Below are 43286 nucleotides of genomic sequence, written 5' to 3' on the forward strand. Positions count from 1 at the left end.
CCTTAAGTGGAGAGAATGAGCGGATCAAGGAACTGATAGGATTTATCCGCAGGAATAAATATCGCACCCTGCTGTACGATGACACGCTAGTAAGGAAGCTTATCCAAAACGTCACGGTATACGAAAAGCACTTTGTGATCAGCTTCAAATCGGGCTGAAAAGGAAATGGTTGAGACGGTAGTATTGCTATCAAGGGTAGAGTAGTAACGGGATAAAAGTGCTTTATATAAAGAATTTCCGTGATTTTAAACTCATATATAAGTGGGGTTATTGTTGCAGAAATATAGTTGTAAAAACCTGTCAATCCTCCTTAAATGTTGGGTCGAGTTAAAAAATTACTGTATCAAGATGAAAATTTAAATGTGATAATTAGTCAATCAATAATATTATTTGATATAATAATAATGCTAAGAATAGTACTATTATACCTCCTAAATCGAAGGAAGAATTTATAAGTATTTTGTTGACTCAAAATAAAGGAAACTATCTTCTTTGATTGATTTAGACAATCAAGTAAAGATAAAGGAAAATATATTATTCACTATGGAATGTAAATTCTATTTTACGAGGCCAAAGATCAGGAACATAAATTACCGGATAGTTCACATAAAAACGTCAGACTGTGTCAGACGAATGGATTACTAATGTACGGAAATGGGGGGATAATGTGGAGAATAAAACGGATATTCTTATTTATCAGTTGGAAGATGGAAAAACCAGAATAGATGTAAGACTTGAAAATGAAACCGTGTGGATGACACAAAAGGCGATTGCTGAGCTTTATCAAACAACGCCTCAAAATATAACACTTCACATAAAAAATATTTATGAAGAAGTTGAATTAGATGAAAATTGAACTTGTAAGAATTACTTACAAGTTCAAACTGAAGGTAATAGAACGGTCCAGAGAAATTCACGTCACTATAATCTTGAAATGATTATTGCCGTAGGTTACCGTGTACGCTCTAGTCGAGGTACACAATTTAGACGGTGGGCAACAGAAGATTAAACGAATACTTAGTTAAAGGCTTTACCATGGATGATGAACGCCTTAAGGCTAAGGGTCGGGTGTGTTTATAAATGAGGCAATTCTGTGGGTCATAGTTTTGTGTCAAATTATATATGTTATAGCAGTAAAACTAAGGCAGTGAGGCAGGTTTGTTTTTGAAACCTATCATGGATGTAAGTTCGATTTCCAGACTTTCAGGATATCAGTATCTTAAAATCTATAGGAAAGCATCGATATGTTCCAACATTACACAATAGACCCAAGATTGGATATGTTTCCGCTTACGAGTGTGGATCCATTAATTAAGAAAAAAAGCGAAGTTAGTGATTTTGAGTAGGTCGGTATTTTAACAGCTGCTGAAAAAGCAAAATGGAGACCTGAAACCATCAAAAAGATTCTTGTGAATGAAAATATATCGGTGATATACTTTTACGTAGGATTTTTTTACAATGAAAATAGACTAGAATGAAGGCCATATCCACAGTATTCTGTTCAAAATTATCAAAAATAATAACACCGGAATCAAAGAAATATTTATTCGAAAGCAAAACTGAAACTGGGTAGATCTGGTGTTTTCAGGGTTAATCCTTACTCTGTCTATTATTTTGCCAATCTTTTATGGATTAAAACTGCAATTGGAATTCTCTCATTAATCTGGCAAGTCAAATCGTGATTCTTATGTTGCTCTTGAGAGTAAATCTTTTGTTGACATATTCAGGTAAGAAAAGAAAAATAGCGCAATAATCTCATAAGGTGCTATAAATGTGAAAGTAATACACTCTACATATAATTTGGAAAGCGCATTACTTATTTATATGTAAAATTCCAATGGAGATGAAGCTGCATATTTGCTGAGTTTACATTATAATCACACCAGCCAACAAATCAATTTTAAAAGTTAAGAACTTGCATTTATAAGGTGTGAAGACAATTGGAGGAGAAGGGTAAAATACCTTCTAGTTGAAATATGAAGAGAAATATTGCACTGATCATGATCATCACACTGTTCACAAAATTCCTGGGATTTGGCCGCCAAATGGCTCTGACCTATTTCTATGGGGTCTCGGCAACAAGTGATGTATACCTAATTGCCCAGACGATACCGACCACGATATTTGCGCTGGTAGGTACTGGTCTTGCGACCACTTTCATACCAATCTACAACAAAGTACAGAAGGAAAAAGGGGAAGAGAGAGCACATCACTTCACCTCCAATGTGATGAATATCACTGTCATCATAACGGTGATCATCATTGCACTGGTCCAGCTTTTCACACCTCAGATCGTCATGCTTTTCGCCTCAGGATTCAGAGGAGAAAAGACCCTGGAAATGGCTGTAGCCTTTACCAGGATCAGTGTGTTCGGAATCACCTTATCCGGGCTCATCTACATCATGAATGCCTATCTGCAGCTTAAAGGCGACTTTATCATCCCTGCCATGATCAGCCTGCCTATGAATCTTGTGTTGATTTTCTCCTTTTACCTGGCTTATAATACGAGCGACGTGATCCTTGCCTATGGCATAGTGGCATCGATTCTGATCCAACTGATCTTCATCCTGCCTTCCGTGATCAGACACAGTCTGAAGTATAAATTAGTGCTGGATTTCAAAGATGTGTATCTTAAAGAGATGCTCATGCTCTCGATCCCGGTGGTCATAGGCACTTCGGTCAATGAGCTGAATGTGATTGTCGACCGAAGTATTGCTTCCAATGTGGTTGTGGGTGGTATATCCGCACTGAGTTATGCCAATATGCTGAATATCCTTATTCACGGTCTGTTTGTTGCACCCATCGTCACAGTGATCTACCCTGATATATCCAACAAAGTCATCAATAAAGATTTCATGGGTCTCCAAAGGACAATCAACAACTCCATTGTATATATCAGTCTTCTGGTAATCCCAGCTACTGTTGGTATCATGGTCCTTGCAAGACCCATCATCGAGCTGCTCTTTCTTAGAGGAGAGTTTGATGCAATTGCTGCAGCCATGACAGCCCAGGCGCTCTTCTATTATTCAATAGGCATGTATTCATCCTCACTGAGACAGATCTTTTCCAGGGTGTTCTATTCCTATAAGGATACTAAGACTCCGACCATCAATGCGATGACCGGTGTGACAGTTAATATTATTCTGAATGTCATTTTATCCAGATTTATGGGTATCGCTGGTCTTGCACTTGCAACGAGCATTTCTGCAACGGTGACCACCTATCTTCTCATCAGAAGTTTAAGAAGAAAAGTCACTCATTTTGGTCTTAAACCCACCGTGGCCAAAGTGCTCAGAGTATTGTTCGCATCCTCAGTCATGGGCGTTGTTTCCTATCTCCTGTTCTATGGAACAGATTTGGGACTAAGCAGTAATCTTACATTGATCCTTACGGTTGTGGTCTCGGGCTCAGTATACGTTGTGATGATCCTGCTTCTTAGGATAGATGAAGTCAAGCATATGATCACCATGGTGAAGAATGCATTGTCAAGATAATAGGGTTTCTATGTACCAATACGGAATTTATTATGAAGCAGGGAATAAGGATTTGGAGTAGCCACAATGATTGGATAAACTAATCCATCTTGAATCCTCGAATTCCGAAGGTAGAGATCATCAGAACTCTAGCTTACAAGTAGAGTATTTTTTCTATTCCATTGAAAATAAAATTATGCCGAATGTAAAGTCATTTTCAGCCAAACTGTAAAATGATATTGAGCCAAACTGTAAAATGATATTGAGCCAAACTGTAAAATGAAGTATGCTATATAGGAAGGTTGTGATATCATGAAAAAATATTATCCGAGAATAGCAGATAAAATATTGGACGAAGCACTGGAATCAGCTGGTGCAGTTTTGATTGAAGGACCTAAGTGGTGCGGGAAAACATGGACTGCTGCAAATAAAGCTAAAAGTATTCTTTATATGCAGGATCCCGATACAAGAGACAGCAATATTCAAGCAGCTGGTGTAAAGCCATCATTGTTATTGAAAGGAGAAATCCCCAGATTAATCGATGAGTGGCAGGTTGCACCTGTTCTTTGGGATTCAGTAAGGCATGAAGTCGATATGAGAGGTGAGGAGGGGCAGTTTATTTTAACTGGTTCAGTTACCCCAATCATTGACGAACAAATTTCACACACGGGAACGGGTAGGATTTCAAGAATAAAGATGCGTCCAATGAGTCTTTTTGAGTCTAATGAATCTATAGGAGAGGTAAGTCTTGTAAAACTATTTGATCAGAATCATAATGTTGAATCAATAAGTAATCTTGAGATTGAAGGAATTGCAAAGTCAATTGTTAGAGGCGGATGGCCCGCTTCGGTAACATCAAAACCAGAAACAGCTTCTAAAAGAGCGAAAGACTATGTCGACTCCATTGTTCAATTTGATGTCTCACGAGTTGATGGTAGCGAAAAGAATCCAAATAAAATGTTTGCATTACTACGATCTTTATCCCGCAATATTTCAACAGAGGCTAACTATTCGGTTTTAATAAAAGATATGGAGGGTGGGGAGAGTGAATCAATTTCTAGACCGACGTTTCAGTCATATCTTAATGCACTGCAAAGATTATTTGTTGTGGAAGATTTAGAGGCCTGGAATCCCTCTATTCGTTCAGCTACACCCTTAAGAGTAACGCCAAAAAGACAATTTGTTGACCCTTCGATTGCCACCGCGGCATTAGGTATTACACATGAGCAATTATTATTGGATTTCAATACATTCGGTTATCTGTTTGAATCTCTATGTATAAGAGATCTGAGAATCTATGCTGAGGCATTAGGAGGGAAGGTTTATCATTATCGAGACAAAAGCGGTTTAGAATGCGATGCGGTAGTTGTTCTGAGGGATGGACGATGGGGTGCAGTAGAGATTAAATTAGGATCGAATGAATTCGAAAAAGCAGCAGAGATCTTGTTGAAACTTTCCGAGATCATTGATCATAAGAAAATGAATAAGCCATCGTTTCTTATGATTCTTACAGGTACAAAACTAGGGTATAAAAGGGAGGATGGTGTCCTTATTGTTCCTGTTGGTTGTTTAAAAGACTAGTTAATTTGTTAATATATGAGAGTTCTGATCAAAGAAGAATGGTATAGTCCCACAAACTAAAGACAAATGTGGATATATTCCCGAAGACGACCATAAGTAAAATAGGGATTGGAACAATGAATTTGATATCTATAAACTCATCTCAAAACATGTGGAGACGGTAGTGTTGATGTCTCGGATCGAGGGATAAATCCTAATTCTATCACTCAAGGTAAATCTCAAATCATACTTCTCATAATAACAAAAGCCTCTTGACGGATAGCACATCAGATATCGGTCAAGAGGCTTTGATTGCATATTGGTTATGAAGGAGCTGTCATCACTTCGTTCAAAGTACGAATCGAGCAGCCTTTGCCTTCATAATACTTCAGCATCTCATCAATCTTTGTCTTATCGTAACTGGTAATACAGTCAGAAATAACCTGTACACGATATTTATATTTTCTCATGTTGTAGCAGGTCGATTTTACACAGGCGATTGCATCCGCTCCTGTAACATAGAAATTCGAGATCACGTTCTTGTCGATAAATGACGCGAATTCTTTACTTGTAAGGGCATTTCCCTTTGACTTCGTAAAGATATTTTCTGATACGATGTGCATTTCCGGAACCAGTTCTGCTCCACGAGTACCAGGCTTGAAGGTTCTGGTTCCCTCTGAGAGGTTCTCGTGTCGGATGTATACAACATGAATATTGTGGGAAGTCGCCCAGTCAATGGCTGTGTTGATGCTGCCAATAACCTCTCTGTAATTCTTTGTAATGTCGTTTTGGATGTCGATCACAACAAGTGCTTGATTATTCATATGATATCCTCCTGAAATATTTCAGATGTGTTTTTTGATGTTTTCATATTAGCACGTAATTGTTGACATCTTTGTGTCAGTAATTCTATGATATGAATATAGAAAACAGGAGAGGATGATTCCATGAAAATCGATAGGCTTGTTAGTATTATCATGATATTGCTTGACCATAAACGTGTCAGTGCACACGAATTGGCTGATAGATTTGAAGTATCCCTTCGGACGATTTATCGTGATTTGGATGCAATCAGCTTGGCAGGAATTCCCATTACTGCGTCGCCAGGCGTAAATGGAGGCTATGAGATTATGCCGCAGTATAAGGCGGACAAGAAAACTTTTTCAGCTGCCGAACTTTCGGCATTGGTTATGGGACTTTCAAGTCTGTCCAGTCTCATGCAGAAAGAGGAACTGATCTATGCACTTACTAAAGTGAACAGTTTTATCCCACCCGAACAGGCAGAGATAATAAGAGAAAAGACGGAGCAGTTTTGTTTTGACTGGAGTCCATGGAGTGGGAGTTCGCACATTCAGCCGATGTTTGAAACAATCCGATACGCGATGGACGCAAAGATTCTCCTGTCATTTGATTATATCAGTACAAAATCAAAGCCCTCATCGCGTACAGCAGAACCTCATCAATTGGTCTTGAAAGGCAACAACTGGTATCTATATGCTTACTGCAGAGAAAAGCAGGACTACCGTCTGTTTCGGCTGGCTCGAATGCGGAATCTTACCGTATTACAGGAATCATATACCCCGCGAGATTTTCCAAAGCTACAGCTGGAGTTTGAGGAGATCCTTTCTACTCTACAGACCGATATAGAGCTACACATTCATCACTCTATTCTAGACAGGATTCTTGAATATTGCTCTTTTGACCGGATATCGCCGGAAGGTGATGGATTCTTGGTGCGTTTTCCTTTTGTGGAAAATGATTATTACTATGATATGCTACTGGGTTTTGGAAGCAAATGTGAATGTCTGGGGCCGGAAAAAGTGCGTAATGAAATAAAGAGTAGGATCAACAGGTTGGTCGACATCTATGAATAAAAGACGTAACAGGTTTCTATTGAGCCAAACTGTAAAGTGATATCTTCAAGCAGCCAATGTAAAGCCATCATTCCTATTGAAGGGAGAAACTCCAAGATTAATCTTATGCCAAGTCTAAGCTGGCACAAGCTCTGTACACAATAGATCTAGCAAAGAGATTAGAAGCCCATAATGTCATGGTGAACGCAATCCATCCAGGAGAAGTGGCGACCAATACATAGCAAGGAATATCTCTGTTGATGAAACTTATAGGGCCAATCAATCAGAGGAGATATCTTAAGCCGGAAGAGACAGCTAAGATCTGTGTTCAGGTGGAAGTTGTGACTTATATGGAGATACCACAGGCCAGCTAATAGAAGATGGTGGCATTATGAAGCTTAACAAACATTGTATGGATGATAATCTAAGAGAAGTTGTCATAGCATTGGTAAAAAATGGTGACGGTCAACAAATAAGCCCATATCGTGCTTGTACTACCGTGTTGTCTCTATTTCTTTTAAGTCTCAGGAAAACCATACAATACATTCATAAACAGTTTTATATTTTTTGCCTTAATTTGCAGTAGTTTTTTGATAATGATTAGGGCATATGAAAGAGGTGGCAAGTATGAGAAAGAAATCAAATGTGAAATCAGTGAAGGCGCCATCATTAACCATTGTGGCAGTCACCACCATAGTCTTTGCACTCTTTATCGCTGTTATACTACCTAGGGTGTCGGCTTATACAAGTGCCAATATTGGTGGATTAGGTTCTCCGGATACGGATTTTTTGTATAGCGGTAGACGCTTGTATACAATTGCTGATAGTTATGGCGCTGGTGGGAGACGTTTGTATGTGATTTTACGTTGGACTTTTGACCTTCTCTGGCCAATGGCTTATGCATTGTTTTTGGTGAGTTGGACTAGATGGTTAGCAGCCTGGTACAAGAAACCATGGGTGAAGCAACTATTCTGGATCCCAGTAGCAGCCATGCTATTTGATTATCTGGAAAACATCTTAGTGACCATTGTTATGCTAATGTTTCCCAAACCACTCTATGCACTGGGAAAAATGGTGTCTGTAGCAGGATTGGCAAAATGGTCAACCCTTAGCGTTGCCTTTGTTGTCGTATTGGTCTTGGGCATGGGGGCGATAATCATAAAATTGCAAAGAAGAAAAGGATAAGAATCCAAAGGTACGGTAGTATTGATGTCAAGGGTTGAGAAGAAGGCGATTTCTGAGCTTTTATCAAAAGGCGTTAATACCATTAATGAGCATATAAAAATATTTATGCAGAAGGCGAACTTGAAGAAAATCGAACTATTCGGGAAAAACGAATAGTTCAAACTGAGGGAAATAGAGAGGTTGAGAGAACAGTACGTTTTTATAACCTGGCAGTGAGGCAGGTTTGTTTATGGAATCTATCATGAATGTAAGTTTGATTTACAGACCTTTAGAATATCAGTATCTTAAAATCTATTAGATTTTGCATTGTTTTTTCTAAAAATCTATATGAGAGCATCGAGATATTCCCACACACACCATAGACCTAAGATTAGATATTTTCCCGCAAACGATAATCCACCTTGGATATGTTTCCGTGTACGAGTATGGATATATTCCCAATATCAGAAGTGGTTTAAAACGCGCTTTTGATAGCTACCAAATTCAAATCCAAGCATGTGGAGACGGTAGTATTGATGACACGAAAAGAGAAATAAATTAGCTTCATCGGATCATGTTGATGCGATTTTACATGTTTCAAGTTTCATAGGTCATCAAGATGATATATCAGATTTAATGGTAGGGAACTGTTATTGTACTGATGCCAATTGATGCATCAGTTTATCAAAGATGACATTTAAGCGGACTTTGGTGAAAAGATTGAGATGGGAGACGAGAATATGTTAATTCGTTTTGCTACAGAAAAAGACCTACCTGAATGGTATGCATTAGCTACCAAGGTTTCGCAAATATTCCGGCATCCTGGGGATATGGGAACAGATCCAGAGTTTATTTTGTATGCCAAAAGTAAGGTAAGTAAATACGAGGCCCTTTGCTCAGTTGATTATATGAGTGGTAATATTGCAGGGTTTATTGGGTTCTCACGAACACATAATCGTATCACATGGTTTGGCGTATCAGAGAATTTTCGTAGAAAAGGTGTCGGCAGCCGATTGCTGAAAACAGCACTTCGTCAACTTGATTTTACCAAACCCATAACTGTAGAAACTTATCCTGAAGGGTACGAACCCGGCATTCCAGCAAAGAATTTATACCATAAATTTGGTTTTATAGAAACTGAAAGCAGTCTGGTTGGGTCACATGATCTGCCCTTATGTCGTATGACGGCGAACTTATCGGGTGAAAAACGTGGTGGTAGCTTTCATTATAAATACCCTGAGTTTATCAATGCATCTCATAAAGAAAAGTATCCAGCTTGCAACGTGGAGCAATATTGGGTGATAATGTTGAGGTTGGGAGCAACACTGTACTCAATCCGGGCTCGGTAGTGGGACGCAATGTCAATATTTACCCGCTTTCAATGGTAAGAGGTTATATACCTCAAAACAGTATATATAAGAAACGGGGAGAAGTAGTTGAAAAGCGCTGATCTCGAAACGAGTAAAGATTCATAGACATAGTAAAGACTTCATCACTGGATAATTGAGCAAGGCACTCTACATTTTCATACTGTAGAGTACCTTGTCTGTTCATATTTTCCATATCTATATCCACGCTCAGCGGATGTGCGGCTGACGTGAATATCACATATAGTCGTCAGTTTTCATCGGCTAATCTATAAGGAACTCAGCTCACGACATTAAGGGGATTCCCCTCAATAAAAGAAGAGATGTTCAAGTACAGTAGCCTGATGAGCCTCTGTCTTGATTCCAGAGTCTTCCATCCAATATGTGGAGTGACAATGACATTGTTCATGTACAATAGAGGATTATCCAGGTTCGGTGGCTCCAGTTCCAGAACATCCAGGGCTGCACCTGCGATTGTTCCTTTCTGTAAAGCTTTGATGAGTTCAGACTCGTTTATTACTGAACCTCTTGAGGTGTTTATGATGAATGCTGAAGACTTCATCTGGCTTAGTCTCTTTTCGTTGATCAGGTGCTTTGTTTCCGGAGTCAGCGGAACATGGATGGAGACAAAGTCGCTCTGTTTCAGCAGCTCATCCAGTGAAGCAGACCTGATGTGAGGATGATCATATGTTCTAGCTGTTCGGGTGTTCGTCAGAACCTCCATACCGAGAGCCAGAGCTATTTTTATGACCTCATTTCCGATGGCGCCTACACCAATGATTCCTAAAGTTTTCTTTTGTATCTCCAGATGCGGAACCTGAAGGTGGTCTGTGAAGTTGGTGAAATTTTTATTGCGGATCATTTCCTGCTGACGAACCAAGGAAGAGCTTAGATTAAGCATGAAAGTGATAACAAGCTGCGCGACCGCTTCGGTGCTATAACCTGGTACGTTGCAGACCGTAATTCCTTTAAGGCGGGCAGCTTCAAGGTCGATGTTGTTATAACCTGTGCCAGCTTCGCAGATCAGCTTTACAGAGGATGGGAACCGTTCAATCAGGTCTCCATTTAATGGAAGCTCCTTAGTGATGACGATGCTTTGACCTTTTACTCTTTCCAGGATTTCTTCGTCATTACTGCTGTCATACATTTTAAGGTTACCAAAAGCTGCTAACTGTTTGAAATCAAGCTGACGGTCGAAGTCTAGACGTTCAGAGTTTAAAAATACAATATTTTCCATTTTGATCTCCTCAATTACTATTCTTATTAAATATGATTATGGGGTATATTTGACTAGTTGTAAAATTAAGATTGTGTCATTTGCCTTTACTTCAGGAACTAATTTTTCAATATTGGCATAATTATTGTGATTATCAAATTTAAGGCTTATATTATGATTAATAGGATAAGATAATGTGATTTGAGTAGAGCGAATAAAAGAACAAATTTTAATCAGAAGTGTAATACATTTAAATTATATATTGAGTGCGATCAGCAGTAAATCATGCGTTCACGATACCTATAACTGAACTCAATGAAGGTGATTTAGATGATAATATTTAAAAAGCAAAAATTTGGATCTAAACAGAATCTCCTGATTCATACATACGAAGAATGTATCAGTGATCTGATCCAGAATAAAGATGTACAGTCCACCAGGAATTATATACAACACGGTGATGTAAATTGCCTGGATCATTGCATAAATGTGTCGTATAAAAGTTATCTGATATGTAGGCGTTTAGGACTGGACTATAAATCTGCAGCAAGGGGAGGTTTGCTTCATGACTTTTTCCTCTATGACTGGCATATTACCAAACCGAAAAATGGGCTGCACGGATTTACTCATCCAAAAACGGCGTTAGAGAATGCTGATAAAAGATTCAGTTTGAATGACAGGGAAAAAGATATTATTGTAAAGCATATGTGGCCTTTGACCAGGTCTCTGCCAAGATATAAAGAGACGTTTGTGGTCCTTATGGTGGATAATTATTGTACAATGCAGGAAATTATCGGGTACAGATTGGCTCAACTAAAAAAATAATATCAATTTCCGTTTCGGGTGTTTTAACTGATCTTAACTTAGTAGAAACTTACATGCAATTCAAGGAGGACTAATTCGATGAACTACATGCCGTCACAGTGGCTTCTGATATTCTACACCTATTGTTTTTTCGGATGGATCTGGGAGAGCAGTTATGTTTCGATAAAAAGTAAGGAATGGATCAATCGGGGATTTCTTCATGGTCCGTTGATACCGATTTATGGGTTTGGTGCAGTAATCATACTTTGGTTAACACTCCCTTTCAAAGAGAATATACTTTATATCTATATATTAGGCCTGATCGGAGCCAGTACCCTGGAGTATTTTACAGGAGATCTGATGGAAAGAACTTTCAAGATCAGGTATTGGGACTACAGTAATCATAAATTCAATTTAAATGGACATATCTGTCTGTATGTTTCTCTGGGCTGGGGTTTGTTCTCGGTTCTTCTAGTTAAGATACTGCATCAGCCAGTTGAAAATATCATACTTCAGATACCTTATCAGATTACAGAGATAATCGGGTTGCTGCTGACCATTCTTTTTGTCGCCGATACAACATATTCAGTACAGTCTGCTTTAGATATGAAGAAGATTTTGAGAGAAATTACAGCGAATAACAAACTGGTCACTTCGTTAGGACTGAAACTTAATGAGATCACTTCAAGTGTAAATACAACTTTGAAAGATATACAAGAATCAATACATGGATTTGAAAGCGATATACTGAAGAACATTCCAACATTCGATAAAGACGATATGAGCAAGGAATCCTTTGAACAGCTGGAGCTATTGAATAAAAAGGTCAATTTAGCAATCAAAAAAATTCAGTCTCAGATCAATTCAGCTTTGTCCGGTAGGGATCATGTACAGTTATCCGGAATTCTAGAAAATCTGTATGAACTTAAAAGCAGACTGAAGGCTGCAGAAATAAATGTCACTTCACTCAAGAATAAGGTATATAGGACAGCAGCGAATCTGCATCGTAAGAATCCATCTGCGGTGTCAAGAGATTTTGAAAAAGCATTCCAGGAGATTAAAGCCTATATTAAATCGAGAAACACAAAACATAATGGATAGAAAAAAGTATCTGCTTAGAGCACTACCTTTAGAAGTGCACATTCACATCAGATCTTTGATCAGACGGTGTATGAAATCAAGTGCCGGACTGTATTCGATCCAGAGAATTGCAAAGGGTATTGGAGGATCATATGATGAAACAGATTACAGTAAAAATTTATATGGTGAATAATTGAGAGATAAACCGGAGTATGTGAGGTGTGGTGAATGAAATACCCATATTGTATGGAAGAAATGGAAAAAGGCAAGGTTAAAAGTCGAGGTGGAGTATATTTTTTGCCGGATGGTGAGTCAGATCCGATGCTGTATACTGAAAAAGAGTTTGAAAAGCATAATGCGGTCGGATTGCCACCTTATGCAAATGCCCTGAGAGAAACAGGATATCCTGTAGCTTACAGCTGTAGAAAATGTAAAAAGATCCTTATTGATTTCTGATAAAAGAGACCTGAGATTTCTGTCAGTCAGCTGTCTAATCTGTTCCAGAGCTTCACTCAAGGAAAACGGTAATTCTGTAACATGGATTTTAACCAAAATTAGCGAGAATTCTCCCATCCTCTATGGGTGGGAAGATGAATCGCTTATTATTATGTACAAGAACAAACGAAACTGGCCATTGCCCATGAAAAAGTGGCCAATCAGCGGCTAGATTATCTCCATAAGGTTTCCTCTCGATTGATAGACAAAAACCAGTTCATTAATATCGAACCTTAAGGGTTGTGAATATACTCAAGAACCATAAGCTGGCAAAATCCATCTCCGATGCTTCCAGGTCGACTTTCGTCGACATGCTTTGTTATAAGGCAGCTTGGTACGGAAGGACCATCAATAAGGCAGATGGCTTCTTTGCCTCCAGCCAGCTTTGTCATGTCCGTGGTTACAAAAACAGTGAGGTCAGAAGCCTAGCCGTCAGAGAATGGACTTGTCCGGATTGTCAGACCCGGCATGACCGGGACCATAACGCAGCTAAAAACCTGCTGAAAACCTGCTGATATAAATTTCCAGGGTGGGTGCCACCCTAGAGATATTGACCAGGAAGCGCCCACTTCAAAATGATGCTGATCATTCAAGTGGTGAGTAGTTCACTTTAGGGTATCTTATTCAGTAAGAGAAGATAATGAGGAGATTCAGATGGTTTATCTGAATCTGCAGAATATACGCTAAAGGTTGGCAAGTCTAGCTACTACGTGATACTATATAGAAGTAGTAAGTATCACTGCATACCAGTGATACTGTATAGAAAGGGGTGAATATTCTGGTACAGCTAACAGAGATGCTCAAGGGTGTGCTTGAGGGCTGCGTCCTTGAAATCATAAATCGCAGTGAAACATACGGATACGAAATTACCAGGCAGCTGAATGATCTCGGGTTCACTGATGTTGTGGATGGAACAGTCTATACCATTCTGATGAGACTTGAGAAAAACAAACTTGTGGAAATCAAGAAGAAACCATCAGATATGGGACCCCCACGAAAGTTTTTCACGCTCAATGACGCTGGTCGGGAAGAGTTAGATTTATTCTGGAAAAAGTGGGATTTTGTATCAGCCAAAATCAGTCAGTTAAAGGAGAAGGACACTAATGAATGATTTTTATGACAATTATTTGAATATCTAATCCAGTATTTTATGAAAGATGAGATCGTCAATATAATTGCCTGTTGAAGCATCTCTGTGGTGTCTTAAAACTGTACCTGCATGGGTAAAATTCAGTTTCCTTATGGCATTTATCGAAGCAATGTTATCGCTGTATACATAGATCCTTGCAATGGTGACGCCTTCATTTTTCATTTCATTTATCGCGAAATCCGTAAGTTCGGAAACGAGACCTTGACCTCTGACTTCCGGGTGAGTAGCAGCAGAGAGAAATGCAGCATGTCTTTTTTCATCAGTCATTTCTCTGCGTCCTTTGACAAGGCAAAGCACTTTTTCCGGATCTTCTTCCGATATGGCCACATATGTCAGCTCGGAAGGATTATTCACATATGCCGAAATTTCTTCTTTCTTCCTGATTTGTGCAAATGACATGTCAATTTTTTCTTCCTTTATTCCCTGAAATAATGTCCAGATGCTTTCAACATCCTGAGCTTCCATTCTTCTGAATATGCAGTTCATAAAATCACCCCTTAACCTGATTCTTTAATTATAGGATATCGTTAAAGGAATGCATAGTTTGAGCATAGATGATTATGCTGATTATCATTAATATCATTTGAAAAAAGAGATCAGTTCACCTCTATGAATAACATGAGAGAATTATAAGTATGAAGTATTCAGTATAAAATGACTGCGATAGTAGTCATAAAAGGCTTTCCGAAAAAAGTTAGCTCCATTGATCGTGATGAGATTCGATGTGTTTTGGACTTGCATAATGCAATATATACTTTACATTAAGTAATAAATATGTTACTCTATGTAATGTAAGGAGGTGGATTGTGAAGAATAAACGCATGAAAATAGCACGTATGGAATGTGATCTCAAACAGGAAGATCTGGCGAAGAAGGTCGGGGTCACAAGACAGACGATCGGACTGATTGAAGCGGGCGATTATAATCCGACGCTTAATCTTTGCCTTGCAATCTGCAAAGCACTGGGAAAGACACTGAATGATTTGTTCTGGGAGGAAGAGGAATGAAAAAAGCGGATATACAGGATGAGAGAATTGTTTTTCAGAAAAGAAAAATCGGTAGTGATGCATTTGGGATCATTTATTTCGGGCTGATCGTATCGATACTGATACAGCAGTTTGTTTTTGAAGCGCCTTTTACACAGTACGCAGCGGAGCTCATACTTTTTATGGTGGCTGCAGTATATGTTGTAGTAAGAAATATAGTGGTGGGACATAATCTTTTCGGGGAAAGTTCCAACGGCCAGAGAATGGTGATCATAAACAGTCTGGTATGTGGTCTCACCATATCATCAGTCACGACCACCCTGAATTCCATTAATTATGGTTTGGATAAAATGGGTGGAGCCCCTGGTATTCTATTGGTGGGAGTGATCACTTTTCTTTCAGGTTCACTGGTTTCTTTCCTCGGATTTCAGATGCTTCATATCATGAATAGGAAAAGACAGAAGCAGATAGACGATAAATTCAGAGAAGATGCTGATGAATAGAAAAGTTTTATGTTTAAAGCTGAATCTAAAAAGAGAAGCTGATCGGATATATTGATTTGTTATTGGTAAAAGAAGACTCAATGCTGAGTCTTTTTTACCTTACAGTTATCCTCATAATCATCCATTATGAAGCATGATTTAATAACACATATCTGTAGGACAGTGAGGATCTTCTGATCAGCTTAGTATTTTCTCCGCTTCTATCGCTTAATCGCAAGCTTTTTCATCTGTCAGAATAGGTGGCACTATAGGTAGAGATTCATTAAAGTATATTTATAGATTATTTATCTGATTTTAATTTGTCTGAGGTACTCTTAGATACTCAATATAGAGGGGTGCGCAAATTAAAATGTATAAGAAATTACTGAATAGAATCCTTATATTTTCATGTATCGTAGTATTGCTGATGAATCCTTTGGAGATAAAGGCTGATACAGTCCCTGATTCTGATGCGGTAGATAGATATGTAAAGACCTATATAGACCGTAATGGATTGCCCGGTGCTTCAGTTGTCATCGTAAAGGACGGCAAGATCATTCATGAAAAAGGATATGGACATGATGCAGAAGGTAATGCATTGACAGAAAATTCTCTGATGAGGGTCGGGTCTGCATCAAAATCCTTTACAGCTTTTTCAGTGCTCCAGCTGGTTGATGAAGGGAAGATCAGACTGGATGATACTGTTGCCGCTCATTTACCGGAGCTTACAATGAATGATGTCAGATTCCGGGAAATCACCATAAGACAGCTGATTAGTCATACATCAGGAATCCCTAATCCGACAATAGTGCCATCTGCAAAGAGTATAGAAGAAGGGATAAGACGGCTAGAGGGCTGGAAACTGATGTGGAATCCTGGAGAAAAGTATAACTACAGCAATCCCAATTACTGGGTTCTGGCAAGACTTGTTGAAGTGATCAGCGGTCTGCCTTTTGAGGATTATCTTAAGCAGAATATATTTATTCCTCTTGGGATGAATGAAACCTTATCCACGATCAACACAAGTGATGAGGTTGAAGGTTTGTCTCAGGGATTTTTAACAGCTTTCGGCACGGCATTTCCTTGGACTGAGCTAGAACAGATGTATGCCGGTGCCGGAGGTGTGATAACTACAGCATCTGATATGGGGAAATGGCTTTCCATGCATATGAACATAGGGATGAATGCAGAGGGAGAAAGACTTATTTCAGAAGCTCTGCTGGATGAATCTTATTCAGCTCAACCTGGAAGTTCAAGATATGGACTTGGATGGTCTCTAAGTTCTCCCCATGTTAAACCCGCACGTATCTCGTATAGTGGTGCATTATCTACAGTTCAGGCACAACAGGATCTGGTCCCTTCAAGCGGATATGCTGTAGCGGTTATTCTGAACTGCTTCACATCGACTTTAGAACATTCATATGAAATCAGTTCAGGAATTATTCAGCTGACTGAAGGGGCGGCTTCCCGAAGGAAAAATGCCCATACCGATAATTATAGATTACGTCATAGGTCTCCTGACGATTCTTTACATCCTTCTGGGGATAAGAGGGATACTTAGAAGTGAGAAATGGGGAGAGAGAAGAAAAAATAAGCCTGCATGGAAATATTATCTTCGTCTTACGCCTCACATCATCCCAATCATATTCATCGGCTGGTTGTTCTTTATCGTCCCTAACCTGCAAAACAACAGCTCAACAATCAAAGATGCCTTCGGCATCTGGCCAGCTGCAATGATCTTCCTATCTGCAGTATTCCTTGTCGGAGTTACACTTACAGCCAGAAGAATATATTATAGAGTAAGATCAGAACGGAAATAGAATTACAGATTAATGACCTGTATCATCATCATCATCATGAATCCGACTGAGATCTGTTTCAGATAAACATTGATTTTCTCTGTGGAATTTCGGGAAATGTTTGGGTACATCGGGAACTGCCTGCGATGAACGATCAATTTTGAAGACCTCAAGGGGTCTTCTTTTTCATGCAGAGGAAGAAGTCTCAATGCTTAAATTATGAACTTATTTATGCTTTATTAATTGATTGTACATTGTTTGGAAATATGTTAATATTACGGTTGGCAATTATTAATATTAAGCGGGGGAAGTCATGAAAACTTTTGATGAAATTATCGATTATATCGTCGTGGCGGGAAAAGCCAAGACTGAAAAGAAGTTCAGAGCACTTGTGTTACAAGGGATAATGGCGGGAATGTTTATCGCGCTCGGTGCAATAGGTTATTTTAAACTGGTCGCATATACAGCGGATCCGGGATTAGGCAAGTTCCTTGGCGCACTCATATTTCCGACAGGTATTATCGCAATTCTACTTTTAGGCAGTGAACTGTTTACAAGTGACTGTATGGGCATTCTAGGTGTTTACAGAAGAACGATCAGGCTGGGCAGATTTATGAAAATGCTATTAACAGTACTAGGTGCAAATCTGGTCGGTGCAGTTGTTATTGCATTTTTAAGCACCGGAGCAGGGATTTTCAGTGAGCATATGCTGGAAATTGTGATCAGCAGCGCAGTAGCAAAAACCACAATGCCTATCGGTCAGATGTTCATCAGTGCGGTACTATGCAACATAATCGTCTGCAGCGGCGTTATGATGGCATATAGCGCAAAAACGGTTGAAGGAAAGATACTGGCGGTTTGGTTTCCGATTGCACTGTTTGTACTGAGCGGTACAGAACATATCGTGGCCAACATGTTCTATCTGATGATGGCATTTGTGAACGGGGGAGATGTTACCGTAGCAGGAATTCTCATAAGTTTTGTTGTTGTTGCACTTGGTAACTTCATCGGAGGAGCGATAGTAATATCCGGTGCCAATTTCTATATAGACAGAGATTTAAACGCATAAAGTATTAGTGCAGTGACTATGAATTAACTAAGAAAGTTAAATCATAGTCACTGTTTTTGTTTGCTGATTCAGGGTCTGGTTCCTGTTTATACATGCTGATGAATAACCGGTGGTATCCTTCAGCCATCCCTTAACCTGTTGAATTTTCAGCAGGATGACATATTGTGACAGCATGACTTTATTCATGTTGATTATTCTGAAAAAGGTGTGATAACATGAAGATAGAATATTTGAAAAAATCTAACAATTACTGGGGGGAATCATGGAAAGGGGAAGTGCTGACACTACACTATCCATAAAAGAGATTAAAGAGCTGTGGTCACGAACATACAACGAGGTCGGAAAGCCAGGCTGGTCTCATATTTTCTCATACTACCACGATAATATTGTTTTCCAGGATTCAATTCAGAGAATTGAAGGAAAAGATGAATTTCTTGAAATGTGCAACCGACTTGCAAAGCGGTGTAAAAGTCTGAGCATGGAAATCTTCAATATTGTGAAAACAGATAAGGTAGTGATGATGGAGTGGAAGATGACAATGTCATTTCGAAGATTTCCGAATAAACCGATTTATGGATCGACAAGACTGACATTCAATGACGAAGGACTCATCATCGAGCAGAGAGATTACTATGACCTTTGGGGGGATATCTATGATGGTATTCCTATTGTGAGACCCGTCTATCGAAGATTTATGAAGAAATTTTTCGGTTAGGGAGATGTGTTGATATGATTAGATTGCCTGAACAGCTGATGTTCATCAGAAACGGCAGAGCAGAGCAGAAGCACAGTGAGGAGTCCATGACCGGCAAGCTTTGCGTGATCACCGGGGCAAGTTCCGGTGTAGGATATGAATCGATGAAAGCCTTAGCAGCCGGTGGTGCGGATATTGTTATGGTGATCAGAAACCAGAAGAAGGCTATTGCCATAAAAGACGAGATAGAGAAAAAGTATTCCGTCCGTGTCGATTACTTCATAGCTGATTTTTCCGATTTAAGACAGGTGGAAAAAGCGGCTCACGCAATTAATGAACAGTATCCCAGAATCGATGTTCTGATCAATAGTGCAGGGATACATTCTACGAAAAGAGTTCTCAATAATGATGGTGTAGAGCTTGTTTTCTGTATCAATCACCTGGCTTCATTTCTATTTACGAAGCTGCTTCTGACGAAAATGACAGATTCTTCTCCATCAAGAATCATACAGATCAATTCAGAAGGACATCGATTCAGCACGGTGCATGAAGAAGACATCAACTGGAACAGAAGAAGATATACCGGACTTAGAGGGTATGGTGCTTCAAAAACCGCTCAGCTTCTTACCGTATGGCAGTTGGCTGAAGAACTTGATTCTACAGGAGTCACAATAAATGCCATGCATCCCGGAGGTGTGAGAACGAATATCGGGAACAATAACGGAAGACTATACAGGTGGTTTCTTCACCATGTTACATGGCACTTTCTGAAGGATGCAAAAATATCAGGCGACGCAGTCTATTATCTTGCTTCAGCCAGTGAACTGAGGGAGACCAGCGGTAAGTACTTCAATCTTACCATTGAAGAAAAAGTGGCAGAACATGCCCTGGACAGGAACAAACAGAAAATCATCTGGAAGCTCAGCAAGCAGATGACGGGTTTAGATAGAGACAGATAGCAGATTCCATAATAGAGGGTCAATGTGTTCTCGATCCTGAAGACTTGTAAATCAGCTATGAATCTATAAGGAAAGGAAAGTGGCGATGAAGAATATCGTTCTATACAAAACGAGATATGGAAATACCTTCCAGTACGCAGAATGGATTGCTGAAGAATTGGATTGGGAGTTAAGAGACCTTTCAGAATTTAAAAGATCAGAAATCGGTATTTATGATAATATCATCTTCGGTACCGGTGTATATATGGGCAAAATGAACAAAAACAGAAAAGTTCTGAAGTGGTTTAAAGAAGAACCGATCATTATCTTCGCTTGTGGTGGCAATAATAATAACGAGAAAGATATCGATGTGATCAGAAAAAGAAACTTCAGTGAAGAGCAGCTGAGGTTTCATAAATTCTTTTATCTGCCTGGAGGCGTGGATTTTTCAAAAGTGAAAGGAATACCGAAAAGGATGCTGAATGTATTCCGATGGGTGATGGAGAAGAAAAAGAGCAAAAGTGGAGAGGAGAAGGCCATTCTGGGTGGCTTTACACATCCGACCAGCTTTGTCGCCAAAAAGGAAATAAAGCCTATCATATCTTTTGCCGAAACATTGCGGACCGCCAAGTATAAATGAAAGTTTCGATAAGCCACTTGAAGACATCATAGCCTTTTATGAAAGTGATGCTTTCATCATGCCGTAAAGATTGACTGATTTTATTTAAATTGACTGAAAAAAGACGTGCATATATAATTAGTGAGATATGAATATCAGTATATAAAGAATAAGTATGAGATTCCATAAGCACTTGAGAATCGCTGAGCATAATGTCAAATTATTCTAAGGAAATGATACTTTTCTGGCACATTCTCTGATGTGCAGGAGTGTATGATGGAAATTGACATCTGATGAACATGAAGGGAGACAGGCGAATGTATCTTACAACATATATCATTGACATAGCGGCACTGATTTGCCTGATTGGACTTCTGAGTTCCAGTACAGCACTGAACAAGGAGAGAAAGAAGCCTCTTCTCATGGGAATTGTTCTAACGGTGATCATCATTGTGTCTGAAGCCGGAACGATTCTGGCAGGCAGTGGGAATTTAGATCTGCGAAACGTCAATATCATCAGTAATGTCATAGGATTTGCACTTACACCAGTGATTCCGCTGGTCATCACTTTTATTTTTGACAGAAGAATTCTTAAAACACACAGATATCTGTTGCTGCCAACCCTTGTCAATTTAGCTGCAGCGGTATTATCCCCACTATTTCGGATCATTTTTTATGTTGATGCCGTAAACGAGTACCACAGAGGTGACTTTTTTATCCTCTTTATTGCGGTTTATATCATCAACTTCATTCTTCTTGTCATCAGTACACTGGATGTCGGGAGAAAATATAACTATCCCATCATGAAGAAACTTCTTGGCATATCTCTTTTTACGATTTTCGGTACAAGCATTCAGCTTATCGAGCCTCGAGCCTATACATCCTGGCACTGCGTGACCTTAGCACTGTTTCTCTATTTTCTGCTTCTGTCCGAATTTGACGCAAGCTTTGATACACTGACCAGTCTTTATAACCGTGCAGCTTTTGATAAAGCCGCAAAGGATATGATCCGAACAAAACCTTTTTCCGTCATTATCCTTGATATCAACGATTTTAAAAACGTCAATGATACCTACGGGCACGATTTCGGTGATAAAGTCATTCAGCATGTAGCAGCTGTCATAAGAGATTCCTTTACGAAGCCTTATACATGCTATCGATTCGGTGGAGATGAATTTTCAGTTTTAAGTACAGAAACGGATAAGGAGAAAATTGAGCTTCACATCAGAAAAATGACAGATAAACTCAAAGAAATGCGGGAGAATGATATTCTGATTCCCTCGGTTTCCTATGGGTTTAGTGTTTTTCATGGAGGAGATCATCTGGATTTCAATAAAGTCCTTAAAGAAGCCGACGATCAGATGTATCATTATAAAAAAGATCATAAAGCCTCATTTAGCCGCGAGTCTTCGGTTTCACTGACACTTCAGGATATATAGATTACGCCTGTTCTTTTGAGGACAGCAGAGAGTAGAGATCTTCAGATGTAAGACCTGGAACCAGGCAGAGGAGGAAAAGTGTTGATTGACAGGACAAACAAGTTCTCAAAAAGCAAGGTCATTATGATGTGCGGTCCGGCGGGGTCAGGGAAATCAGCTTATGCAAGGAAACTGGAAAAAGAGGGAAGGATCATTCTTTCTTATGATGATGAATCCTTCAATAGGGGGATTACGGATCATCCGCTGCCAGAGAATATCGCTCAAGAAATCAAGGATGTTCTAGACCGTAAACTGATTTCTCTTATAGAAATGAATGCGGATATCGTACTGGATTATTCTTTCTGGTCTATTGCAATGAGAAGTGAATACATCAGCTTATTGAGTGAATATGGAATAAAGCCCATAATATGTTATATCAAGGTACCAAAAGAAACTGCTATGGATAGAATTCGAAAGAGAAGTGGGAATCATAAAAATGAAATTCGACTTACTGAAGAAATGGCTTCATTATACTTTGATCATTTTCAGGAACCTTCTGAAGATGAGGGTGAAATCATTGTGATTAAAGGGTACTGATCGGGCCATGATAAGGATTCATGCTGTGGAGATTTCGAAACTGTGAAATTAATCTGTACTCGAAGAAGGTTTATGATGACTGAACAGATAACACTTTAGATTGGAGTGATTTGTATGGGAAAAATCATACTAGGTGTAACGATTTCGCTGGATGGATTCGCTGAAGATATGAATGGAAGTGTCAATGCGCTTTATCCTGACCTAGGTTCACTATCAGATACGGAGTACATGCGTGATTCCATAAAAAATACAGGATCTGTTGTGATGTCGAAAAAAGAATTTGAGATGGCAGAGGATCCTGATCTCTATGCTGATCACTATGAGTACCAGGTGCCGATATTCATCTTTACGGATAATATGCCCTCAAGGAATCCGAAGGAAACTGATCGCATCTCATTTACCTTTGTGACGAAGGGAATTGCAGAAGCGGTAAGACTCGCAAAAGAAGCTGCTGGGGATAAAGATGTGAACATCATTGGGAGCGCACTTACAACAGAGCTTTGCCTGAAGGAAAGACTAGCTGATGAGCTTCAGGTGGATATTCTGCCGATTTTCCTTGGAGAAGGTTTCAGACCCTTTGAAAACATGGGGAAAGAGGACCTCAGACTTGAGAGAATAGAGCAGTCTGCACTTCCCGAAGGAAGAACGCATCTTGTTTATAGATTTTCAATGTTTTAAACTGGGAAACCGAAAAAAAGACCTGCAAAAAGAGCTTAGATTTTTCATCTAAGCTCTTTTCATGATGTATATGATTACCTTTTTCTCACAAGTCCTATGATCCATAACAGTACCAAGGCACCGATAATGGATACAATAAAGCTCCAGATATTAAGGCCCGTTGCAGGTCCGAGTCCAAGCAGTCCCGCAATCCATCCACCGATGAAAGCACCGATGATTCCTACGATGATATTTGCAACAAGCCCCATGCTTGCATTCTTTCCTGCGATTATGCTCGCTATCCATCCGGACAGTCCACCTAAAATTAACCAAACAATAATATTGCTTACTTCTGGCATAAAATTTCCTCCTGTCTGTTTCTTTATGGAACATGTTATTCGTTCCTGTACTCATTATATGTTGCACAAGATTTAATCGTCAACAATATAAGTGTATTGTTTACAAGTGTTTGCATATTGTTATGACTTAATATTTAATATCATTGATTTATTAACATATGCATTTACATCATCACAGAATTGAACGATATTTGGGTTTGAAATGTTATATATGTTGTTCCTAAATGAGAAGCGAGAAAAATCCGGGATTCCTTGGGGAAGAAAGTATATCGAAAAAAGATATTTCATTACGGTCCCTATGTCAGATTGGTCTGTTACTATTCTTTTGATTATATGAATTTTCATTCATAGTCATGGAATTTGATAAATTTTAACAGTATAATCTGTGCAAAGAAATGGGAGGATTTCCCGAAGGAGGACACATGTAAAATGAAAAATGGCAAAGAAAAAATCGAAATAAGGTCCATTGTCAAAGCTTCTCAAGAAGCTGTCTGGAATTCTTATACGAATCCGGAACATATCATGAAATGGAACAGCGCATCAGATGACTGGCACTCGCCCCATGCAGAAAATGATCTGAATGTGGGGGGAAAATTCCTATATAGGATGGAAGCCAAGGATGGAAGCTACGGATTTGATTTTACCGGCAAGTTTGATGAAATTGAGCCTTTAGATCATATTGCCTACACTTTGGATGACGGCAGAAAAGTGGATGCTGTTTTTACACGACAAGGTGATCAGATTGAAGTTGTACAGACCTTCGAAGCGGAAGATTCTCATTCCATAGAGGAGCAGAGGAGCGGATGGCAGGCAATTCTGGATAATTTCATGAAATATACTGAGTCTCATTTTTAGCCTAATGGAATAAGGTGATGAGAGGACCAGCGCAGTGGATTAATGATTTAATGTGCAGGTCTTTTTTTGTAGTGAAATGATATGCTGTTCTATGGACCAGATAGATAAGTTACTTTAATCGATGTAGCATGTCAGAGCGGTTACTCTTGAACAGGTTGTTACATCAAGTTGAATATATGGGATAAAGAAAAGCGGACAAAATATTATAATATTATATTAGTTATAGATAAATATCAAGTTTAATTAAAGACTTATTTATAATATATTAACTGAAACAAAAATACTTTAACAAATTAAGGTCAATTGAAAAAGTAACTTCCAGTTTGTAATAGTAACTTCCACTGAAGTCGGAATCGAGAGATGGCCTGATTTCAGTGGTTTTTTCTTTTGTTTGTTCTATCCAATATGGCCAGTTTAGTAGTACAATATATCTGATCAGCAGCACAAAACTGAGTCTTTTTGGGTATGGGAAACCGAAGGTCGAATTTCGCTAACTTTTTGCAAGAGTAAATTCCACCCCGTGTTCTTGTGCGATAATCAGATGCAGATGATGCCTCTGGTCAATATTATTTAAGTAGAGATGGGTGCATTATGACTTTATCGGGTGAGATAAGTTCTGCACCCATCTTCTTTACGAAATCATCTCCGTAGATATCCGTAAATGCTTCGTAGGGAGACTTGTCTCCCAGGTTTTTCCGGATGTAGGAGTTCACGGGATTCATTAATAGTGTAATGTGTTCCTGATTAAATCCGTCGAACGAAGTCCCTTTCGGGATGATCCGACGAAGGAGAGTGTGATTGTTTTCTGCTGCGCCTTTCTGGTATGGTGCATGGGGATCATAGAAGAACACACGAGAACGAAGAATTCCGTCCGGTGTATATTCAATGGTTGAGGGCTTGGAAAACTCGCTGCCATTGTCTCCAAACAGCACGGAAAATATCTCCTTAAAATCCTCTAGACCAAGTTCTTCGAATAGAACGTTGAATACTTCAGTCACAGACCGGGAAGTGTTCGCTTCCCGGATGAATGCAAGCATGTACTAAGGCACCACGAAGTGGATGATGAGAAGAACCTTACCGTCCTTGGTTCCTTCTGAATTCTTCTTGATCGATCTTTGCTTGAAAATAACTTCAATGATATGTATTCATTATCAATTATCATAACTAACCAGACAGTGGTATATTGTTATGGAGAGATAATTTATTTAATTTCTGTAACGAATGAAAGAATTGAGACACATATTAGTAGGAGGTGATTGAGTGAAGGGCATTGATAAGATTTACAGTGAATATTTTCAGACTGTGTATAAATACCTGTTTACCCTTACGCAGGATGCGGATGTCTCAGAGGAACTGACTCAGGAAACCTTCTATCAGGCCGTTAAGACTTTTGATCGTTTTAGAGGAGAAAGCAAGGTGTCTGTCTGGCTCTGCCAGATTGCAAAGCATCTCTGGTATAAGGAATATAAAAGAAGAAACAGATTCACAGAAGGCTTTGTAGAAGAGATGTCTGATCTTATACCTTCCTCAGAGAATCTCCAGGAATCTGTCATAGAATCGGATATAAAGATCGCTCTCTACCAGAAGATCAGGCATCTGGATGAGAAAACGCGTGAAGTGATCTATCTCAGACTAACGGGAGAACTCAGTTTCCGTGAAATCGGTGAGATTATGATGAGAAATGAGACTTGGGCTAGAGTGATTTTCTACAGAGGAAAGCAGAAACTGATGAGTGAGGAGGAAAGAGAATGAAGTATGAAGTAAAATGCAGTATGGTCCAGGATCTTTTACCAAATTATTTAGAAAACATGACCAGTGGCGAGACTGATAGAATCGTGGAAGAACATCTTTCAAGCTGCGAGAATTGCCTGTTGATTCATAATCAGATGAAGGCAGAAATCGAATCCCCAAAGAAACTTCCTGTAATCGAGCTTCACTTTCTAAAGAAAGTGAAAAGAACAAAGCTTATAGCAGCGGCTGTGAGTATCATTCTCGCACTTCTTGCTTCATATATGATTTACGGGAGCGAATACAAGTATACAATTGATAAAGCTGATCTCTCCCATGGAATTACAGAATATATAAAATGGGTAGGAGATGACATTGAGGCCTATGTGCTGGAAACCAGAGAAATCGACGGCATCCTCATTGCTTCATTTAAAGATGAAGAACGTGAATCTGTAAATGGAGTTGCTAAGTTTGTCAGAGGTATGAATCAGAAATACCGGATCGTCCAGGCAAATATCCAATCCTCGGAGTACCAGGCGGTGGTAGAGTATTATCGTCTTAAACTGAAGGATGAGAACTATATTGCCGTAAGCGGATACAATCTGCCGTCAGAAGTGAGCCAGTATGCACTGGATTTCAGCACTTACACAAGTCCGGGTTATTTATCCGATCATCGTGTGATACAGCCTGTAAAATTCAATGTCAAAAATCAGCAGTTCCTGCTGATTTTAAAAGAATCAGAACTTACGAATCTTCTTATGGATACAGCAGAGCATGAAATCTATAATCACTTCCTCACAGGTTCATCTCTTTACGATCTGCAGGGAAATGAAATAACCGAGGAATACAGACTGCAGGATGGTGATATAGAGGAGATTGATCACAATATATTCAAGATGGAACTGTTCATGATGAATATACTCATCATTATTGTTCTTGGTTTTGGTGCGATCATGACAAGATATTTTCTGACAGACTGATTGAAGATGATTAAAGATATAGCAGTCGAAGACAAAAGTTTGTAATATAATAAATTAGAGTATATATTAAACCGGTAAATTCTATATATTTTAAAGTATCGGAGGAGAAGGCCATGATCAGAAATGATCGCAAAATAGAAGAAAAATCAGATAATCTTTCTAAAGAGAGGGTCAGGTTGATTATAGCAGTCATCGGTGTTTTTATATCTCTATACGGACTTGTTCTGTTCAATCAGAATATCCTAAGGGACATCCCACTTATACCGTGAATGGCGGTAATGATTGTTTCACAGTGGGGAATCTTTCTTGTCCCACTTATGCTCATGAAAAGAAATCGTGAGAAACTCAGCGATTTTTTCATTTCAGAGATAAAGCTCTGGCGTCAGATACAAACAGGTATTATTCTGGCTTTGGCTATGACTGTAGTTCTTATTTTGATACCCATACTTTTGGGATTAGAGTATATGGTGGGCAGCACCTCCTATACTATGCCCTGGCAGTTTGTCTTTGAATTTATATATTCCATCATAGGGGTTGCTCTTGCTGAAGAACTTGTCTTTCGAGGTTACATTTTCAATAAGATTGTTCTCCTTAGCGGATCCCGCAGCACTGCCATTATACTTTCCTCAATTCTTTTCGGGTTCTTTCATGTCTTTAACGGAAATGTCCTTCAGATCATCATGACGTTCTGCATGGGGATGATGTTCTGCTATTTCAGAGAGAAGATAAAGAGCTGCACGATCATATCACTCATCATAGCTCATGGTCTATATGATGGAATGATTGTTCTTCTAGTGAAGTTTCTATAGAGGAATTTCTTATAAAATAAAACCCTTACTGATCTTATAGCAAGAACAGTAAGGGTTTATGCTGTGCCGAGATCATCTTAATGATCTCAGTTTATAAATTCATGAATGATTGAATGTTTCAGATCAAAGGCTGCTATTTTATCGGTTTTCTGGTTACTGTTTCTCAGAAGAGAATAATACTTCTTACCCTGTGTATCTACGTTTACAGACTGATCGGAAAAGTCGAAATCAATTTCATCAATGTGCATATTGTTGATCCATCCATAATAGAAGCAGTAATCCTTCTGATTTTCAGTAATCATACTTTTTCTGACAGTAAAGGGGGTATCACTGTCATTGACCGGATGCACAGTAAGCGAAATGATCATATCAGGCTGGATTTTCGTTTCCGTTTCAGAGTCGGAGGTATAGGACAGATCTCCGATATAGCAGTAGTCATCATCCATGAATGTGAAGAGAACAAAAGAGATGTCATCTATGGTATCTGTGGAAATCATTTTGATGTGCCTGCTTTCAAGAGAGTACTTCTTCTGCACTTTTTCCTTGATGACAAAATAGTTGTGTTCATAGTCACTGGAGAAGGATAAGGCGGGTTTATCTTTAAACCCGTTACCAGAGAGAAACAGAATGAACATCAGTGACAGGATCAACATGGATATCAGAAAGATTTTGCTGTTTTTCAATTTATTTTCTCCCCTTATATGGATCCTCTGAATCATTCATCAAACAGTGTAAAGTTCTCGTCATTTTATTATATCGGATTCTTTCCCTAATAAACCCCGAACTTCTTCGGGATTTTGGCTGTTTTTAAGTAATCTTTATCATTTTTAATCGATAATGAGCACTCTGAAACAAAGCCTGGTTTCCATATATAGTATTTTCATAGAATCTTAGCATATAGATGTGAATGTCCATTCCAAAAGCCTCAATATTAAGATAAAATTAAACAATAACAGAACGTTCTGAAATGAACGGAAAATAACAGATCAGCTTGACGGCTGAAAGCGAGGAATCATGGAACATATTGTGGGATTTAAAAGAAAAGTGATTGAAAATGTAGGGAAGGTGATTATCGGGAAAAATGAGGAGATAGAGCTTCTTCTCATTGCATTTCTGGCGGAAGGGCATATCCTTCTGGAAGATCTTCCAGGTATGGGCAAGACCGTGATGGTGAGGTCTTTCTCGAAGACTCTGGATCTACCGTTTAAAAGAATACAGTTTACCCCCGATCTTCTTCCTGGTGATATTACAGGTGTCAGTTTCTACAATCAGAAGGAGAAGGATTTTGAGTTCAGGGAGGGTCCGCTGTTTTCGAACATTATTCTTGCAGATGAGATCAACCGTGCAACGCCAAGAACACAGGCTGCACTACTTGAAGCCATGGAAGAGAGACAGATCACCGTAGATGGAACAACAAGGAAACTGAAAAAACCGTTTATGGTTCTGGCCACGCAGAATCCGGTGGAGTCTTACGGCACATTCCCTCTGCCTGAAGCTCAGATGGACAGGTTTCTTATGAGAATCAGGCTGGGTTATCCGACCAAGGAAGAAGAAAGAATCATCCTACTGAATACGGTAGGAAAGGTGCTTGAGCATCTGGAGTCAGTAATCCGGGAAGAGGATATCAGTCAGATCATGGAAGAAATCTGCAAGGTGCAAATCAGCACCGAAGTCATGGATTATCTCCTTGATCTTGTCAGGGCGACAAGAGAATCAGATGAAATCAGTCTTGGGGTAAGTCCAAGAGGGTCCATTGCACTATATCGCGCGTCCCAAGTGAAAGCCGCCCTTGAAGGACGAGACTTCATCCTTCCTGAGGACATACAGGCGATGGCTGTTCATACCTTAAATCACAGAATACTGCTGGATGACGGAAACAGCATAGAGGATACCGTTGAGAGAATAAGGATGATCATAAAGCAGATACCTGTGCCTCTAGAAAATCTGGAGGAGAGCTGATGATCTGGGTGTTTCTTGGCCTTCTCATCCTGACACTCGTCATCAATGAACTCCTCTACAGTTTCAGTGCAGGTCATCTCAACTACAGCACGAAAACCGATAAGAAGGTCTATGAGATCGGTGAAGAGATCATCATGACACCTGTCATCGAGAACAGAAAGATCGTGTCGGTTCCTTTTCTAAGGGTAGATGAGTACTACGATAAGTCCCTTTCAGTGGAAGTGAACAGCTACAGTCTTTTTCTTCTGCCTTTTCAGAGAGTGAAGAGAACTTATCATTTGTATGGAAATAAGAGAGGATTGTGGTATATCGAAGAAACATCTCTTAAGATCGGTGATCTTCTGGGATTTCATCAGAGATATCTGGAGGTGCCGCTAAAAATCCCTGTGGTCATCCTTCCTCTCCAGAAGAAACTGAAGGAAGTGATCCTGCCTTACGCAGGGCTGTATGGACCGTTTTCTGTCAGAAGATGGATCATTGATGATCCGCTTATGATCCGCGGGATAAGAGAGTATACAGGCAGTGAATCCCAACGCCATATTCACTGGGCATCGTCTCTTAGGCACGATAAACTTATGGTAAAACAGTTTGATTTCACCCAAGAGAAAAGTGCTCTGGTGTACCTGAATATTGAAAGTACAAAACCCTTCTGGCAGGATCCTCAGGTCGATGCCATCGAGGAAGCCATCGTATTGGCAAGATCTGTCATGGAAGAGCTTTCAAAAGAGAAGATTTCCTATGGATTTGCCTCCAATGCCTTTAACCCATCGGGAAGTCAGAGGGGGTATTACTACCCGCCGGGACTTGCAAGGGAAAACCTTCGTAAATATCTTGAAATTCTGGGGAAGATGAACACAATCATATCCATGCCTCTTGAAGATGGACTGAAAGGCATAGCAAGAAACAGAGGCATGTTTCAGACGTTCATTCTGATTACTCCGAGAATACTTCCTGAGTATATCCGTCCGCTTAAAGAGTTTTCCAGATCCTTCGGCAAAACCGTAATCATTACCGCCCAAGGAGATCATCTGGATAAACTGCCGAAGTCTATTGAAATCTATAAGGGGGTGGATATTTTTGGAAATGATGCTACTTGAACTCTTTTCCATCGTTTCACTCACTTTTTCCGTGCTCATCGTTCTCTTTGAAGTCCCTCAGGTAAAAGGTGTGATTCTGCTTGTCTATGTCATGGCAGTTTCTGCACTCTTTCTCTGGAAGAAAGTCGAAGGACGCTTTGGTGCACTTTTCATGGGCACACTGTTTTTCCTGCCTTACTTTACGGAAGTGACCCAGGAAAATGCATTTTTCACAGTGATCTATTCTGTGATTTTCACCCTATACTTTTACAGAAAGATGGGGACTCTTTATCCGGAAGATGTTTCGCTAAGACTTAAGATCTCCTATGTTTTCATGATTCTAAGCGCTCTTCTGGGGATATGGAGAGAATCATGGAGAGGGATGATCCTTGCCGCGCTGCCTTTTATGCTGCTCTATTTTTTTGTGACGATCATTCTCACTACCTCTATAAGACATCGACAGGCGGGGCTTGACGAGAACAGAAACAGAAGAAATATCCTGTTTTACCTTGGATTAACATCAGTCCTTTCGATTGCGGCAAGTATTGAAGAGTTCAGAAATGTTTTTCTTGTGGGTTTCAGATCTTTCTCGGGAATATTTTCGGATATCTTCTTTAAAGCGCTGTATCTGATTGCTTCGGTTGTCTTCTTTTTCTACGAGAAGCTTATAAGCTTCATCAAAAATCTTCCAAAGAACCAGAATCCTGAAAATGCTGCTCCGCCGGAAGGCTTTGGAGAATCATTTGAGGAGACTGTCGCTGAAATCCAGAGCTCACCGCTTATGGAAAATCTTTTTTCCATTCTGATGATTCTCATCATCGTCTATGTTTTGGTGAAGTTCATCAGAGGAAGACGAGGGAAAAGAAACGAGGAGCTTCCTTATGAAGAAGTGCGCGAGTTCATCATGAATGAAAAAGATTCCGGCAGAAGAAAAAGAAGAGAAAAGTATCCGACTGAATATCGGGAACAGATCCGTTACTACTACAGAATTTACCTTCAGAATCTGGCAGGAAAGGTGAAGCTTGAAAAATATGATACTTCTCTGACTGTTCGTGATAAAGGCGAAAGAGTACATGAACACAATGAGGAAATCAGAAATATCTATGCTGAACACAGATATACGGACAGAAGCGCTGATGAGAGCGTAGTCAGAAAGCTGAAAGAGTATGTTGAAAAGTCTTAGCCCCAGTTGATTAAGCTGTGCGATATGAGGCAGTACTGCTTGGGGCAATATTATTGGAGGAATCTATGGATAAGCTGATTATTGAGTATCTGAATGAAGAAGACGAAGTGCACCGCAAGGTGCTTGAAATACTTCTTGCGTCCGCGTTTCCGCAGGCTTACAGTGAAGATGCAGAGGAAGAGGTGAAAAGGTGTCTGGAAAAGGACAGAGTCTCATTAAAAGCGGTCTATAACGGAGAGCTCGCCGGATTTATCGGTGCAATACCTCAATATGGCCATACAGGATGGAAACTTCATCCGCTTGTAGTGGATGAGAAGTATCGTGGACTTGGCATAGGAGAAAAACTGGTCAAGGAACTTGAAAAAGAGATCTTTATACGTGGTGGAATCACCATCTATCTTGGAACGGATGATGAGAAATCACAGACAAGTCTCAGTGATACGGATCTCTTTGAAGAAACCTTCAGAAAAATTGAGGAAATACAGAATTTTAATCGCCATCCCTACGAGTTTTATGAGAAGATTGGGTATAAGATTGTAGGGGTCATCCCAGATGCCAACGGATTCGGAAAACCCGATATCTTCATGGCGAAACGTATACGAGACAATACCGAAAAGCAAAAGTAAATCGATAAGGAGTGGCTAAAATGACAGACAGATTCAACAGTCCCATAGAGCTTGTCATCGAGAAGAGAAAGTCAGTAAGGACATACCTTGAAGAACCACTGACCAAAGAAGATATGGAAGGCATCCTCGCCTATATGAGAGATCTTTCAAACCCTTTCGGAAAACAGGTGAAGTTCTCATTCCTTGAAACAGAGGGAAACAGAAAAGCGCTGGGTACCTACGGCATCATAAAAGGTACAGTGAACTATATCGGAGCGGCAGTAAAAGATGAACCGCTTGAGGTTGAAGCTGTGGGATATGAAATGGAGAAACTGATCCTCTACTGCGCAGACAAGGATATCGGTACCTGCTGGCTAGGTGGAACTTTTAAACGTGAAGATTTCAAAAAAGCCATGGATATTGAAGAAGGATATCTTTTTCCTGCCATCACTCCCGTAGGTTATCCGAAAGAGAATAAAAGTATTGCGGATAATCTTGTGCGTTTCATTGCCAAAGGAGATATGAGAAAACCCTGGAGTGAGCTTTTTTTCATGAATACATTCAATGAACCGGTGGATGGAAAAAATGCGAATAAATATGAAAGAATCCTTGAAATGGTGAGACTTGCTCCGTCAGCTTCCAACAAGCAGCCCTGGAGAATTCTTCTGAAAGAAGGCGTCTGGCACTTCTATGAGGCTAAAACACCAGGATACAGCGATGCATTTTCCTATGATATCCAGAAGATCGATTTAGGCATAGCAGCCTGTCATTTTGAGATGGCCTCGACCGAGAAAGGAATCCCAGGCAGAATCTCCTATCTTGATCCGCCGGATGTTGAATGTCCTGATCATTTTCATTATGCTTTCAGCTGGGTGGAGTTCTAAGAAAAGTTCCACACTATCCATAATATGTAAATATTATTATGATATCATAATAGTAGTTGTTGGAAAAGAAGAATATAAAACATAAAATTCACCTGCTGCACTTCATGAAGGGGAGGGATTGTAATGGAGATGAAGAAGCTGATCTACAGGATAAAAAGAAGTATCTGGATCTATCCTGTGGTTTATACGGTTTTTGCAGTGATTATGGCTGTTGCGGTAATCATTGTCGATGCCAGAATTTTTTTCAATCTCTCTCCCTATATCCCGGACCTTTTCACAACAAGCACGGATCTTGCAAAGACTGTCCTCACAATCATCGCCAGTGCGTTCATTACCATCATGACCTTTACCTTTTCAACGACCATGCTGGTCCTCACCATGTATTCTTCTCAGTTCTCACCAAGAGTTGTTGAAAATTTTCTGACCCAGAAGAGCACCATGAAAACGTTCGGGATATTTGTGAGCGGGTTTATGTATTCCATCATATCTCTGCTTTTTATCCGCGATGTACTGTCAGATTACAGGATTCTTGCCGGAACATTCGGGGTTTTCTATATCGTCGTGGGGCTCATCAACTTCATCCTCTATATCAATAATGTTGGAAAGTACATTCAGGCGAGCAACATCATCGACAGACTATATGATAAGGCAAGACGTGACATTGAAGGGTACAGAAAAGAAGTTGAGGCTTATGAGACGTATGATCGGGAGGCCATAGACAATATCGAAGTGAAGATTCGCATAAAGAGTCCTTTGAGTGGCTACATTCAGGAAGTTGACTACAACAGGCTCTTTGAGATTGCAAAGGAAAAGAGGATTCTGCTCATCTTTGACAAGCTTCCGGGTCAGTTTGTGACTGATGAGGATACGGTGGCGAAAATCTATTATGACCGAAACAGTTCACTGGACGATAATCTGAAAGATCAGATCGGTGAAGCTATTGATATCGGGGAGAGACGAACCGAAATACAGGATTTCAGCTTCTCCATCCAGAAGCTTGTAGAAGTGGCGCTAAAAGCGCTGTCTCCAGGGATAAACGATCCCAACACCGCGATACAGTGCATAAGAGACCTGGGACTTCTTCTTCGTGAACTGGCTTCACTGAAAGTGGGTTATATTCTGGTAAGAGATGAAGAGGAAGAAAATCTTTCCGCACTTTACCGTGAAAGCTATGATCTGGATATGATTCTCTCCGATACCTTCAACCAGATTATCCATTACGGTCAGGGAGATATTTATGTCATGCTTGCAGTAATCAAAGCCCACAGGCATATTCTTGAACGCGCCGACTCAAGAAGCAGGCAGTTCATAATGGAACACATCGGTTACCTGAGAAATATTCTTATGAAGAAACCCTATGAATCCTTGGATCAGAAAATGATCGACAAAGAACTTGAAGAAATCAGACTACGATACAAAGACGAATGATTCTCTGCTCCTTAAAAGCCAACTGATAAAAATAACGGATCAGAGCAAAATAAAGATGAAACGGGGAATGAATGAAATGGAAAAGAAAAATGTCGTCATTCATGAAAAAATCACCATCGGAATCAGTGCCTGCTGTATGGGCAGTCCTGTAAGATACAACAATAAAGGATGGGATATGCTTGAAAATCTGGGCAGAGAAAAATCCGATTTCAACTGGTGTCCGGTCTGTGCTGAAACCATGGCGGGTCTTGGTGTGCCAAGAGATCCTATTCATCTATCCGGAGGAGACGGTGCCATGGTCTGGCTGGGTGAGGCCCTGGTCAAGAACAGAAGAGGAAGAGATGTCACAGAAGAGGTGAAACTTGGCTGCACAACCTGCCTTGATACCCTCAAAAGATCCAATGCCTCAGCATACATCTACATGGATGGAAGCCCTACATGTGGGGTCTACCGCACTTCACTGAAGAAGCAGAAAAGAGGAAATCCGCCTGGAATCTTCGGTGCCATGCTTCTTGAAGAGGAAATGTTTCTTATTCCGGCAACTGATGTTCAGAGTCCGATCAAGTGGTGGGACTGGAGAAGAAGGCTTCTCGCTTTTCACTGGTTCAAAACCCTACCGCTAAGCACCAAGGATGATCTTTACAGAGCCTGGTATGTGGTGAAGTTCCTTTGCCAGGAAATCGATGATGAATGGGCAAGGAAGATGGGCAGAAGACTTGCGGATCTCGGCAAGATCGTGGAAGAGGAAACTGTTTTGGAAATCAGAAAAGAGATCCTCGAAACCTTGAGAAAGCCGTCCACGGTATCAAAGATCACCCACAGTCTGTGGAAAAACTATGCGTTTTACAGAAAGACCAAAGGGGAAACAGTGGAGGGAATCCATTCACCTGACTTCAGGCGTAATGTGACAAGCATCGCCAAAGAGCTGCTTCTCATGGAGCGAACAGCTTTTGAAGAGGAAGTGTTCTTTGCCTCGTCTCCAGTAATCTACAGGGACAAGAGAAGAATGCCGAAGGTTCTTCCTGAGGATATCGAGATGGATGAAGAAATTGAAAGCACATTGAGCGGCGAGCTTCCTCTTGAGGAGATCACTGAATAATTTTAGTCTATACTTAAAGCCGGAGCGATCAGTTTCGGCTTTATTCTGTATTGGACCGTCTCTTTAAGGACACGATGGAATGAAACAGTGCTAGAATAGATGTAGAATGTGCGAAAATAAACTTAGTGAGGAAAGAAATGGAGAATGTATTTATAATCAATCAGCCTAAATTCGGAGGCATTCTTGAATATCCGAAACTTGAAATCAGAAGAAGGGGAGTGACCTTCATAAAGGGTGCAAGCGGTGCTGGTAAAAGCACGCTCTTGAAACTTCTTAACGGAAGTCTCAGCCCAGATGAGGGCAGTATTCTCTATAACGGTAAAGATATACTGGAGATGGATACCATAGAGCTCAGAAGAGAAGTGATTCTCATCGGACAGAACGTCTATCTCTTTGATCTTACAGTAAGGGAAAACTTTCATGAATATTACAGCTATAGAGATCTTCCAGCACCGGATGATGAAACCATAAAGAAGTTTCTTAAACTCTGTCATGCGGACTTTTCTCTTGAGGAGTCCTGCGTGAAGATGTCAGGTGGGGAAAGGCAGAGAATCTATATCGCCATATGTATTTCCCTCATGCCGAAAGTCATCCTCATGGATGAGCCGACCTCGGCTCTTGACGGAAATACATCCAAGGTGCTGATGGAAAATCTGAGTGAATTTACTCGGCAGAATGATATGGCGATGATTGTGGTCAGTCACGATCCGATCCTGGCTGAAAACTATGCCGACAATGTGATTACCATCGAGAGGGGGAATTAGATATGGGCGTTGTGGAAATGAATATCTGGCAGTTTGCCCTCATATACCTTCTACTTATTGTTGTTCTTGTCATCATGAAGAAAGCGAAGATCGATCAGACGAAGCTTCTCCTTCTGGCGAGTTTCCGCATGACGGTGCAGCTGGTTCTTGCAGGACTAGTCCTGACCTATATCCTCGGGAATCCCCATCCATTATTCACAGTAGCCTATATCGTGGCCATGACGAGTTTTGCCACCATAAGGGTGCTCAGGAAAAACAGAGATCTCAACAGAAAATTCAAAATCGCCATTGGTCTTTCACTGGCTGGGGCCGGAACGCTTATTGTGTTTTTCTTTGTACAGATCGTTGTGGGAATGGATTTCTTCAATCCTCAGTATACGATTCCCTTAAGCGGAATGATCTTCGGAAATGCCATGACTGGCCTTACGCTTGCGCTGAAAACCTTCAGCGAAAACCTGAAGTCGCAAAGAGCAAGGGTGGAGTCTCTTCTCTATATAGGCGTTACGCCAAAGAAGATTCTCATTCCCTTTGTAAACAATGCCCTGGAAACGGCCCTGCTTCCAACCATGAACTCTATGCTGGGCATGGGCATCATTTCTCTCCCTGGAATGATGACCGGGCAGATCCTCTCCGGAACACTACCTATGACGGCAATCCTTTATCAGATTGCCATCATGATTGCTATTACTACAGTAGTATGTCTCGCCGTATTTTCGGCGCTTTATTTCGGCTATCAGACACTCTATAATGACCGGAATCAGATCTCCATCTGATGTTGAATTCCTATAAACTGATAGGGTAAAAGGATGTGAATGCCCATGACAAGAATCATGATTATTGAAGACAATGAAACCATAAGAGAGGAACTGTCGATCTTTCTTACGCGCTACGGTTATGAGGTGTCGGCTCCAGAGCGCTTTTCTGATATCGTACAGGTTGCTCTGAAAGAAGATCCTGATCTCATCCTTCTTGATATCAATCTACCTGTATTTGACGGATATTATATCTGTCGGGAAATAAGAAAGAAATCAAGTGTTCCCATCATCATCGTGACCAGCAGAAATCTCGAGGTGGATGAGCTCATGAGCATGAATCTTGGGGCGGATGATTTTGTGACGAAGCCATACAATACGCAGATCCTCCTTGCAAGAATCGAAGCCCTCTTAAGAAGATCCAAAGGGGCGGGAAATGCTCAGGAAGCCCTCTTTTATCATGACCTGAAAGTGAATCTTGCAAATGGAACCATGAGCTATAAAGGGGAAAGCTATGAGCTGACGAAGAATGAGCTGAAGATCCTTTCCTGCCTGATGAGAAGCAAAGGGAAGATCGTATCCAGAGAGGAGCTTATGAATTTCATGTGGGACTCGGATATATTTGTCGATGACAACAACCTTTCCGTCAATGTCACAAGACTAAGGAAAAAACTGGAAGAAGCGGGGATGAAAGAGAATATTGAAACAAGACGCGGCCTTGGGTACATCCTGCCATGAAGATGAGTGATTATCTCAAAGACAGATCACTCTTTCTACTTATCAATACCCTTATTTTTCTGGTTCTGACTGGAATTCTTCTTCTCTTTGAAATGAACATGGGACTCATCCTCCTCATCTTCATCCTCTGGTTTTTCCCGTTATTTTCCTATCTCTTCATGGAGTATGTCAAATACAGAAAGTTCTATGATGAATTTCGGGATCTTGTGGACACAATGGATCAGAAGTATCTTCTGCCTGAGGTGATGAGAGAACCTGAATTTCTTGAAGGAAAAATCTTGTATGAAGGTCTGAGTGAAATATCAAAGGATATGCATGAACATGTGAAACACTACAGAGATCTTGAACAGGATTATCGGGAATACATTGAAACCTGGGTTCATGAAATCAAGACACCCATGGCTTCCATCGGACTCATCCTGGACAACAATGAAAGCAAAGCCGGGAAAAGCATAGGGAGCGAGATGAAGAAGATTGAAGACTATGTGGAGGAGGTGCTCTACTACGCGAGGAGCAGCAATGTCGGGAAAGACTATCTCATCCGCGAAATCGATCTTTCCAATCTGGTGAAAAGAGTGATCAGAAGAAATGCTTCCGACTTTATCCGTAAAGGAATATCCATCGACATGGAAGAAGTATCATTCACCGTGTTTTCAGACATAAAATGGCTGGAATACATCCTGAATCAGATCGTCGGTAATGCCGTCAAGTATACAAAGAGCGGTGAGGGATCCATACAGGTCTATACCAGAAGAAACCCTGAAAGTGTAGTGCTTGCGGTGAAGGACAATGGAATCGGCATCGATGAGAAGGATCTTGGCAGAGTCTTTGATAAGGGATTTACAGGCGAGACTGGCAGAGCTTTCGGAAGGTCCACGGGAATGGGACTGTACCTTTGCAGAAAACTGACGGAGCAGCTGGGTCTGGGACTGAATATAGAATCAGAGCAAGGGGCAGGAACAACGGTTCAGATCGTCTTTCCCCTTGGAAGCCTTAACCCCAAGGATTAGATGATTTAGTTTACTTCGGATTCAGGGAGGCGGATGATTCCCTCTCCTTGAATCCGTTTTTTCTAACCTTTCAGAAATGTCACTTTCATGAAAGGTACATCGATAGGTACAATAGTGCACTCCTGATAAACTGAAATCAGCAAATAGATCAGGAGGAATAAATTATGAAAAAATCAGTTATTGCCGTATTATCCGTACTTTTACTTATGGGTGCGTTCTACTTCGGTCATCAGTATGTGAATGGTCCGAAAATTATAGATGGTGTGGTCACAAATGAGATGCCCGCAGAAGGAAAAGCTTTGGAAAGCACCACCTTATTAAAATCCGATGATACCGTGTACTTCACCGCAAAAGGAAACAGGTTCTGGGTAAAGGAAGCTCATGTCATCTGGTATAAAGGTGAAATCCGTACAGGGAACAGATATCTTGAGGAAGCGGTTAAAATCGAAGACGGAAATTTCACCGCTGAGCTTTCAGTACCGGAAGGTCTGGAAGAAGGCATCTATGGCGTAGGGATCTATGCAAAAGGAAATGATGTCATGGAAACTAAAGTACTGTTCGAAGTGAAGAAATAGGAGGAGGTGAAAAAATGAAAAACATACTGAAGGTGGACAAAATCGAAAAATACTACGGCAACAAAGGGAACATCACAAAAGCCATAGACAACATCAGCTTTACAGTGGACAAGGGAGAATTCGTGGGCATCATGGGGCCATCAGGAAGCGGAAAGACGACACTGCTTAACTGCATCTCCACCATTGATAAGGTGACAACGGGTCACATCAGGATCAGTGATGTGGACATCACGGAGCTTAAGGGAAAGAAACTTGAATCCTTCCGTCAGAAGGAGCTGGGGTTTATCTTTCAGGACTTCAATCTGCTGGATACCCTGACCGCCTATGAGAACATTGCCCTTGCACTGACCATACAGAATATCGCACCTGATGAAATCCATAATAGAATCCAGGCTGCAGCAGAGAAGCTGGAGATCAGAGATGTACTGAAAAAGTATCCTTTCCAGATGTCCGGAGGTCAGAAGCAGAGAGTGGCTTCAGCAAGAGCCCTCATTTCAGAGCCGTCTCTCATCCTTGCGGATGAACCCACAGGTGCGCTTGATTCCAAATCTTCAAGGCTTCTATTGAGCTCTTTCGAGAAGCTCAATGGAGAGCTTCTATCAACGATACTTATGGTCACCCATGATGCGTTCACAGCAAGCTACGCAAAGAGAATCCTGTTCATCAAGGATGGGCGGATCTTCAATGAACTCATCCGAGGGAAGGACAGCAGAAAGGAATTCTTCAATAAAATCATTGAAGTTGTGACTTTGCTTGGAGGTGATATCGGTGATGTTATTTAAGATAGCCAGAAACAATGTCAAAAGAAGCTATAAGGATTATGGCATCTATTTCATCACGCTGACGCTTGCCGTCTGTATTTTCTACAGCTTCAATTCCATAGAGACTCAGAGCACAATGCTCTCACTAGGAAAAAGCACTGGAGCTTTCATGGAGACTCTGAGCACATTTCTTGCAGGAACGTCCATTTTTGTGAGCGTCATTCTTGCCGGGCTCATCACCTATGCCAATCATTTTCTCATCAAAAAGAGGAAGAAGGAGCTGGGGATCTACATGACCCTTGGAATGCCTAAGACTTCCATTTCAAAGATCCTATTCCTGGAGACGCTCCTTATCGGACTCATTTCCCTCATTGCAGGAATACTTCTTGGCATCATCGTGTCCCAGGGTCTGTCCGAGATCACAGGGAGGCTTCTCGGTGTAAGCCTTGAAGGCTATCGGTTTACCGTTTCACCGGAAGCCGTTATGAAATCGGCCGCGTACTTTGGCATCATATTTTTCCTTGTGGTCATACTCAATCAGCTGACCATAAGAAGATATAAGCTCATCGATCTTCTCAATGCGGGAAAGAAGAATGAGGAGATGAAGCTGAAGAGCATGGCTTCATCCATAGTGCTTTTCGTTTTATCCATAGTGATGCTCATTACGGCATACGTTCTGGTTTTGAAGATCGGACTGCTGACAGAAAGTGTGCTCATCGCCGTTTCCATCCTTCTTGGCGTATTCGGAACGCTGCTCTTTTTCTTCAGTCTTTCGAGCTTCTTCATCCACTGGATGCAGAGACAGAAAGGACTTTATCTTAAGAGTCTTCGAATCTTCGTTCTTCGTCAGGTGCACAACAAGATCAACTCGAACTTTCTCTCCATGTCCGCCATCTGTCTCATGCTCTTTCTCACCATAACACTTCTTTTCACCATGTTCGGCTATAAGGGAAGCTACGACAAGATGATCGAGGGGAATATCTCCTTCGATGCATCAGGCTGGCTTCTTGACGAGAACAATGAGGGGCAGTACGACATGGAAGGATACCTTGACACCATCGGGTTCAGCTTCGATGAGACTGAAAAGCACAGTTTCTTCAGCATCTATGAACTTCCCGTAACGACAGAGGATCTTCTGAAAAGCTATGCCACCGAAGAAGAATGGGAAGATATGCAGAAAGACTACATGGATGGGGAAATCTCCGCTGTGAAGCTGTCGGACTATAATGAGATTCAGAAGCTCAGAAATCAGAAAACCGTAGCACTTGGGGAGAATGAAGTTCTTCTTGTCTCTAATTATGGCCACTTGAACAGCGCTTTAAATGAGTTCATGAAGAAAGAAAACACCGTTACTATTGAAGGCGCAGTCTATGAAATCATAAATGATGAACCGGTGAAGGAAAACATCATGACAACAGCCACTGTTCTTGATTTCTTCTACTTCATCGTTCCAGATGATGTGCCCGGTGCCATGACAAGACTGAGTACGGGATACAATGCAGTATTTGACAAGAGTACTTATGAGCAGTCGGAGGAGAAATTCATGGGCCTTTCTGAGGACTATGAGACCTTCAGACATATAGATGACAAGCTCGTTCTTGCCTTTGGCAACACCATAGATGAGGTTCATGCAAGAGTATATGGGGCAACGACCCTCATTGTATTTTTAGGTGTTTACCTAGGCATCGTGTTCCTCCTGTCCAGTGCAGCAGTTCTGGCTCTTCAGCAGCTCTCCGATGCCAATGAAAGTGTTGAGCGCTACAAGACCCTGAAGAAAATCGGGGCTACGGAGAAGCAGATCAGCCAGGCAATACTCTTTCAGAATGCCATCTACTTCGGTGTACCGATGCTGCTTGCGGTCATTCACTCAGCAGTAGGCATTATCGCCGTAAATGTGATCTTCAGAAACTATACTCAGGGGATTGTAGGCAGTTCACTGCTGCTCATAGGTGCAGCACTAGCTGTCATCTATGGAGGCTATTTCTATACAACCTACACAGGCTTCAAGAATATCATCAGAGCCCGTGAGTAAGGAAAGACAGCAGTTAAAGGACAGCACTGTAACGCTTTCTTAAGAATATACCGGAACAACATGGAACCAAGACAGACAAGGCAGCGGTACCAGGAAAAGCTCCTGTTACCGCTGCCTTTTTTTGGTCTGTATGAAAGTAGTATTGGAAATTGAGGATATTAAAAGGGATTCTATTGAATCCCTTCCAGACTGTAGACAAAGTAGTTAGAGTTGAAAACTTTGACTGCTTTTCTTTTTTTGCTTCATTTTATAATATATTTATGATATA

At 40.5% G+C, this 43286-nt stretch carries 46 protein-coding genes and 3 pseudogenes; 43 read left to right on the forward strand and 6 right to left on the reverse strand.

Annotated elements, in window-relative coordinates; all coding sequences use genetic code 11:
• From RTX25_RS11765 to RTX25_RS11785, 5 genes and pseudogenes are all read left to right on the forward strand, one after another.
• A pseudogene (locus tag RTX25_RS11765) lies at positions 1 to 158 on the forward strand (site-specific recombinase); the annotation flags it as partial.
• Between the two features lie 509 nt (positions 159 to 667).
• Positions 668 to 856: a hypothetical protein gene (locus RTX25_RS11770; RefSeq protein WP_312653913.1), complete on the forward strand. Its 189-nt coding sequence runs from the start codon at positions 668 to 670 to the stop codon at positions 854 to 856.
• Between the two features lie 60 nt (positions 857 to 916).
• Positions 917 to 1009: pseudogene (gene rhuM / locus RTX25_RS11775) on the forward strand (RhuM family protein); the annotation flags it as partial.
• Positions 1010 to 1976: 967 nt separating this feature from the next.
• Positions 1977 to 3494, forward strand: coding sequence for a murein biosynthesis integral membrane protein MurJ (gene murJ / locus RTX25_RS11780; RefSeq protein ID WP_312653915.1), 1518 nt, complete (start codon positions 1977 to 1979; stop codon positions 3492 to 3494).
• Positions 3495 to 3785: 291 nt separating this feature from the next.
• Positions 3786 to 5054 (forward strand): DUF4143 domain-containing protein, encoded by a 1269-nt coding sequence (locus RTX25_RS11785; protein ID WP_312653917.1) that lies wholly within the window; start codon positions 3786 to 3788, stop codon positions 5052 to 5054.
• Positions 5055 to 5356: 302 nt separating this feature from the next.
• On the opposite strand, the gene RTX25_RS11790 is transcribed toward RTX25_RS11785, so the two are convergent.
• The gene (locus RTX25_RS11790) at positions 5357 to 5857 is read right to left on the reverse strand and encodes an isochorismatase family cysteine hydrolase (RefSeq protein ID WP_312653918.1); all 501 of its coding nucleotides are present in this window, start codon (positions 5855 to 5857) and stop codon (positions 5357 to 5359) included.
• Between the two features lie 123 nt (positions 5858 to 5980).
• Between RTX25_RS11790 and RTX25_RS11795 the strand changes: the two genes are divergently transcribed.
• The 4 genes and pseudogenes from RTX25_RS11795 to RTX25_RS11810 all read left to right on the forward strand — a co-directional run.
• Complete coding sequence (locus tag RTX25_RS11795) at positions 5981 to 6907, forward strand: YafY family protein (RefSeq protein WP_312653920.1); 927 nt, start codon at positions 5981 to 5983, stop codon at positions 6905 to 6907.
• 606 nt (positions 6908 to 7513) lie between these two features.
• Entirely contained in the window at positions 7514 to 8071 is a 558-nt protein-coding gene (locus tag RTX25_RS11800; RefSeq protein ID WP_312653922.1) for a hypothetical protein, read from the forward strand.
• 809 nt (positions 8072 to 8880) lie between these two features.
• Positions 8881 to 9399: a GNAT family N-acetyltransferase gene (locus tag RTX25_RS11805; protein ID WP_312653996.1), complete on the forward strand. Its 519-nt coding sequence runs from the start codon at positions 8881 to 8883 to the stop codon at positions 9397 to 9399.
• A pseudogene (locus tag RTX25_RS11810) lies at positions 9336 to 9500 on the forward strand (UDP-N-acetylglucosamine pyrophosphorylase); the annotation flags it as partial. The gene RTX25_RS11805 and the pseudogene RTX25_RS11810, both read left to right, overlap by 64 nt.
• Positions 9501 to 9697: 197 nt before the next feature.
• Here RTX25_RS11810 and RTX25_RS11815 read toward each other — a convergent pair.
• Positions 9698 to 10654: an NAD(P)-dependent oxidoreductase gene (locus RTX25_RS11815; RefSeq protein ID WP_312653924.1), complete on the reverse strand. Its 957-nt coding sequence runs from the start codon at positions 10652 to 10654 to the stop codon at positions 9698 to 9700.
• A gap of 309 nt (positions 10655 to 10963) precedes the next feature.
• Between RTX25_RS11815 and RTX25_RS11820 the strand changes: the two genes are divergently transcribed.
• The 5 genes from RTX25_RS11820 (at position 10964) to RTX25_RS11840 (ending at position 14123) form a co-directional block, all read left to right on the forward strand.
• A complete protein-coding gene (locus RTX25_RS11820) occupies positions 10964 to 11458 on the forward strand; it encodes an HDIG domain-containing metalloprotein (protein WP_312653926.1) in 495 nt (164 codons plus the stop codon).
• 78 nt (positions 11459 to 11536) lie between these two features.
• On the forward strand, positions 11537 to 12538 hold the full coding sequence (locus RTX25_RS11825; protein WP_312653928.1) for a putative ABC transporter permease: 1002 nt from the start codon (positions 11537 to 11539) through the stop codon (positions 12536 to 12538).
• A gap of 225 nt (positions 12539 to 12763) precedes the next feature.
• Positions 12764 to 12973, forward strand: a complete 210-nt coding sequence (locus RTX25_RS11830) for a PF20097 family protein (RefSeq protein WP_312653930.1) — start codon at positions 12764 to 12766, stop codon at positions 12971 to 12973.
• A 281-nt stretch (positions 12974 to 13254) separates the two neighbouring features.
• On the forward strand, positions 13255 to 13527 hold the full coding sequence (locus RTX25_RS11835) for a zinc ribbon domain-containing protein (protein WP_312653932.1): 273 nt from the start codon (positions 13255 to 13257) through the stop codon (positions 13525 to 13527).
• A 260-nt stretch (positions 13528 to 13787) separates the two neighbouring features.
• Positions 13788 to 14123 (forward strand): PadR family transcriptional regulator, encoded by a 336-nt coding sequence (locus RTX25_RS11840; protein ID WP_312653998.1) that lies wholly within the window; start codon positions 13788 to 13790, stop codon positions 14121 to 14123.
• 24 nt (positions 14124 to 14147) lie between these two features.
• Here the strand turns inward: RTX25_RS11840 and RTX25_RS11845 are convergent, their stop codons facing one another.
• Complete coding sequence (locus tag RTX25_RS11845) at positions 14148 to 14648, reverse strand: GNAT family N-acetyltransferase (protein WP_312653934.1); 501 nt, start codon at positions 14646 to 14648, stop codon at positions 14148 to 14150.
• Positions 14649 to 14968: 320 nt separating this feature from the next.
• On the opposite strand from RTX25_RS11845, the gene RTX25_RS11850 reads away from it, so the two are divergent.
• The 10 genes from RTX25_RS11850 (at position 14969) to RTX25_RS11895 (ending at position 23442) form a co-directional block, all read left to right on the forward strand.
• Positions 14969 to 15169, forward strand: coding sequence for a helix-turn-helix transcriptional regulator (locus RTX25_RS11850; protein WP_312653936.1), 201 nt, complete (start codon positions 14969 to 14971; stop codon positions 15167 to 15169).
• On the forward strand, positions 15166 to 15651 hold the full coding sequence (locus RTX25_RS11855) for a DUF6773 family protein (protein ID WP_312653938.1): 486 nt from the start codon (positions 15166 to 15168) through the stop codon (positions 15649 to 15651). The genes RTX25_RS11850 and RTX25_RS11855 overlap by 4 nt, the downstream gene beginning before the upstream one ends.
• Before the next feature lie 349 nt (positions 15652 to 16000).
• Positions 16001 to 17191 carry a serine hydrolase domain-containing protein gene (locus RTX25_RS11860; protein ID WP_312653940.1) on the forward strand — a complete coding sequence of 397 codons (1191 nt, stop codon included), beginning with the start codon at positions 16001 to 16003 and terminating at the stop codon, positions 17189 to 17191.
• A gap of 551 nt (positions 17192 to 17742) precedes the next feature.
• Positions 17743 to 18498, forward strand: coding sequence for a formate/nitrite transporter family protein (locus RTX25_RS11865; protein ID WP_312653942.1), 756 nt, complete (start codon positions 17743 to 17745; stop codon positions 18496 to 18498).
• A gap of 262 nt (positions 18499 to 18760) precedes the next feature.
• Positions 18761 to 19213: a DUF2358 domain-containing protein gene (locus tag RTX25_RS11870; protein ID WP_312653944.1), complete on the forward strand. Its 453-nt coding sequence runs from the start codon at positions 18761 to 18763 to the stop codon at positions 19211 to 19213.
• Positions 19214 to 19227: 14 nt separating this feature from the next.
• Positions 19228 to 20151, forward strand: coding sequence for an SDR family NAD(P)-dependent oxidoreductase (locus RTX25_RS11875; RefSeq protein WP_312653946.1), 924 nt, complete (start codon positions 19228 to 19230; stop codon positions 20149 to 20151).
• A gap of 85 nt (positions 20152 to 20236) precedes the next feature.
• Positions 20237 to 20770: a flavodoxin domain-containing protein gene (locus RTX25_RS11880; RefSeq protein WP_312653948.1), complete on the forward strand. Its 534-nt coding sequence runs from the start codon at positions 20237 to 20239 to the stop codon at positions 20768 to 20770.
• A gap of 296 nt (positions 20771 to 21066) precedes the next feature.
• A complete protein-coding gene (locus RTX25_RS11885) occupies positions 21067 to 22188 on the forward strand; it encodes a GGDEF domain-containing protein (RefSeq protein ID WP_312653950.1) in 1122 nt (373 codons plus the stop codon).
• 81 nt (positions 22189 to 22269) lie between these two features.
• Positions 22270 to 22764, forward strand: a complete 495-nt coding sequence (locus RTX25_RS11890) for an ATP-binding protein (protein ID WP_312653952.1) — start codon at positions 22270 to 22272, stop codon at positions 22762 to 22764.
• 114 nt (positions 22765 to 22878) lie between these two features.
• Positions 22879 to 23442, forward strand: a complete 564-nt coding sequence (locus RTX25_RS11895; protein ID WP_312653954.1) for a dihydrofolate reductase family protein — start codon at positions 22879 to 22881, stop codon at positions 23440 to 23442.
• 74 nt (positions 23443 to 23516) lie between these two features.
• Here RTX25_RS11895 and RTX25_RS11900 read toward each other — a convergent pair whose 3' ends face one another.
• Complete coding sequence (locus RTX25_RS11900) at positions 23517 to 23780, reverse strand: GlsB/YeaQ/YmgE family stress response membrane protein (RefSeq protein ID WP_312653956.1); 264 nt, start codon at positions 23778 to 23780, stop codon at positions 23517 to 23519.
• Positions 23781 to 24209: 429 nt separating this feature from the next.
• Between RTX25_RS11900 and RTX25_RS11905 the strand changes: the two genes are divergently transcribed.
• Complete coding sequence (locus tag RTX25_RS11905) at positions 24210 to 24635, forward strand: SRPBCC domain-containing protein (RefSeq protein WP_312653958.1); 426 nt, start codon at positions 24210 to 24212, stop codon at positions 24633 to 24635.
• Positions 24636 to 25201: 566 nt separating this feature from the next.
• Here the strand turns inward: RTX25_RS11905 and RTX25_RS11910 are convergent.
• A complete protein-coding gene (locus RTX25_RS11910; protein WP_312653960.1) occupies positions 25202 to 25672 on the reverse strand; it encodes a hypothetical protein in 471 nt (156 codons plus the stop codon).
• 223 nt (positions 25673 to 25895) lie between these two features.
• On the opposite strand from RTX25_RS11910, the gene RTX25_RS11915 reads away from it, so the two are divergent.
• The 4 genes from RTX25_RS11915 (at position 25896) to RTX25_RS11930 (ending at position 28152) form a co-directional block, all read left to right on the forward strand.
• Positions 25896 to 26387 carry a sigma-70 family RNA polymerase sigma factor gene (locus RTX25_RS11915; protein ID WP_312653962.1) on the forward strand — a complete coding sequence of 164 codons (492 nt, stop codon included), beginning with the start codon at positions 25896 to 25898 and terminating at the stop codon, positions 26385 to 26387.
• On the forward strand, positions 26384 to 27343 hold the full coding sequence (locus RTX25_RS11920; protein ID WP_312653964.1) for a zf-HC2 domain-containing protein: 960 nt from the start codon (positions 26384 to 26386) through the stop codon (positions 27341 to 27343). The genes RTX25_RS11915 and RTX25_RS11920 overlap by 4 nt, the downstream gene beginning before the upstream one ends.
• A 113-nt stretch (positions 27344 to 27456) precedes the next feature.
• Positions 27457 to 27612, forward strand: a complete 156-nt coding sequence (locus RTX25_RS11925) for a hypothetical protein (RefSeq protein ID WP_312653966.1) — start codon at positions 27457 to 27459, stop codon at positions 27610 to 27612.
• A gap of 9 nt (positions 27613 to 27621) precedes the next feature.
• Entirely contained in the window at positions 27622 to 28152 is a 531-nt protein-coding gene (locus RTX25_RS11930; protein WP_312653968.1) for a CPBP family intramembrane glutamic endopeptidase, read from the forward strand.
• Between the two features lie 86 nt (positions 28153 to 28238).
• On the opposite strand, the gene RTX25_RS11935 is transcribed toward RTX25_RS11930, so the two are convergent.
• The gene (locus tag RTX25_RS11935; RefSeq protein WP_312653970.1) at positions 28239 to 28835 is read right to left on the reverse strand and encodes a hypothetical protein; all 597 of its coding nucleotides are present in this window, start codon (positions 28833 to 28835) and stop codon (positions 28239 to 28241) included.
• Between the two features lie 331 nt (positions 28836 to 29166).
• Here RTX25_RS11935 and RTX25_RS11940 point away from each other — a divergent pair, with 331 nt between their 5' ends.
• From RTX25_RS11940 to RTX25_RS12005, 14 genes are all read left to right on the forward strand, one after another.
• Complete coding sequence (locus RTX25_RS11940; RefSeq protein WP_312653972.1) at positions 29167 to 30111, forward strand: MoxR family ATPase; 945 nt, start codon at positions 29167 to 29169, stop codon at positions 30109 to 30111.
• Positions 30111 to 31208 carry a DUF58 domain-containing protein gene (locus RTX25_RS11945; RefSeq protein WP_312653974.1) on the forward strand — a complete coding sequence of 366 codons (1098 nt, stop codon included), beginning with the start codon at positions 30111 to 30113 and terminating at the stop codon, positions 31206 to 31208. The genes RTX25_RS11940 and RTX25_RS11945 overlap by 1 nt, the downstream gene beginning before the upstream one ends.
• Positions 31189 to 32370, forward strand: coding sequence for a hypothetical protein (locus tag RTX25_RS11950; RefSeq protein WP_312653976.1), 1182 nt, complete (start codon positions 31189 to 31191; stop codon positions 32368 to 32370). The genes RTX25_RS11945 and RTX25_RS11950 overlap by 20 nt, the downstream gene beginning before the upstream one ends.
• Positions 32371 to 32444: 74 nt before the next feature.
• Positions 32445 to 32996 carry a GNAT family N-acetyltransferase gene (locus RTX25_RS11955; RefSeq protein ID WP_397428553.1) on the forward strand — a complete coding sequence of 184 codons (552 nt, stop codon included), beginning with the start codon at positions 32445 to 32447 and terminating at the stop codon, positions 32994 to 32996.
• 20 nt (positions 32997 to 33016) lie between these two features.
• The gene (locus RTX25_RS11960; RefSeq protein WP_312653979.1) at positions 33017 to 33859 is read left to right on the forward strand and encodes a nitroreductase family protein; all 843 of its coding nucleotides are present in this window, start codon (positions 33017 to 33019) and stop codon (positions 33857 to 33859) included.
• A 123-nt stretch (positions 33860 to 33982) separates the two neighbouring features.
• A complete protein-coding gene (locus tag RTX25_RS11965; RefSeq protein ID WP_312653981.1) occupies positions 33983 to 35287 on the forward strand; it encodes a DUF2254 domain-containing protein in 1305 nt (434 codons plus the stop codon).
• A gap of 76 nt (positions 35288 to 35363) precedes the next feature.
• Entirely contained in the window at positions 35364 to 36386 is a 1023-nt protein-coding gene (locus RTX25_RS11970; protein ID WP_312653982.1) for a DUF523 and DUF1722 domain-containing protein, read from the forward strand.
• 137 nt (positions 36387 to 36523) lie between these two features.
• Positions 36524 to 37150, forward strand: a complete 627-nt coding sequence (locus tag RTX25_RS11975) for an ATP-binding cassette domain-containing protein (RefSeq protein ID WP_312653984.1) — start codon at positions 36524 to 36526, stop codon at positions 37148 to 37150.
• A 2-nt stretch (positions 37151 to 37152) separates the two neighbouring features.
• On the forward strand, positions 37153 to 37923 hold the full coding sequence (locus RTX25_RS11980; RefSeq protein ID WP_312653986.1) for an ABC transporter permease: 771 nt from the start codon (positions 37153 to 37155) through the stop codon (positions 37921 to 37923).
• 45 nt (positions 37924 to 37968) lie between these two features.
• Positions 37969 to 38640, forward strand: a complete 672-nt coding sequence (locus RTX25_RS11985) for a response regulator transcription factor (protein WP_312653988.1) — start codon at positions 37969 to 37971, stop codon at positions 38638 to 38640.
• The gene (locus tag RTX25_RS11990) at positions 38637 to 39650 is read left to right on the forward strand and encodes a sensor histidine kinase (protein WP_312653990.1); all 1014 of its coding nucleotides are present in this window, start codon (positions 38637 to 38639) and stop codon (positions 39648 to 39650) included. Before RTX25_RS11985 ends, RTX25_RS11990 begins: the two co-directional genes overlap by 4 nt.
• Positions 39651 to 39814: 164 nt before the next feature.
• Positions 39815 to 40225, forward strand: a complete 411-nt coding sequence (locus RTX25_RS11995; RefSeq protein WP_312653992.1) for a hypothetical protein — start codon at positions 39815 to 39817, stop codon at positions 40223 to 40225.
• Between the two features lie 14 nt (positions 40226 to 40239).
• Entirely contained in the window at positions 40240 to 41007 is a 768-nt protein-coding gene (locus RTX25_RS12000; protein ID WP_312653994.1) for an ABC transporter ATP-binding protein, read from the forward strand.
• Positions 40997 to 43018: an ABC transporter permease gene (locus RTX25_RS12005; protein ID WP_312654000.1), complete on the forward strand. Its 2022-nt coding sequence runs from the start codon at positions 40997 to 40999 to the stop codon at positions 43016 to 43018. Before RTX25_RS12000 ends, RTX25_RS12005 begins: the two co-directional genes overlap by 11 nt.
• The last annotated feature ends 268 nt before the right edge of the window (positions 43019 to 43286 follow it).

This window comes from Proteiniclasticum sp. (assembly GCF_032054185.1).
Taxonomy (GTDB): domain Bacteria; phylum Bacillota; class Clostridia; order Clostridiales; family Clostridiaceae; genus Proteiniclasticum.

Bases quoted from the DNA above. Each gene is read 5' to 3' on its own strand.
- murJ (WP_312653915.1), top strand. From the start codon at position 1,977: ATGAAGAGAAATATTGCACTGATCATGATCATCACACTGTTCACAAAA.
- RTX25_RS11785 (WP_312653917.1), top strand. From the start codon at position 3,786: ATGAAAAAATATTATCCGAGAATAGCAGATAAAATATTGGACGAAGCA.
- RTX25_RS11790 (WP_312653918.1), bottom strand. From the start codon at position 5,857: ATGAATAATCAAGCACTTGTTGTGATCGACATCCAAAACGACATTACA.
- RTX25_RS11795 (WP_312653920.1), top strand. From the start codon at position 5,981: ATGAAAATCGATAGGCTTGTTAGTATTATCATGATATTGCTTGACCAT.
- RTX25_RS11800 (WP_312653922.1), top strand. From the start codon at position 7,514: ATGAGAAAGAAATCAAATGTGAAATCAGTGAAGGCGCCATCATTAACC.
- RTX25_RS11805 (WP_312653996.1), top strand. From the start codon at position 8,881: ATGGGAACAGATCCAGAGTTTATTTTGTATGCCAAAAGTAAGGTAAGT.
- RTX25_RS11815 (WP_312653924.1), bottom strand. From the start codon at position 10,654: ATGGAAAATATTGTATTTTTAAACTCTGAACGTCTAGACTTCGACCGT.
- RTX25_RS11820 (WP_312653926.1), top strand. From the start codon at position 10,964: ATGATAATATTTAAAAAGCAAAAATTTGGATCTAAACAGAATCTCCTG.
- RTX25_RS11825 (WP_312653928.1), top strand. From the start codon at position 11,537: ATGAACTACATGCCGTCACAGTGGCTTCTGATATTCTACACCTATTGT.
- RTX25_RS11830 (WP_312653930.1), top strand. From the start codon at position 12,764: ATGGAAGAAATGGAAAAAGGCAAGGTTAAAAGTCGAGGTGGAGTATAT.
- RTX25_RS11845 (WP_312653934.1), bottom strand. From the start codon at position 14,648: ATGAACTGCATATTCAGAAGAATGGAAGCTCAGGATGTTGAAAGCATC.
- RTX25_RS11855 (WP_312653938.1), top strand. From the start codon at position 15,166: ATGAAAAAAGCGGATATACAGGATGAGAGAATTGTTTTTCAGAAAAGA.
- RTX25_RS11860 (WP_312653940.1), top strand. From the start codon at position 16,001: ATGTATAAGAAATTACTGAATAGAATCCTTATATTTTCATGTATCGTA.
- RTX25_RS11865 (WP_312653942.1), top strand. From the start codon at position 17,743: ATGAAAACTTTTGATGAAATTATCGATTATATCGTCGTGGCGGGAAAA.
- RTX25_RS11870 (WP_312653944.1), top strand. From the start codon at position 18,761: ATGGAAAGGGGAAGTGCTGACACTACACTATCCATAAAAGAGATTAAA.
- RTX25_RS11875 (WP_312653946.1), top strand. From the start codon at position 19,228: ATGATTAGATTGCCTGAACAGCTGATGTTCATCAGAAACGGCAGAGCA.
- RTX25_RS11880 (WP_312653948.1), top strand. From the start codon at position 20,237: ATGAAGAATATCGTTCTATACAAAACGAGATATGGAAATACCTTCCAG.
- RTX25_RS11885 (WP_312653950.1), top strand. From the start codon at position 21,067: ATGTATCTTACAACATATATCATTGACATAGCGGCACTGATTTGCCTG.
- RTX25_RS11895 (WP_312653954.1), top strand. From the start codon at position 22,879: ATGGGAAAAATCATACTAGGTGTAACGATTTCGCTGGATGGATTCGCT.
- RTX25_RS11900 (WP_312653956.1), bottom strand. From the start codon at position 23,780: ATGCCAGAAGTAAGCAATATTATTGTTTGGTTAATTTTAGGTGGACTG.
- RTX25_RS11905 (WP_312653958.1), top strand. From the start codon at position 24,210: ATGAAAAATGGCAAAGAAAAAATCGAAATAAGGTCCATTGTCAAAGCT.
- RTX25_RS11910 (WP_312653960.1), bottom strand. From the start codon at position 25,672: ATGCTTGCATTCATCCGGGAAGCGAACACTTCCCGGTCTGTGACTGAA.
- RTX25_RS11920 (WP_312653964.1), top strand. From the start codon at position 26,384: ATGAAGTATGAAGTAAAATGCAGTATGGTCCAGGATCTTTTACCAAAT.
- RTX25_RS11925 (WP_312653966.1), top strand. From the start codon at position 27,457: ATGATCAGAAATGATCGCAAAATAGAAGAAAAATCAGATAATCTTTCT.
- RTX25_RS11930 (WP_312653968.1), top strand. From the start codon at position 27,622: ATGATTGTTTCACAGTGGGGAATCTTTCTTGTCCCACTTATGCTCATG.
- RTX25_RS11940 (WP_312653972.1), top strand. From the start codon at position 29,167: ATGGAACATATTGTGGGATTTAAAAGAAAAGTGATTGAAAATGTAGGG.
- RTX25_RS11945 (WP_312653974.1), top strand. From the start codon at position 30,111: ATGATCTGGGTGTTTCTTGGCCTTCTCATCCTGACACTCGTCATCAAT.
- RTX25_RS11960 (WP_312653979.1), top strand. From the start codon at position 33,017: ATGACAGACAGATTCAACAGTCCCATAGAGCTTGTCATCGAGAAGAGA.
- RTX25_RS11965 (WP_312653981.1), top strand. From the start codon at position 33,983: ATGGAGATGAAGAAGCTGATCTACAGGATAAAAAGAAGTATCTGGATC.
- RTX25_RS11970 (WP_312653982.1), top strand. From the start codon at position 35,364: ATGGAAAAGAAAAATGTCGTCATTCATGAAAAAATCACCATCGGAATC.
- RTX25_RS11975 (WP_312653984.1), top strand. From the start codon at position 36,524: ATGGAGAATGTATTTATAATCAATCAGCCTAAATTCGGAGGCATTCTT.
- RTX25_RS11980 (WP_312653986.1), top strand. From the start codon at position 37,153: ATGGGCGTTGTGGAAATGAATATCTGGCAGTTTGCCCTCATATACCTT.
- RTX25_RS11985 (WP_312653988.1), top strand. From the start codon at position 37,969: ATGACAAGAATCATGATTATTGAAGACAATGAAACCATAAGAGAGGAA.
- RTX25_RS11990 (WP_312653990.1), top strand. From the start codon at position 38,637: ATGAAGATGAGTGATTATCTCAAAGACAGATCACTCTTTCTACTTATC.
- RTX25_RS11995 (WP_312653992.1), top strand. From the start codon at position 39,815: ATGAAAAAATCAGTTATTGCCGTATTATCCGTACTTTTACTTATGGGT.
- RTX25_RS12000 (WP_312653994.1), top strand. From the start codon at position 40,240: ATGAAAAACATACTGAAGGTGGACAAAATCGAAAAATACTACGGCAAC.
- RTX25_RS12005 (WP_312654000.1), top strand. From the start codon at position 40,997: ATGTTATTTAAGATAGCCAGAAACAATGTCAAAAGAAGCTATAAGGAT.